This window comes from Diplocloster agilis, assembly GCF_019042275.1.
GTDB classification, from domain to species: domain Bacteria; phylum Bacillota; class Clostridia; order Lachnospirales; family Lachnospiraceae; genus Diplocloster; species Diplocloster agilis.
Window position 1 is genome coordinate 57,672 of sequence record NZ_JAHQCW010000007.1, and the last position, 57,671, is coordinate 115,342.

47 protein-coding genes (2 of these 47 cut by a window edge) are annotated in these 57,671 nt (G+C 48.6%); 13 read left to right on the forward strand and 34 right to left on the reverse strand.

Going from position 1 to position 57,671, the window contains the following annotated elements:
* The 3 genes from rlmD to KTH89_RS06145 all read right to left on the reverse strand — a co-directional run.
* Positions 1–1,358 carry the 5' portion of a 23S rRNA (uracil(1939)-C(5))-methyltransferase RlmD gene (rlmD, locus tag KTH89_RS06135; RefSeq protein WP_330656655.1) on the reverse strand. 184 nt of this gene lie to the left of the window's left edge, so the window shows 1,358 of its 1,542 coding nt (coding positions 1–1,358); its start codon is at positions 1,356–1,358; its stop codon lies beyond the left edge, outside the window.
* An 88-nt stretch (positions 1,359–1,446) separates the two neighbouring features.
* Positions 1,447–2,391, reverse strand: a complete 945-nt coding sequence (locus tag KTH89_RS06140) for a 3'-5' exoribonuclease YhaM family protein (RefSeq protein ID WP_238721058.1) — start codon at positions 2,389–2,391, stop codon at positions 1,447–1,449.
* A 75-nt stretch (positions 2,392–2,466) separates the two neighbouring features.
* A complete protein-coding gene (locus KTH89_RS06145; protein ID WP_158341935.1) occupies positions 2,467–3,756 on the reverse strand; it encodes a S1C family serine protease in 1,290 nt (429 codons plus the stop codon).
* 191 nt (positions 3,757–3,947) lie between these two features.
* On the opposite strand from KTH89_RS06145, the gene KTH89_RS06150 reads away from it, so the two are divergent.
* From KTH89_RS06150 to KTH89_RS06160, 3 genes are read left to right on the forward strand one after another with little or no spacing between them, the layout of a single operon-like run.
* Positions 3,948–6,323 carry an endonuclease MutS2 gene (locus KTH89_RS06150; protein ID WP_238721059.1) on the forward strand — a complete coding sequence of 792 codons (2,376 nt, stop codon included), beginning with the start codon at positions 3,948–3,950 and terminating at the stop codon, positions 6,321–6,323.
* 29 nt (positions 6,324–6,352) lie between these two features.
* A complete protein-coding gene (locus tag KTH89_RS06155; RefSeq protein ID WP_158341939.1) occupies positions 6,353–7,054 on the forward strand; it encodes a response regulator transcription factor in 702 nt (233 codons plus the stop codon).
* Entirely contained in the window at positions 7,051–8,478 is a 1,428-nt protein-coding gene (locus tag KTH89_RS06160) for a HAMP domain-containing sensor histidine kinase (protein WP_158341941.1), read from the forward strand. The genes KTH89_RS06155 and KTH89_RS06160 overlap by 4 nt, the downstream gene beginning before the upstream one ends.
* A gap of 222 nt (positions 8,479–8,700) precedes the next feature.
* Here KTH89_RS06160 and proC read toward each other — a convergent pair whose 3' ends face one another.
* The 5 genes from proC to ftsH form a co-directional block, all read right to left on the reverse strand.
* On the reverse strand, positions 8,701–9,495 hold the full coding sequence (proC, locus tag KTH89_RS06165; protein ID WP_158341943.1) for a pyrroline-5-carboxylate reductase: 795 nt from the start codon (positions 9,493–9,495) through the stop codon (positions 8,701–8,703).
* 38 nt (positions 9,496–9,533) lie between these two features.
* The gene (locus tag KTH89_RS06170) at positions 9,534–10,478 is read right to left on the reverse strand and encodes an ROK family glucokinase (protein ID WP_158341945.1); all 945 of its coding nucleotides are present in this window, start codon (positions 10,476–10,478) and stop codon (positions 9,534–9,536) included.
* A 34-nt stretch (positions 10,479–10,512) separates the two neighbouring features.
* A complete protein-coding gene (gene hprK, locus KTH89_RS06175; protein ID WP_158341947.1) occupies positions 10,513–11,445 on the reverse strand; it encodes an HPr(Ser) kinase/phosphatase in 933 nt (310 codons plus the stop codon).
* A gap of 66 nt (positions 11,446–11,511) precedes the next feature.
* Positions 11,512–13,368: an excinuclease ABC subunit UvrC gene (uvrC, locus tag KTH89_RS06180; RefSeq protein ID WP_238721060.1), complete on the reverse strand. Its 1,857-nt coding sequence runs from the start codon at positions 13,366–13,368 to the stop codon at positions 11,512–11,514.
* 207 nt (positions 13,369–13,575) lie between these two features.
* Positions 13,576–15,597, reverse strand: a complete 2,022-nt coding sequence (ftsH, locus tag KTH89_RS06185) for an ATP-dependent zinc metalloprotease FtsH (protein WP_158341952.1) — start codon at positions 15,595–15,597, stop codon at positions 13,576–13,578.
* Positions 15,598–15,832: 235 nt separating this feature from the next.
* On the opposite strand from ftsH, the gene KTH89_RS06190 reads away from it, so the two are divergent.
* Both KTH89_RS06190 and KTH89_RS06195 read left to right on the forward strand, forming a co-directional pair.
* On the forward strand, positions 15,833–16,693 hold the full coding sequence (locus tag KTH89_RS06190) for a nitroreductase family protein (protein ID WP_238721061.1): 861 nt from the start codon (positions 15,833–15,835) through the stop codon (positions 16,691–16,693).
* Between the two features lie 660 nt (positions 16,694–17,353).
* Positions 17,354–18,970, forward strand: a complete 1,617-nt coding sequence (locus tag KTH89_RS06195) for a CTP synthase (RefSeq protein WP_238721062.1) — start codon at positions 17,354–17,356, stop codon at positions 18,968–18,970.
* A gap of 357 nt (positions 18,971–19,327) precedes the next feature.
* Here KTH89_RS06195 and KTH89_RS06200 read toward each other — a convergent pair whose 3' ends face one another.
* The 3 genes from KTH89_RS06200 to KTH89_RS06210 all read right to left on the reverse strand — a co-directional run bounded on the left by KTH89_RS06200 (position 19,328) and on the right by KTH89_RS06210 (position 22,924).
* The gene (locus KTH89_RS06200; protein WP_158341958.1) at positions 19,328–20,620 is read right to left on the reverse strand and encodes a UDP-N-acetylglucosamine 1-carboxyvinyltransferase; all 1,293 of its coding nucleotides are present in this window, start codon (positions 20,618–20,620) and stop codon (positions 19,328–19,330) included.
* Positions 20,621–20,816: 196 nt separating this feature from the next.
* On the reverse strand, positions 20,817–22,349 hold the full coding sequence (locus tag KTH89_RS06205; RefSeq protein ID WP_158341960.1) for a M23 family metallopeptidase: 1,533 nt from the start codon (positions 22,347–22,349) through the stop codon (positions 20,817–20,819).
* 65 nt (positions 22,350–22,414) lie between these two features.
* Entirely contained in the window at positions 22,415–22,924 is a 510-nt protein-coding gene (locus KTH89_RS06210; protein WP_238721063.1) for a shikimate kinase, read from the reverse strand.
* Between the two features lie 101 nt (positions 22,925–23,025).
* On the opposite strand from KTH89_RS06210, the gene KTH89_RS06215 reads away from it, so the two are divergent.
* On the forward strand, positions 23,026–24,240 hold the full coding sequence (locus KTH89_RS06215; RefSeq protein ID WP_238721064.1) for a DNA polymerase Y family protein: 1,215 nt from the start codon (positions 23,026–23,028) through the stop codon (positions 24,238–24,240).
* 26 nt (positions 24,241–24,266) lie between these two features.
* On the opposite strand, the gene KTH89_RS06220 is transcribed toward KTH89_RS06215, so the two are convergent.
* From KTH89_RS06220 to KTH89_RS06235, 4 genes are all read right to left on the reverse strand, one after another.
* A complete protein-coding gene (locus KTH89_RS06220) occupies positions 24,267–26,138 on the reverse strand; it encodes an ATP-dependent nuclease (RefSeq protein WP_238721065.1) in 1,872 nt (623 codons plus the stop codon).
* Between the two features lie 5 nt (positions 26,139–26,143).
* Positions 26,144–26,707: a flavin reductase family protein gene (locus KTH89_RS06225; RefSeq protein ID WP_238721066.1), complete on the reverse strand. Its 564-nt coding sequence runs from the start codon at positions 26,705–26,707 to the stop codon at positions 26,144–26,146.
* 80 nt (positions 26,708–26,787) lie between these two features.
* Positions 26,788–28,437 (reverse strand): putative manganese-dependent inorganic diphosphatase, encoded by a 1,650-nt coding sequence (locus KTH89_RS06230; RefSeq protein ID WP_158341970.1) that lies wholly within the window; start codon positions 28,435–28,437, stop codon positions 26,788–26,790.
* A gap of 403 nt (positions 28,438–28,840) precedes the next feature.
* Positions 28,841–29,488, reverse strand: a complete 648-nt coding sequence (locus KTH89_RS06235; RefSeq protein WP_158341972.1) for a GTP pyrophosphokinase — start codon at positions 29,486–29,488, stop codon at positions 28,841–28,843.
* 600 nt (positions 29,489–30,088) lie between these two features.
* Between KTH89_RS06235 and KTH89_RS06240 the strand changes: the two genes are divergently transcribed.
* Together KTH89_RS06240 and KTH89_RS06245 are read left to right on the forward strand one after the other, a co-directional pair.
* The gene (locus KTH89_RS06240; RefSeq protein ID WP_158341974.1) at positions 30,089–30,295 is read left to right on the forward strand and encodes a helix-turn-helix domain-containing protein; all 207 of its coding nucleotides are present in this window, start codon (positions 30,089–30,091) and stop codon (positions 30,293–30,295) included.
* 43 nt (positions 30,296–30,338) lie between these two features.
* A complete protein-coding gene (locus KTH89_RS06245; protein ID WP_158341976.1) occupies positions 30,339–30,602 on the forward strand; it encodes a hypothetical protein in 264 nt (87 codons plus the stop codon).
* An 89-nt stretch (positions 30,603–30,691) separates the two neighbouring features.
* Here KTH89_RS06245 and KTH89_RS06250 read toward each other — a convergent pair whose 3' ends face one another.
* The gene (locus tag KTH89_RS06250; RefSeq protein WP_238721067.1) at positions 30,692–32,041 is read right to left on the reverse strand and encodes a glucose-6-phosphate isomerase; all 1,350 of its coding nucleotides are present in this window, start codon (positions 32,039–32,041) and stop codon (positions 30,692–30,694) included.
* Between the two features lie 72 nt (positions 32,042–32,113).
* Positions 32,114–32,854 carry a hypothetical protein gene (locus tag KTH89_RS06255; protein ID WP_158341979.1) on the reverse strand — a complete coding sequence of 247 codons (741 nt, stop codon included), beginning with the start codon at positions 32,852–32,854 and terminating at the stop codon, positions 32,114–32,116.
* Positions 32,855–33,147: 293 nt separating this feature from the next.
* On the opposite strand from KTH89_RS06255, the gene KTH89_RS06260 reads away from it, so the two are divergent.
* Positions 33,148–33,390 carry a TIGR03905 family TSCPD domain-containing protein gene (locus KTH89_RS06260; protein WP_158341981.1) on the forward strand — a complete coding sequence of 81 codons (243 nt, stop codon included), beginning with the start codon at positions 33,148–33,150 and terminating at the stop codon, positions 33,388–33,390.
* Between the two features lie 37 nt (positions 33,391–33,427).
* Positions 33,428–34,516, forward strand: coding sequence for an undecaprenyldiphospho-muramoylpentapeptide beta-N-acetylglucosaminyltransferase (locus tag KTH89_RS06265; protein ID WP_238721068.1), 1,089 nt, complete (start codon positions 33,428–33,430; stop codon positions 34,514–34,516).
* 14 nt (positions 34,517–34,530) lie between these two features.
* Here the strand turns inward: KTH89_RS06265 and KTH89_RS06270 are convergent, their stop codons facing one another.
* Positions 34,531–34,941, reverse strand: a complete 411-nt coding sequence (locus KTH89_RS06270; RefSeq protein WP_238721069.1) for an HIT family protein — start codon at positions 34,939–34,941, stop codon at positions 34,531–34,533.
* Between the two features lie 113 nt (positions 34,942–35,054).
* Between KTH89_RS06270 and KTH89_RS06275 the strand changes: the two genes are divergently transcribed.
* Positions 35,055–35,780, forward strand: coding sequence for a sensor histidine kinase (locus tag KTH89_RS06275; RefSeq protein ID WP_238721070.1), 726 nt, complete (start codon positions 35,055–35,057; stop codon positions 35,778–35,780).
* A 120-nt stretch (positions 35,781–35,900) separates the two neighbouring features.
* On the opposite strand, the gene KTH89_RS06280 is transcribed toward KTH89_RS06275, so the two are convergent.
* The 11 genes from KTH89_RS06280 to KTH89_RS06330 form a co-directional block, all read right to left on the reverse strand.
* On the reverse strand, positions 35,901–37,013 hold the full coding sequence (locus tag KTH89_RS06280; RefSeq protein ID WP_238721071.1) for a DUF6382 domain-containing protein: 1,113 nt from the start codon (positions 37,011–37,013) through the stop codon (positions 35,901–35,903).
* Complete coding sequence (locus KTH89_RS06285) at positions 36,961–37,491, reverse strand: TadE family protein (protein WP_238721072.1); 531 nt, start codon at positions 37,489–37,491, stop codon at positions 36,961–36,963. Before KTH89_RS06285 ends, KTH89_RS06280 begins: the two co-directional genes overlap by 53 nt.
* 109 nt (positions 37,492–37,600) lie before the next feature.
* Positions 37,601–38,023, reverse strand: coding sequence for a prepilin peptidase (locus KTH89_RS06290; RefSeq protein ID WP_238721073.1), 423 nt, complete (start codon positions 38,021–38,023; stop codon positions 37,601–37,603).
* A 147-nt stretch (positions 38,024–38,170) separates the two neighbouring features.
* A complete protein-coding gene (locus KTH89_RS06295) occupies positions 38,171–38,959 on the reverse strand; it encodes a TadE/TadG family type IV pilus assembly protein (protein ID WP_238721074.1) in 789 nt (262 codons plus the stop codon).
* Positions 38,960–39,031: 72 nt separating this feature from the next.
* The gene (locus tag KTH89_RS06300; protein WP_238721075.1) at positions 39,032–40,531 is read right to left on the reverse strand and encodes a DUF5702 domain-containing protein; all 1,500 of its coding nucleotides are present in this window, start codon (positions 40,529–40,531) and stop codon (positions 39,032–39,034) included.
* Positions 40,497–40,664: a Flp1 family type IVb pilin gene (locus tag KTH89_RS06305; RefSeq protein ID WP_238721076.1), complete on the reverse strand. Its 168-nt coding sequence runs from the start codon at positions 40,662–40,664 to the stop codon at positions 40,497–40,499. The genes KTH89_RS06300 and KTH89_RS06305 overlap by 35 nt, the downstream gene beginning before the upstream one ends.
* Positions 40,665–40,714: 50 nt before the next feature.
* Positions 40,715–42,082, reverse strand: coding sequence for a hypothetical protein (locus KTH89_RS06310; RefSeq protein ID WP_238721077.1), 1,368 nt, complete (start codon positions 42,080–42,082; stop codon positions 40,715–40,717).
* A gap of 2 nt (positions 42,083–42,084) precedes the next feature.
* Positions 42,085–42,756 (reverse strand): type II secretion system F family protein, encoded by a 672-nt coding sequence (locus KTH89_RS06315; protein ID WP_238721078.1) that lies wholly within the window; start codon positions 42,754–42,756, stop codon positions 42,085–42,087.
* Positions 42,757–42,833: 77 nt separating this feature from the next.
* Positions 42,834–44,057: a CpaF family protein gene (locus KTH89_RS06320; RefSeq protein WP_238721079.1), complete on the reverse strand. Its 1,224-nt coding sequence runs from the start codon at positions 44,055–44,057 to the stop codon at positions 42,834–42,836.
* Positions 44,045–45,061, reverse strand: a complete 1,017-nt coding sequence (locus KTH89_RS06325) for a P-loop NTPase family protein (RefSeq protein WP_238721080.1) — start codon at positions 45,059–45,061, stop codon at positions 44,045–44,047. The genes KTH89_RS06320 and KTH89_RS06325 overlap by 13 nt, the downstream gene beginning before the upstream one ends.
* A 195-nt stretch (positions 45,062–45,256) precedes the next feature.
* Entirely contained in the window at positions 45,257–45,529 is a 273-nt protein-coding gene (locus KTH89_RS06330; RefSeq protein ID WP_158342209.1) for a pro-sigmaK processing inhibitor BofA family protein, read from the reverse strand.
* 293 nt (positions 45,530–45,822) lie between these two features.
* On the opposite strand from KTH89_RS06330, the gene KTH89_RS06335 reads away from it, so the two are divergent.
* Both KTH89_RS06335 and KTH89_RS06340 read left to right on the forward strand, forming a co-directional pair.
* Positions 45,823–47,034, forward strand: coding sequence for an ATP-binding protein (locus KTH89_RS06335; RefSeq protein ID WP_238721081.1), 1,212 nt, complete (start codon positions 45,823–45,825; stop codon positions 47,032–47,034).
* Between the two features lie 148 nt (positions 47,035–47,182).
* Positions 47,183–47,398, forward strand: a complete 216-nt coding sequence (locus KTH89_RS06340; RefSeq protein ID WP_158342088.1) for a YaaL family protein — start codon at positions 47,183–47,185, stop codon at positions 47,396–47,398.
* Positions 47,399–47,533: 135 nt separating this feature from the next.
* On the opposite strand, the gene KTH89_RS06345 is transcribed toward KTH89_RS06340, so the two are convergent.
* From KTH89_RS06345 to KTH89_RS06365, 5 genes are all read right to left on the reverse strand, one after another.
* Positions 47,534–48,886, reverse strand: a complete 1,353-nt coding sequence (locus KTH89_RS06345; RefSeq protein ID WP_238721082.1) for an alpha-amylase family glycosyl hydrolase — start codon at positions 48,884–48,886, stop codon at positions 47,534–47,536.
* A gap of 19 nt (positions 48,887–48,905) precedes the next feature.
* The gene (locus tag KTH89_RS06350; protein WP_238721083.1) at positions 48,906–51,365 is read right to left on the reverse strand and encodes a tetratricopeptide repeat protein; all 2,460 of its coding nucleotides are present in this window, start codon (positions 51,363–51,365) and stop codon (positions 48,906–48,908) included.
* Positions 51,366–52,530: 1,165 nt separating this feature from the next.
* Positions 52,531–56,940: a coiled-coil domain-containing protein gene (locus KTH89_RS06355; protein WP_238721084.1), complete on the reverse strand. Its 4,410-nt coding sequence runs from the start codon at positions 56,938–56,940 to the stop codon at positions 52,531–52,533.
* A complete protein-coding gene (locus KTH89_RS06360; protein ID WP_158342096.1) occupies positions 56,909–57,655 on the reverse strand; it encodes a DUF6063 family protein in 747 nt (248 codons plus the stop codon). Before KTH89_RS06360 ends, KTH89_RS06355 begins: the two co-directional genes overlap by 32 nt.
* A protein-coding gene (locus KTH89_RS06365) for a hypothetical protein (protein WP_238721085.1) crosses the window boundary here: on the reverse strand, positions 57,642–57,671 show its final stretch. It continues 1,524 nt past the right edge of the window; 30 of the gene's 1,554 nt are visible here — the last part of the coding sequence; its start codon lies off the right edge, out of view; it ends in the stop codon at positions 57,642–57,644. Before KTH89_RS06365 ends, KTH89_RS06360 begins: the two co-directional genes overlap by 14 nt.

Below are 57,671 nucleotides of genomic sequence, written 5' to 3' on the forward strand. Positions count from 1 at the left end.
TTAAGTTTGGAAAGTAACACAATTGTTTCCACATGCACCGTAAACGGAAACATATCACACCCCTGCACCTTCTCCACCCGGTACCCCCGCTCCCCCATATACTTCACATCCCTGGCAAGCGTAGCCGAATCACAGCTCACATACACCACCCGTCCCACCTTCATCCGGGCAATCGTATCCAGCACCGCCTGATCGCACCCTTTCCTGGGCGGGTCCACGACCACGACATCCGCGGTCCCCCCATTCCTCTCATAATACGCCGGCAGCACCTCTTCCGCCTTTCCCACGAAAAATTCCGCGTTCTCTATCCCATTCAGCTTTGCATTCATCCTTGCATCCTCGATCGCCTCCGGCACGATCTCCACGCCATACACCTTCCCTGCCTTCTGCGCCAGGAACAGAGAGATCGTCCCGATCCCGCAATACAGATCCCACACCGTCTCCCCGCCGTCCAGCCCGGCGAACTCCAACGCCTTCTCATACAGTTTCCGCGTCTGGACCGGATTCACCTGGTAAAACGACAGCGGCGAAATCCGGAACTCCACATCCCCGATATAATCCGTAATATACGCAGTTCCCCACAGATATACCATTTCCGTCCCCAGGATCACATTCGTTCTCTTCCGGTTCACATTCAAAGAGATGCTGGTCATTCCCCCGATCTTCCTGAGCCTGTCCGCCAGCACGTCCCCATGCGGCAGGCTCTTTCCGTTTATGACAATACAGACCATAATCTCTCCCGTACGGAACCCATACCGGATCAGGACATGCCGCACCAGACCTGTCCCCTTTTCCTCCTCATAGGCCGGAATCCCATACTCCTTCATAAATTCTAAGATAACATCCAGAATCTCCTGGTTTTCCTCCACTCCCAAACGGCAGTCCCTGACCGGAACAATCGAATGCGTTCTCCCCGCATAGAAACCGGCCACCGGATTTCCCTCTTTATCCTTCCCGATCGGGAACTGCGCCTTATTCCGATACCGGAACGGCTCTTCCATCCCCATGATGGGCAGCATCGGCACCTCATTAAGCTTTCCGATCCGAAGCAGGTTATTGCGGATTTTATTTTCTTTAAACCTCAGTTGTTCCTCATAGCTCATAGCCTGCAGCTGGCATCCCCCGCAGGGCCCCGCCACCGCGCATTCCGGCGTTACTCGGAACGCGGAAGGCTCCAGCACCCGGACCAGCCGGCCGTATCCGTATGTCTTCTTAGCTTTTATCACTTTCACCTCTGCCAAATCACCGGTCAATGCGCCCTTTACGAACAGTGGGTACCCGTCCACCTTGCCGATTCCGTCTCCCTCTGTTGTCATATCTTCTATTCTGATCTGATAAATTTCATTTTTCTGCACCATACTGTCACCTCATACAAAAACGGAATGCTGCACCAACAACATCCCGTCTGTCTTTTCAAAGTCTGTCCACGTCTCTATCCCGGCATACCTATTTACTGGTTTTCCGGATATTTGATTCAAATAACCGGTTATACCCCAGCCAGTCGTCATTATTTCCCGCCGCCTTAAAGGCTTCTGTCATCGTCTGCAGCTTCGCATCCGTATTATCCGCGAAATTCAGCGCCACAGCCTCCACCAGAGCCGGTTTCTTCGGCGATCCGAATTCCAGCTCTCCATGATGCGCCAGAATGCAGTGTTTCAGCTCACTGGCCAGCTTCGGCGGGAATCCGCTGATCGTCCGGATTCTGGCTCCAACCGCTTCACAGCCCATTACGATGTGCCCCAGAAGCTGTCCGTCGTCCGTATAATCATTGGCCGGAAATGCCGCCAGCTCATCTAATTTACCGATATCATGGAAAATGGCCGCTGTGATTAACAGATCTTTATTCAGAACCGGATACGCCTTGCAGTAGTAATCACACAGCTTTACCACGCTCAGCGTATGTTCCAGCAGCCCCCCCACGAAACCGTGGTGTACGTTCTTTGCCGCAGAGTGGAATTTAAATCTGCCGGTAAACTCCTGATCCTCCACGAAAAAGCTGGCCGCCAGCCGTTTCAGATAAGGGTCCTTAAGCCCGCTGATAAAGCCCAGCAGCTCGCGGTACATTTCCTCAATATCCTTTTCGCTGACCGGCACATAGTCCTTCGGGTCATAACTGCCGTCCATGGCCTTCCTGGACCGCTTGATACTCAGCTGCAGCGCGCCCTGATAGCTCACCACATCGCCTGCGATCTCCACATAGTCCATCGCCTCAAAATCCCCGATTCCAGGAGAATTTGGCTCCCAAACCTTCGAATCGATCGTCCCTGTCTTATCCTGCAGAATTACATTCTCATAAGATTTCCCGTTTTTTGTCAATGCCGCCTGCTTGTACTTACAAAGATAGATCCCCGTGATTCTGTCTCCATCCCGCAGCGTCTCTATGTATCTCATGCTGTCTCCTTCCAAATATCGAAACCGGTATTTCATACTTTATCTTTTTTAATTCCTGCCGGAACTATGCGGAAGCTACTCCCGCACGCCCAGCGTGACCTGATAGGTCAGTTCTTTATATCCGTCTTTGCCCGGCCGCATGACCACAGCCGTCACCAGCTGGTTGGGAGAAAGATTCAGCAGTACATTCTGCACGTCCTTCATGTCCTTTACTTCTTCCGTTCCCAGCTTAACCAGAATATCCCCATTTTGAATTCCGACATTCATGGCAGGCGAATCCAGGGCCGTCTCGACAATATAGATCCCCTGCGGCATCCCGTTTTCCTCGGCCTTTTCGTCCGTTACCGGCGTTCCCTTAATTCCCATATACGCCAGGTCCAGTCCATTCGACAAGTGTTCAATCACACTTTTTAACTCCGACACCGAGTAAGCGGTCACCACATTTTCACTGGAATTGTCATTGCTCTCCTGCGTAATCACCCCGATGACATCGCCGTCCAGATTAATCAGAACACCGCTGCCATCCGCGTTACCCAGGATATCCGTTGTAAACATCGTGTAATTGGCATCCCAGGTGGCGATATGATTCCCCGCCGAAGTCACCATGCCGATGGACATGGAATCCGGATAGCCCAGCGGACTGCCGATGGCGATCACAGGCGTTCCCTTTCTCACCTGGAAGGAATTCCCCAGTACGGCCACTTCAACGGCGTTCCTGGTATCTTCTTCCAAAGTATCCATACGCACGCTTAGAATCGCAATCTCGGTATTATGATCGATCTTTTTGACCGTTGCCTCCACCTGCGTATCATTCGCAAAGGTAACCATAATCTGCTCGGCGCCTTCCAGAACCCGCTCATCCGTCAGAATCATATATTCAATTCCATTTTCCGCTACAATGACACCGGAACCCTTCCCCTGATTCGTATAGGGGACATTAAACCAGTCCACGTTGCTGCTTACAGCGGTTACGGTAACGAGAGCTTTGTCCAATCCCGCAGCCACCTCATAGAGCTTATTATAAAGTTTTCGGTAATCCTCCACCTCAATGCCTACGGTCTGCTGGATCACCGCCGGAGGATTCGAGGGCGCAGGTACGGGCGTGGGCGTTGCCTCAGGCTCCGGATTCTGTGCCGCCTCATCGTCCCGGGGGATGGTGACAGAGGGAATTTCTTCCTTCTCCCCGTATTTTTTCTCTGCAATGGGACTGGTAATGACGAACGTAAAAGAAGCCACAACCCCAAAAAGAACAGCCAGTACCACCGTACCAGCCACCTTTAGCAACAGCTTTTTCTTGTTGATTGGCTTCGCTTTAATTTTTTCCTTCATAAAAGAAAATTCTTCTTTATCTTTTTCCTCTGACATAAACCTTCTCCTTTAAGTACAGCGGAACCCCATAATATTTTAATTTTAGCAAAGACATATGAACAATCTATGAAGGTAATGTAAACATAAGAAAGTCTCGGAATTGAGCTTTTCATTTATCTTATTATATTGTAAAATGAAAAGATAGTAAACAACAATTTTCAGCATTGCCTGCAATACGGAGGATTAACATGAACGCGAAAGCTTTGCATACATTAGAATTCCACAAAATCATCGACCGGCTGACCGAACACGCCGCATCCCAGTCCGGTAAGGACCTGTGCCGTCATCTGACCCCATCTGACGACCTGTCTCTTATCCGGCTGCTCCAACAGCAGACGGCGGATGCCTTCAGCCGCATTCTGAAAAAGGGCAGCCCCTCCTTCGGCGGGACGAAGGATGTCCGCGGTTCCCTGAAAAGGCTGGAAATCGGCAGTTCCTTAAACGCCATCGAACTACTGGCCGTCTGCACTCTATTGGAGACCGCCGCCCGGGCGAAGTCCTACGGCCGTAAGGATAATGCCGATCTGACCCGCGACTCCCTGGACGACTATTTCGACGGTCTCATCCCCCTTTCCACGATTTCCGCGGAGATCCGCAGGTGTATCCTGTCCGAGGAGGAGATAAGCGATGAGGCCAGCAGTACGCTCCGCCAGATCCGCCGCAGTATCAAGCTGGCCAACGAGCGGATTCACACCCAGCTGAATTCCATGGTAAATGGTTCCGTGCGCACCTATCTGCAGGACGCGGTGATCACCATGCGGGACGGCCGTTACTGCCTTCCGGTAAAAGCGGAATACCGCAGCCAGGTGTCCGGTATGATCCACGACCAGTCCTCCAGCGGTTCCACCGTCTTTATCGAACCCATGGCCGTGGTGCGTCTGAACAATGATATCAAGGAGCTGTTATTAAAAGAACAGACTGAAATTGAAGTGATATTGGCGAATCTAAGTACCCTTGTCGCGGAAGAAACACAGGCGGTATGTAATGATTTCGAACTGCTGACGGAACTGGATTTTATCTTTGCCCGCGCCAAGCTGGCGCAGGACTATAACGGAACCGCCCCTGTGTTCAACACCCAGGGATATATCCATCTGCGCAAGGCCCGGCATCCGCTGCTGGATTCGAAGCAGGTGGTTCCCATCGATATTTACCTGGGCAAAGAATTCTCCCAGCTGATCGTCACCGGACCAAATACCGGCGGAAAAACGGTTTCCCTGAAGACCGTCGGGCTTCTGACCCTGATGGGGCAGGCCGGTCTTCATATTCCCACCCTCGACCGGTCGGAGCTGGCCCTGTTTCACCAGGTCTATGCGGACATCGGGGATGAACAGAGTATCGAGCAGTCTCTCAGTACCTTTTCTTCCCATATGACTAATATTGTGAAAATCCTGGAGGAGGTGGACGACCGCTCCCTGGTTCTGTTCGATGAGCTGGGCGCCGGAACCGATCCGACCGAGGGCGCGGCCCTTGCCATGTCGATCCTCTCCTGGCTGCATCAGAGGGACATCCGCACCATGGCGACCACCCATTACAGCGAGCTGAAAGTCTACGCGCTGTCTACCCAGGGCGTGGAAAATGCCTGCTGTGAATTTGATATCGCCACACTGCGTCCCACGTACCGGCTGCTGATCGGAATCCCGGGAAAGAGTAATGCCTTTGCGATTTCCTCCAAACTGGGGCTGCCGGATTATATCATCGACGACGCCAGAAGCCGGATCAGCGAGACGAAAGAAAATTTCGAAGATCTGATTACCGATCTGGAAAACAGTAAGGTTACCATTGAGAAAGAACAGGTGGAAATCACCCGTTACAAAGAAGAAATCGAGTCCCTAAAGACCCGGCTGGAACAAAAATACGACAAGCTGGACCAGCGCCGGGAGGATATCCTGCGGGAGGCCCATGAGAAGGCCCATGCCATCCTGCGGGAGGCCAAGGAAGTGGCCGACCAGACCATCTCCAATTTCAACAAATACGGGCAGGGCAGTATCTCCATGAAACAGATGGAACAGGAGCGCGCCAAACTGCGCGACCAGATGTCCGGTTTAGAGAAAAACATGACCATCCGGCCCAAGCAGAAATCCGGCAAAGCCAATAAGCCCGCCGATTTCAAAATCGGAGACACGGTCAAGGTCTTAAGCCTGAATCTGAAAGGAACCGTCAGCACGCTTCCCAACGCCAAGGGAGATCTGTACGTGCAGATGGGCATCCTCAGATCCCAGGTCAATATCAAGGATCTGGAACTGGTGGATGAGCCTGTCATCACAGGCCCCAACCTTCAAAAAACAGGCTCCGGGAAAATCAAGATGTCCAAATCCGCCACGGTAAGCCCAGAAATCAAGCTGCTGGGCATGACGGTAGATGAAGCGCTGGGCGCGCTGGACAAATACCTGGACGACGCTTATCTGGCCCATATCCCTCAGGTCCGCATCGTGCACGGCAAGGGGACGGGAGCCCTGCGAACCGCCGTTCATAACCATCTGAAACGGACCCGTTATGTAAAATCTTACCGGCTCGGAGCTTTCGGGGAAGGCGAATCCGGTGTGACAATCGTTGAGTTTAAGTAATAACCGCAAAGAATAGAGGAGGCATTCATATGGCTGCAAAACAAAAAATATTAATCGTAGATGATGATGTCAATATAGCGGAGCTCATCTCTCTTTATCTGACCAAAGAGTGTTTCGAAACCATGATGGTCCATGACGGCGAGGAAGCCCTGACTATTTTCGATACTTTTCGGCCGAATCTGATCCTGCTGGATCTGATGCTTCCCGGCATCGACGGCTATCAGGTCTGCCGGGAGATCCGGCACAAATCTTCCGTACCGATTATCATGCTCTCCGCCAAGGGCGAGATCTTCGATAAAGTCCTGGGACTGGAACTGGGCGCCGATGATTATATCATCAAACCTTTTGATTCCAAAGAATTAGTGGCCCGTGTCAAAGCGGTTCTGCGCCGGTTCCAACCGGAAAAACCGGCCGCTCCCACCCCGGACGCCAAATACGTGGAGTACCCGGACCTGATTATCAATCTGACCAATTATTCGGTTATCTACAACGGAGAACCTGTGGATATGCCGCCCAAGGAACTGGAGCTGCTGTATTTTCTGGCCTCCTCTCCGAATCAGGTCTTCACCCGGGAACAGCTGCTGGATCATATTTGGGGATATGAATACATCGGAGATACCAGAACGGTCGACGTACATATCAAACGTCTCCGTGAGAAGATCAAAGACCACGAGGCCTGGAGTCTGTCCACCGTATGGGGGATCGGTTATAAATTCGAGGTGAAGCAATGAAGCTCTATGCCAAATTTATTATCGCATATGTGATTTTTGGCTTTCTGAGTTTTTTCCTTATCGCCACGCTGACTTCGTCCCTGACCCTGAAGCAGCTGGAAGAGGAAAAAGCCGATAATTTGTACCGGGAAGCCATTTTCGTCGCTTCCACCTATGCCAAGAACTATTACACGGAGGCCCTGTCCCTGGAGGAACTGCAGACGCAGTTGAAAGCGGTAGACACCTATGTGTCCGCTCCGGTCTGGATCATCGACACGGACGGCACGATTTTGCTGAACTCCCGGGAAAAGGTAAATCTGGAGAATCCGAAGGTGCTCACAGACTTCGATCCCACATTTACCGGCAATCAATATTATTGCATCAGTAATTTTTATGACTGTTATCAGGAGGAAGTTTTAAGCGTCATCTCCCCGATCACGCTGAATCTCAAAACCCGGGGCTATGTGCTGATTCACTATCCGGTCAGCGCCATCAGTCAGGAGAGGGACCGGCTGCTGAACGTTTCCTATATCACTCTGATCGGTATTTTCCTCCTGTCCCTGCTGATTCTGGCTGCGTTTACATTCCTGGTGTCCAAACCGCTGAAGCGGATCACCTTCGCCGCCAACCAGTATGCGGCCGGGAATCTGAAATACGAGCTGCCCGTGACCACCGACGACGAGATGGGCCGTCTCTCGGCCACATTGAATTATATGTCCACCGAACTGTCTAAGATGGAGGAATATCAGAAAAAATTCGTGTCCAATATCTCCCACGACTTCCGTTCGCCCCTGACCTCCATCAAGGGATATGTGGAAGCGATCTTAGACGGCACCATTCCTCCGGAGATGCAGGAAAAATATTTGAATATCGTCCTCTTCGAAACGGAGCGTCTGAATAAGCTGACCAGCGGCCTGCTGACCCTGAACGATTTCGACCGCAGAGGGACGCTGCTGGACATCACGGATTTTGATATCAACAGTATTATCAAGAAGACAGCCGCCACCTTTGAGGGCACCTGCACTTCCAAGCGTATATCCATTGAACTGATTTTTTCCGCAAAGGTTCTCTACGTTTCGGCCGATATGGGGAAAATACAGCAGGTCCTTTATAATCTGATCGACAATGCGATCAAATTCAGCAATCCGGATTCGGTCATCTATGTGGAGACTACCGAAAAGCATGAAAAGGTCTTCGTCTCCGTAAAGGACGCCGGGATCGGGATTCCGAAGGAGAGCTTGAAAAAAATCTGGGAACGCTTTTATAAGACGGATCTTTCCAGAGGAAAAGATAAGAAGGGGACCGGCCTGGGACTCTCCATCACAAAAGAGATCATACAGGCTCACAAAGAAAATATCAACGTAATCAGCACGGAGGGCGTGGGGACAGAATTTATATTCTCATTGCCAAGATCAAAGAATATAAAATCTTCCGACATTGAGTAAAACTCCGTTTTATCTGCATAATTTTATACAGACGGCGGGCCCCTGCTTACATAACGGTATATGCCCCCTGTTCTGACGGAATAAATAAGGAGGAAACTGATTGCTGCCTATGAATCAACAACGGCATGCATCCGGTTTCCTCCTTACATTTTCGTTTCTTACTTCTTACTTTTAACTTCCTATACTTTACTTCTTATACGTTACTTTCTTATCTCCCGCTTTTTACATTTCCCGCGCTTTTTTGGCGCAGGCTTTCATGGCTTCAAACAGGCTGCTGCGGAATCCTTTTTCCTCAAGAACCCGGACCGCTTCTATCGTGGTTCCGCCAGGCGAGCACACCATATCCTTCAGCTCACCGGGATGCTTTCCTGTCTCCAGCACCATTTTCGCGCTTCCAAGAACGGCCTGGGACGCGAAGCGGTAAGCCTGGGCTCTCGCCATGCCGTCCGCAACGGCAGCGTCCGCCATCGCCTCGATCATCATAAATACATAAGCCGGAGAACTTCCGCTGACAGACACCACCACGTCCATCAGGTGTTCCGGTATTACCTCTACTTCCCCGAAACCTCTGAGAATCGAGCACACATACTCCAATTCCTCCTCCGACACCTGAATATTGGCGCAGGCCGCGGTAATCCCCTCTCCCACTAAGGCGGGGGTATTGGGCATCGTCCGAACGATCTTCACCGGCTTTTCGAATTTCTGCCCCAGCCATTCCAGTGTTTTCCCCGGCGCTATGGTTATAACAATTTTGTTCTCATCCACAACGCTGCGGATCTGGGCTATCACGGCCTCATAGAACTGCGGTTTTACCGAGAGCACCAGCACCTCGGATTCCTCCGCCACCTTGCGGTTGTCCGTGGTTACCTGAATCCCCAGCGTCTCCGCTGCCTTATCCAGGGCTGCCTGATAGGAATCCGCGCCGATTATCTCCTCCGGCCTGAATATTCCGTTGCGGATCACTCCTCCCATAATGGCGGAGGCCATATTTCCACATCCGATAAATCCTAACTTCATTGCCATCATCTCCTGATTGATTTCCTGCTTTTCATCCTCTATCTGGACGCGTAGGCATCCAACGCCATTTTTGCCGCTCCGAAAATACCGGCGTCATTTCCTAATTCCGCCAAAGCAAAAGTCGCTTTGCGGCAGGAAGTAAACGCGTATATCTGAAAATTCTTTTCCACAAAGTCCAGCAGAACCGTTCCCGCTTTTGATACGCCGCCGCCGATTACAATCACTTCCGGGTCTGTCACAGCCGCGATCATAGCCAGAGCTTTGCCAAGATATTTTCCAAACCGCTCCGCGATCTCAATCGCCAGTGCGTCGTTTTCTTTCACCGCGTCAAACACAGCTTTCGCCGATACTTTTCTGTCCCGCAGCACAGAAGCCTCCTGGCTTTCCGCCAGGGCCTGCTCAGCCAGATAAGTGATTCCGGTCGCCGAGGCCACCTGCTCCAGACATCCATAGTTCCCACAATTGCAGGCCCTGGGGAAATCATCGATCAGATGCATATGCCCGATCTCACCGCCGGCCCCATGCGCTCCCGTAATGATCTTTCCATTGGTGATCAGTCCGCCGCCCACTCCGGTTCCCAGGGTGGCCAGGATCACATCTTTACATCCTTTCGCGCCGCCGACCCAGGCCTCCCCGAGAGCGGCCACGTTGGCGTCGTTGCTGACCTTCACCGGCAGCCCGGTTTCCTTTTGCATGGTACCCTGTACATCCATAAAGTCCCATCCGAGGTTCACCGCAGTTTCCACGGTTCCGTCCTCTTTTACAGGACCCGGAACGCCGACTCCGATGCCGGCTACATCTTCTTTTGAAAGGGATCTTTCGTTCATTTTGCTCAGAACGGCCCTTGCCGCATCAGGCAGGATATTTTTCCCTCCGTCCTCTTTCCGGGTGGGGATTTCCCACTTATCCAACACATCCCCCTGAAGGTCAAATAATCCCAGCTTAATTGTGGTGCCGCCTATATCTACTCCGAAACAAAACATCTCTTTTCTCCTTTTACCCTTGATCACTATTCTTTTATTTTTCGCTGTTCTTTGCCAGACTTTTCTGTACCCGCTTGTACAGCTCCTGTGCGGCATTATAGCCCATCTTTTTCTGACGGTGGTTTACTGCCGCAGATTCGACGATAATGGCCAGATTCCGGCCGGGCCGGATGGGCAGGGAATGACAGACCACTTTATTTCCCAGGAACTCCGTGTATTCCTCTTCCAGCCCCAGACGGTCATATTCTTTGTCCTTTTCCCACTCTTCCAATTTGATTACCAGGTCGATGGACTGGGTTTCCTTGACGCTCTCCACACCGAACAGGGTCTTCACATCGATAATGCCGATTCCCCGCAGTTCAATAAAATGCCTGGTAATGTCGGGAGCCGTGCCGATCAAAGTCTCATCGCTTACCTTCCGGATCTCCACCACATCGTCGGTCACCAGACGGTGGCCCCGCTTGATCAGTTCCAAAGCGGCCTCGCTTTTCCCGATCCCGCTTTCCCCCATGATCAGGACGCCTTCGCCATATACATCCACCAGCACGCCATGAATGGAAATCATGGGCGCCAGCTCTACATTCAGCCAGCGGATTACCTCTGCCATAAAGGATGAGGTGGATTTCTCCGTCATAAAAATGGGAATCCCCAGTTCATTTGCCGCATCCAGGATCTCCTGATCCGGCGGCAGCTCCCGGCAGAATACGACGCAGGGGATCTGGGCGGATAACAGTTTGCGGTATACCTCTTTCTTCCGCTCTGTCTCCAGAGACAGCAGATAGGTATATTCCACATATCCGATGATCTGTACCCGTTCGGAATCGAAATGGTCAAAATATCCGGTCAGCTGCAGGGCCGGACGGTTGATATCCGGCTGATGAACCTTTATTTCTGTCATATCGATATCCGGCGTCATATTTTTCAGGTTCATTTTTTCTACCAGTTTTGTAAGCTTTACACTGTGCATAGCAGACGCTCCTTTTTTATCAGTATTCACTACTATCTATCATTCTAGCATAGCAACTTTGGAACATCAATGAAAAAACTCGTACACTTTCCGGGCCGCCGCCTCATTCATGGACGGAACTTTTGCCAACTCCTCCGGTTCCGCGGTTTTGATCTCATCCAGAGACTGAAAATGCTTCATCAGGGCTTTCCTCCTGGCCGGCCCGATCCCCTCGATATCGTCCAGGATCGAATGCACCTGTCCCTTACTCCGCAGCATCCGGTGATATTCAATGGCAAACCGGTGCGCCTCGTCCTGAATCCTGGTGATCAGCCGGAAGCCCTCGGAGGAGCGGTCGATGGGTATTTCCACATTTTCATAGTATAACCCTCTGGTCCGGTGATTATCATCTTTTACCATGCCGCAGACGGGAATATGCAGATTCAGTTCTTCCAGCACCTGTTTCGCCACATTTACCTGGCCTTTACCGCCGTCCATCATGATCAGATCCGGGAATTTGGTAAAGCTCCCCAGTTCGCTGGCCAGGTTCTTCTCCTGCAGCTCCCGTTCCTCTTCCAGACCATGGGTAAAACGTCTGGTCAGCACCTCCGCCATGCTGGAATAGTCATCCGCGCCCTTCACCCACTTGATCTTGAATTTCCGGTAATCGCTGCGCTTGGGTTTGCCTTTTTCATAGACGATCATGGAACCTACGGAATCGTAACCGCTGATATTGGAAATATCGAAGGCCTCGATCCGAACCACGTCTTTGAGTCCCAACCAGCCGGCCACCTCTTTCTGGGCGCCGATGGTACGCCCTTCTTCCCGCTTGATCCGCTCCCGGTCCTGGCTCAGAACCAGCTGCGCGTTCTGGGCGGCCAGCTCCACCATCTTTTCCTTCGTCCCTTTTTTCGGTACGCGGATATGTACCCGCTGCCCCTTTTTAGCCGACAGCCATTCTTCAATTATGGCCGAGTCCTCGATCTCATCCTGGATCAACAATTCCTTTGGGATAAATGGGGTTCCGGCATAAAACTGTTTCAGGAAACTGCTGAGCACCTGCGCCCTTGTGTCGGAGACCGCCACCGTCAGATAAAAATGGTCTCTGCCGATCAACTTGCCTTCCCGGACAAAGAATACCTGGGCCACCGCATCCCGCTCGTCGGTTGCCAGAGCGATGATATCCTTTTCCTCCCCCACGCTGTTGGTGATTTTCTGTTTTTGGGCCACCTTTTTTACACTGGTTAAAAGTTCCCGGTATTCGATGGCCTGCTCAAACTCCATGGCCTCGGAGGCAGCCATCATCCGCTCCTCCAGCAGTTTTAAGACCGGCGCATAGTTCCCGTTCAGGAATTCGATCGCCTCGTCGATATTAGCGCGGTAGGCCTCTTTGCTGATATATTCCTGACAGGGGGCGTCGCACTGCTTGATATGGTAATAGAGACACGGCCGCTCCTTCCCGATATCCCGCGGAAGGCTCCGGTTACAGGTTCTGATCTTATAGATCTTGCGGATCAGTTCTATGGTATCCTTTACCGCCCCGGCGCTGCTGTAAGGGCCAAAATACTTATTTTTATCCTTCTTCATCCTTCTGGAGAACAGGATTCTGGGATAGTCTTCGTGTACCGTCACTTTGATAAAAGGATAGGTTTTGTCGTCCTTCAGCATCGTATTATATTTCGGGCGGTGTTCCTTGATCAGATTACACTCCAGAACCAGGGCCTCCAGTTCGGAATCCGTGACGATATATTCGAACCGGGCGATATGGGTGACCATCTGCTCGATCTTCACGCCCTTATTCCGGCTGCTTTGAAAATACTGGCGCACCCGGTTTTTCAGGCTGATCGCTTTCCCCACATAGATGATCTCGTCCCGATCGTCATGCATAATATATACCCCGGGCTTTCCCGGCAGTTTTTTTAATTCCTCCTCGATATCAAACATCTACCATCACCTCCATATATAATACATAAACGGCAGCTTCCTTTCCGCCGCTGTGCGATCCTCCCGGAAGTCTTTTTCATTCTGCAGGAGCACCTTCCTATGGAAAGAAAAAGTGCCCTAGATTATTATTCTAAGGCACTTTCTTCATATTGACAATAGGTAATTTCGAACATCTTTTCGAAACACAGCCTATTCCTGATTCTATATTTAAACCAGCTGATCCGTTTCCGAATCCTGCCCCATCGCTTCCGGGCTTTGCGCTTCGTTTACTCCGCCGTCCGAAGGCTGTGAGGATACGGTTCCCAGCTCAATTACGCGGGCCGGCTCCGCCTGGCGGTCCATGATCCGTTTTTCGGCGGTATCCTTTTCATCGGGTTCCGGCAGGCCTTTGACTTCCCGGAAAATCTTCATAAATTCTTTTCCGGTAATCGTCTCTTTCTCGATCAGGAACGCGGCAATCTTATCCAGAACCTCCCGGTTCTCGGCCAGCAGCTTCCGGGCTTCCTCATAGGAATCCTTCAACATCTGCATTACTTCTTTGTCAATCTCCGCCGCGGTAGCATCCCCGCAGTTGAGCACGGTCCGTCCGTCCAGATATTGGTTCTCGATGGATTCCAATCCCATCAGGCCGAATTTTTTGGACATTCCGTACTGGGTCACCATAGCCCGGGCCACACGGGTGGCTTTCTCGATATCGTTGCTTGCTCCTGTGGTTACCGTGTCAAATACGATCTCCTCCGCTGCGCGGCCGGCCAGAAGGCCCACCAGCATCGCACGGAGCTCTTTCTCCGTATTCAGGAATTTCTCTTCCTCCGGCACCTGCATGACATATCCCAAAGCTCCCATCGTTCTGGGAACAATGGTAATCTTCTGAACAGGTTCCGCGTCTTTTTGCAGCGCGCTGACCAGCGCGTGGCCAACCTCATGGTAGGATACGATCCGGCGCTCTTCCCGGCTCATGATCCGGTCTTTCTTCTCTTTTCCGACAAGAACCAGTTCCACCGCCTCGAAGATATCCGACTGGGATACGACCTGTCTGCCGTGCTTGACCGCATTGATCGCCGCCTCGTTGATCATGTTGGCCAGATCCGAACCCACGGCCCCGGACGTGGCCAGCGCGATGGCTTCCAGATCTACGGAGTCATCCAGCAGCACGTCCTTGGAATGCACCTTCAAAATATCGATCCGGCCTTTCAGATCCGGCTTATCCACGATAATCCGCCGGTCAAACCGGCCGGGACGCAGCAGCGCCGGGTCCAGAACTTCCGGTCTGTTGGTGGCCGCCAGTATAAGAAGACCTTTGGATGTGTCAAACCCATCCATCTCCGCCAGCAGCTGGTTCAACGTCTGCTCCCGCTCATCGTTTCCGCCGCCGTACCGGCTGTCACGGCTCTTACCGATCGCATCGATCTCATCGATAAATATAATACAGGGCGCAGATTTTTTGGCTTCTTCAAACAGGTCACGGACCCTGGAAGCTCCTACGCCTACGAACATTTCCACAAAATCGGACCCCGACAGGGAGAAGAAGGGCACATGCGCCTCTCCGGCTACCGCCTTGGCTAACAGTGTCTTACCGGTTCCGGGAGGCCCAACCAGCAGCGCTCCTTTTGGAAGCTTCGCGCCGATCTTCGTATAACGGCCCGGATTGTGCAGGAAGTCCACAACCTCCTGTAAGGATTCCTTGGCCTCATCCTCTCCGGCCACATCCCGGAACGTGACGCCGGTCTCCTTCTGTACATAGACCTTGGCCTTGCTCTTGCCAACGCCCATCATGCCGCCGCCCTTGGACATCCGGCGCATGATGAAGCTCATACCGATCCACAGCAGAGCCAGCGGAATCGCGAAACTTAAGATCGTATAGATGACGGAAGATACCACGTCCGGCGCTTCCGCCGAATATTCCACTCCTGCGTCTTCCAGTCTGTCCACTAATTTTTCATCCGGCATTCGGTTTGTCTGATAAGTAATTTCAAAGAGCGGGTTCGGCTGGTTTTTCGGGACAATCGTGATCAGATCCGACTGTACCGTCACCTTTGCAACCTGGCCCTCATCCAGCATTGATAAAAACTGATTATAAGGGATTTCCTTCGCACTGCTGCCGCTAAATAAATTACTGAAAACGCTCATCAACAGAAGCGCTACCAATACACAAACTAAAACCATTACCAGAGTCTGCTTATTCTTTGGTTCTTTCCCATTCTGGTTTTGATTGTTGTTATTCTCCATCTTTTTCCTCCTCGTAATGAACACCTCTTATTATATGGTTAGTTCCTTTATAAATCAATAGATAGCTTGTGAAATTTCCGTGTGTTTTCTAAAGTTTTTATAAACTGTACCTTTCCAAAGCCCTGTTTGGCGCAAAACCGGAAATAGGTCGACATTCTTCTCCGATTAGGCTAAAATAGAAAACAGAAAGAAAAGCGCATCCCTATTATTTTGCGCAGAGAAAAGGAGGTTTATCATGAATTATTATGATCTGATCGAAAGAAGAATGTCTATCCGGGAATTCCGCGAAAAAGCTGTCCCCGCCCATATCTTAGAAGAGATACAGACTCACTATGTGGGCTGCTCCGGATTAATCCCGGATATCGGCACCTCTCTTAAGATTCTGGAAGGTGAAGCAATCAGCAGGTTGGAAGGTATTGCCGGCTATCAGAAGCTTCTGATTCCCGCGCCCTATTACCTGGTTCTTCTCTCCGAGCCCAAAGAGTACTATGTGGAAAATGCCGGTTACATAGGCGAGGAACTGGATCTGAAGATTACAAGCTTAGGCCTGGACAGCTGCTGGGTAACCGTTCTGGATAAGGAAGCTGCCAAAGCTGCCCTGCAGATCCCTTCCGGCATGGAAATAGCCGCGCTGATTGGTTTCGGTTACGGGAAGCAGGAGAAAAAACTGCTCCGGCTGGATATCAAAACCCAATCCGATGTCAATGCCAATGTTCGGGAAGGACACGTCGCTCCTAAAATCAATGTCTCCGAACTTGTATACAAAGAAACCTGGGGATGCAAATTCCCCGTCGAAGAACTCATGAACAATGATTTTCTGATCCGCGCCCTCTATGCCACGAGTCTTGCTCCTTCCTTTTTGAATTTACAGCCTTACCGTCTGATCTTAAACGGGAACCAGATCACCCTCGCGGTCAATAAGGATGGCATGACTAACGCAAACGATGAGAAGTTAAACATCGGGATTGCTCTGCTGCATTTTACGCAGGTATTTCTGCAGGGGATTTCCTGGAATTTCCATTGGGTGATGGGCAGCCCGGATCAGGAACTGAACCTGCCGGAGGACTGGTACGCGGCTGCGCACTGCCAGGTCTGAGGTACCGCTTATGCCGTTGGACTGGGGGCGGGCCTGAGGGGAACCGGGAATCGGGGAAACGGCCGGACCGGGGAACCGGTGCAGGCTGGGAAATGCATCGGCCAAACATAAGAATATCCAGCTCCGAAGGGGGCAGAACCTTTTATTCGCAGGTCCGGACCAAACTCGCCAAAATACGGCTCAAACAGTGGTCCGGACCTGCAAGGTTCTGCTCCCTTCTGCGCAGGATATTCTAATGTTTGACCTCAAGCATTTCCCAGCCTGCACCGGTTCCCCGGTCCGGCCGCTTCCCCGATTCCCGGCTCCCCTCAGGCCCTGCTTTGGTGATGGCGTAGGCGGGATGGACGGTGTTTGAGTAATTTGGATAGTTTTGGGAGGGGATGGAGCGGGGTTTTTATGGATATTTACTATTTTTTGTTTTTTTTCGGTTCTTGTGAAAAAAAATCTGGATTTTATGGAATCATAGTTGTATAATGTAGCAGAATTCAATATGGCTGTGCGGTGGTCGGTGAACTGCTGCGCGGACGGCTCAAAGCGGAGTTGGTGTTATGTTACATGCCCTGACTGACGCTTTTTTTGTTTTATTTAGTTTTTACATTATTCAATTTCATTTTTATTACTTTACGGTTTGTTATAAGCATATGGAGGAGGATGCAGATTATGCCGGTAAAATATGTATTTGTAACTGGAGGAGTGGTGTCGGGCCTGGGTAAAGGAATTACTGCGGCTTCGCTGGGCAGGCTGCTGAAGGCCCGGGGGTATAAGGTGACTATGCAGAAATTCGATCCTTATATTAATATTGATCCCGGAACGATGAATCCGATTCAGCATGGTGAGGTTTTTGTGACGGATGACGGGGCGGAGACGGATCTGGATCTGGGGCATTATGAACGGTTTATTGATGAGAGCCTGGATAAGAATTCGAATGTGACAACCGGAAAGATTTATTGGACGGTTCTTCATAAGGAGAGGCGCGGGGATTTTGGGGGAGGTACCGTGCAGGTGATTCCTCATATTACCAATGAGATTAAGAGCCGTTTTTACCGGAATGATTCGGACGCGGAGATGAGGATCGCGATTATCGAAGTCGGCGGCACGGTGGGGGATATTGAAGGGCAGCCGTTTCTGGAGGCGATCCGGCAGTTCCAGCACGATGTGGGCCGGGAAAACGCGATTTTGATTCATGTGACATTGATTCCTTATTTAAAGGCTTCCGGGGAGCTGAAGACGAAACCTACCCAGGCCAGCGTGAAGGAGCTGCAGGGGATGGGTATCCGGCCGGATATTATCGTCTGCCGCTCGGAGTATCCCCTGGATCAGAATATTAAGAATAAGATCGCGCTTTTTTGTAATGTTCCAAGTGAGCATGTGCTCCAGAATCTGGATGTGGATTATCTGTATGAGGCTCCATTGGCTATGGAAAAGGAAAAGTTGGCTCAGGTTGTCTGCGAAAGCTTGCAGCTGCCGTGTCCGGAACCGGATCTGGAGGACTGGCGGAGTATGGTGCGGGCGCTTCGTAATCCCACGAAGATTGTTACTGTGGCTTTGGTAGGTAAATATATTCAGCTGCATGACGCTTATATTAGTGTGGCGGAGGCTTTAAAGCACGGTGGAATTGCCAATTCCGCCACCGTGAATATCAAGTGGGTGGATTCGGAGCTTTTGGATGATAGTAATCTGGATGAAATGCTGGGGGATGTACAGGGGATTTTGGTTCCCGGCGGCTTTGGGGACCGGGGGATTGAAGGGAAGATTTTAACAGTCCGTTATGCCCGCACTAAGGGGATTCCTTTTCTTGGACTATGCCTGGGTATGCAGCTGGCCATCGTGGAGTTTGCACGTAATGTGGTCGGTTATCCCGACGCCCACAGTATCGAGCTGAATCCGGAGACCGGGCATCCGGTTATCGCTCTGATGCCGGATCAAAACGGGGTGACGGATATCGGCGGTACACTCCGTCTTGGTTCCTATCCCTGTGTCCTGGATGAAAATTCTATCGCTTATGAGTTATATAATGCCAAGACGATCTATGAACGCCACAGACACCGCTATGAAGTGAACAATGATTATCGCGGCGTGCTGCAGCAAAATGGTTTGAAGCTCTCCGGTCTTTCTCCCGACGGCCATATCGTGGAGATGATCGAACTTCCCGGCCATCCCTGGTTCGTAGCGACGCAGGCCCACCCTGAACTAAAGTCCCGGCCTAACCGGCCTCATCCTCTGTTCCGCGGTTTTATTCAGGCGGCGGTAAAATATGCTTCCGACGCCGATTTTTAGAGCGCCGATTACTCACTCGTACCGGAATAGGAAAATATTGAGTCCATAGGCACACTTTCCTATGGACTCAAAAAAAGAGTTTCGCTTGCGAAACTCTCCGCCTGCGGCGGGCCGCGCAAGCGGCATCTTCCTTTCCGCCGCAGTGCGATACCCCCGGAGGGCTTTTTTAGTCCATAGGCGCACTTCCTATGGACTAAAAAGAGTTTCGCTTGCGAAACTCTCCGCCTGCGGCGGGCCGCGCAAGCGGCATCTTCCTTTCCACCGCAGTGCGATCCCCCGGAGGGCTTTTTAGTCCATAAGCGCACTTTCCTATGTACTAAAAAGCAGGTGCGGATTTCACCGCACCTGCTTTTAGTATCAACCCACTTTTAATTTGAATTTCTGAATATCTTTTTCGGTGGATACCTTCTCGATCATGGCTCCCAGGTTCTGGAGTTTGTCTTCGAACGCCTCGTAGCCTCTTTCAATATAGAAGATATCGTCTACCGTCGTAATTCCTTCGGCAGCCAGGCCTGCGATGACCAATGCCGCTCCGGCTCTTAAGTCAGGGGCGGTCACGCCGGCTCCCGTATATCGTTCGGTCCCATCGATGATGGCCGTATTTCCTTCTACTTTAATGTTGGCTCCCATACGCGAAAGTTCATCCACGTATTTGAACCGGTTTTCAAATATGCTTTCCGTGACGATGCTGGTTCCCTCGGAAAGGGCCAGGGTTACGGTGATCTGCGGCTGCATATCGGTGGGAAATCCGGGGTACGGCAGGGTTTTCACATGGGTATGCTTTAACCCTTTGGAGGATACCACACGAACCGCGTCATCGAACTCTTCGACTTCACAGCCGATCTCCATTAATTTGGCGGTAATCGCCTCCAGATGCTTGGGTATTACGTTTTTAACCATCACATCGCCCTTGGTGGCGGCGGCGGCAAACATAAACGTACCGGCCTCTATCTGGTCGGGAATAATCGCGTAGCTGGTCTTGTGCAGTTTCTCCACGCCTTTGATCCGGATCACATCCGTCCCGGCGCCTTTGATGTTGGCCCCCATACTGTTCAGGAAGTTGGCCACGTCTACGACGTGGGGTTCCTTTGCCGCATTTTCGATCACGGTGTTTCCGGATGCCATCACAGCCGCCATCATGATGTTGATGGTGGCTCCCACGGTTACCACGTCCAGATAGATATGGTTCCCGGTCAGGCTGCCCGCTTCTGCGATAATCATTCCATGCTTGATATCAATTCGCGCGCCTAACGCACGAAAGCCCTTCAGGTGCTGGTCCACCGGCCTGCTGCCGATATTACATCCACCAGGAAGAGCTACCTCTGCCCTCTTATACTTGCCTAACAGCGCGCCCAGCAAATAATAAGAAGCCCGTATTTTTTTAATATAGTCATTTTCCACAACCACACTGCCGATCATGGAACCATTGATCGTTACGGAATGCCGGCTCACACGGTCCACTTTCCCGCCGATCTCCTGAATTGCCTTTAATAATACATTTACATCTTTTACGTCCGGTAAATTATCTATCTCTACTGTCTCATCGGTCATAATAGCCGCAGCTAATATAGCCAAAGCGGCATTTTTTGCTCCGCCAATTTCCACTTCGCCTACCAAAGGGTTTCCGCCCTTGATGATATATTGTTCCATGACGCACCTCTATACGATTTCATCAACTTTTTCATAATTTCTAATATAAAGTAAAGCCAAAATCCGGGCTGCCTCCCAACAAACCTGGATTTTTTCATTAAAACTATTATAGCACAAACTCCTCATTTGTAAATCGAAAGTTTCGGATTCCAGATATTGGCCAAAAAAGGAACGCCCGTCAGGCGTTCCTTCGTCATTAATTCAAATATTTAAGCGGGTTCTGCGGTGAACCGCCGATCAGTATTTCAAAATGCACATGCGGCCCGGTACTGTTGCCGGTATTTCCGCTCAGCGCGATCTTATCATTTTGTTTCACGGACTGTCCCGGGCTCACCAGTATCTTGCTCAAATGGGCATATCTGGTAACTCTGCCGTCGGGATGCTGAATCAGGATACAGTTTCCATATCCGCCCATCCATCCGGTTCTTATTACGGTACCTCCGCAGGACGCTCTGACTGCGGTTCCGACCGGGCAGGCCCAGTCTACGCCTTCATGCATACGGCCCCACCGTCTTCCGAACTGGGAGGACAGCCTTCCTCCGGACAACGGTTTGATGTAGGTCGGCGGAACAAGGGTTCCTCTCTCCACAATCTTCGCCACAGGCTCTTCCGTAACCGTTTCCGCTATGATATCCCGGCTGATCTCCTTGCCGTTCCTGGAAGTCACCAGAGCGGTCACCTGCCGGTGTCCGGTGCTCCCCTCCTGGATCACCACTTCCTTGGTTGTGTACCAGGAGTCGTTATCGATATACTGAATCGGAGCTTCATAGTCCTCATCGTAAGTTGTTTCTTCCTTTGTCACCACGGACAGCTCCGGCTCCGGAACCGTCAGGATCAGTTCATCTCCGGGCTGGATTACCGTGTCTTCCGACAATCCTTCGTTGACATCCAGCAGCTCGGCTACTCTCATATCATTTCCGTTGGCTATGGTAGATATGGTATCTCCCGACTTTACTTCGTAGACCGTATTCTTCTCTTTATCCTTAGTGACCTGGTCGATGGCTTCCTGCACAGGAGTGATTTCTTCCGGCTCCACATAAGCCTCCACCACTTCCACATTTTCGTCAAAATCGATGTCCACCATACCGTCGTTCTCGCCGGTCACCTGCGGAATCGGCGCCTCCGCCTCGATACCCGCGGCGCCTTCGATGGATGAGGCTACCGTGTCCACCTCGTTTTCAGACTTGTCCACCCTGTTCAGGCTGGTGGTAAATACATTCAGCTCCCGGCCCTGGTCCGCCACCAGTTCCACCGTGAACTCGTTATTCACATCATATTTATTTTTCGCCGCATCCAGCAGCTGGACCACTTCGTCCATACTGGCGACTGTGACCGTATACTCATTGATCTTAACCGTATAGGCTTTTCCCTTGGTTTCCTGCTCTGCGGTCTTAAGCTTTTCATAAATCGCGTTCACCAGGGGTTCCCCGCTCATAGTCGACCCCACCAGCGTCTCCTTGGCATTGGCCTCCATATCCACATCCATGAAAATCATATCCTCAGACTCGCGGGACAGCCTCTTTCTGGCTTCCAGCATCGCCTGCTTTGCCTCCTCGGGATCACAGACGGCGGCGACCACCTGTCCGTCCACGGAAACCTCATAATAATCCCCGGAACCGAATCTGCTGCCCACCAGGGGCATCGTCAACAACATGATTCCCGACGTAACGGCAACCGCTTTGACATACGTATACTTCATCACATGGCGATAATTTTTATATTTCCTCATAACGCCTCCAAATAACTTTCCACGTCGTAATCATTTCGTAATATATTTGTAACAGATTCATTTTATCAACAATTATCGGCCTTGTAAAGGGCTTTTTGTATATTTTCAATGGTTTCCTCGATACTCAGCTCCTCCTCATCGATCACAATATCCGCGTACTTCTCATAAAGAGGCGTCCGCTCCTCATATAAGTCCGCCAGGCTCTGCCCCTCCCGCAGAACCACGCCGCGTCCCTTTATATTATGAAGCCTCCGGTCCAGAGTCCGGTAAGACAGCCTCAGATACACAACCGTCCCGATCTTTCTCAAGTGCTCCATGGCTTCCTCCCCGTACACGACGCTTCCCCCTGTGGCGATCACGGATCTCTCGGCCTCGATCGAAGCATTTACCCGGTTTTCCACAGCGATAAAGCCGTCTACGCCGTCCTGCTCGATAATCTCAGCCAGCAGACGCTGTTCCTCCTTCTGTATCAGCAGATCGGAATCTATAAACTCATATCCCAGTATTTTCGCCAGCACAACCCCGGCAGTGCTTTTCCCCACTCCGGGCATACCGATTAATATCACATTGTTCATATTATGTCTAACCTCTCCTTCTTTTTGTCAGTGGAAATTGTAACACAAACTGCATCCGGAAGGCAATTGTCATTTCTTCCCTGAACCTTTATAATGTAGCTATGGATAGGATAATTTTTCACATTGACGTAAATTCCGCTTACTTAAGCTGGACTTCCGTGGAACATTTAAAAAATGGGGATGGAATCGATCTGCGGGACATCCCGGCTATTATCGGCGGCGACCAGAAAAGCCGTCACGGTGTCGTATTGGCAAAATCCGGACCGGCCAAGGTTTTCCACGTCCGAACCGGAGAGCCGGTGGTCGACGCGCTGCGCAAATGCCCGAACCTGGTAATCGAGCCGCCGGATCACCATCTCTATCACGAATACAGCCGCCGTCTGATGGAGCTGTTATCCGAATATAGTCCGGACCTGGAACAAGTCAGTGTGGACGAGTGCTATATGGACTTCTCCGGCATGACCCGCCACTACGCGTCGCCGGTTGCCGCCGCCACCTCCATCAAGGACCGGATCTGCTCCGAGTTAGGCTTCACAGTCAATATCGGCATCTCCAGCAACAAACTTCTGGCGAAAATGGCCTCTGATTTTGAAAAACCAAACCGGGTTCACACCCTTTTCCCGCAGGAGATTCCTGCAAAAATGTGGCCGCTTCCCGTGGAAGAGCTGTTCATGGTCGGGCGCTCCAGCGCCCAGCTTCTGCATAAGCTGGAAATCCTGACCATCGGCGACCTGGCCCGCACGGACCCGGCCCTTCTGACCGCCCACTTAAAAAGCCACGGCCGTCTGATCTGGGAATACGCCAACGGCATCGACGACACTCCCGTGATCGGCACTCCTGCGGAGGCCAAAGGGATCGGAAACTCCACCACGCTTCCCCAGGATGTCACCACGCTCCCGGAAGCTCAAATTATACTCAGAAGCTTGTCCGAATCCGTATCTGAGCGCCTGAGAAATGCCGGCCAGCTGGCCGGCATGGTATCCGTTGAAATCAAATACAGCGACTTTACGGTCTTCTCCCACCAGGCCCAGCTCCCGGTCCCGTCAAACACCAACGCGTCCATCTACGAATGTGCCGGCCGTCTCTTTGGGGAGCTCTGGAATCATGGCCCGATCCGCCTGCTCGGCATCCGCACTTCCAAGCTGGTCCCCGCCGACACTCCCATCCAGATCAGTCTGTTCGATCTGGAAAAGCCGGTCTCCGAGAAGCAGAAGAAGCTGGACGCCGCCCTGGATCAAATCCGGCGGAAGTATGGGAACACAGCCGTCGTCCGGGGCAGCTTGATGGAGAGAGGGGAGGATGACGGGGAAATGTAACTCGTATCCGTAATCATGCCGGTCATTTATACCGGCTCCTCCTTTTTTCTATTTTGAAAATAGACAAAGTTATCGATGGCCTGGAGAATATCCTGAAAGGTCTCACGGGGCGCCGCGTCGATATATTTTTTCAAAATTTCTGTCTCCGCGTCTCCTTTGTACCGGCCGTAGAAAATATCGTAGAGATTATGGCCCCGGACATAGATTTTGATCGCTTCCATGTGGTTCTTCAAGTCCTCCTTGGAATTGATCCTGGCCCCGGTCACCTTGATCATCCGTTTCATACTGGGTACTTTGTACAGGTAGGCCTTATATTTCGCATACAGAATGTTGTAGAATTCCTCTTCTGATTTAATTACGCCGATTTTTGCCATGACCGCCGGTTCCAGAAAATAATTCTCAAATGAATAATATCTCAGAACCAAAACGTTCCGGGGCTGGACTCTGGGAACGCTGTCGCCGCCTTCTTCTTTTGATCTGGCCCCATAATAGCTGCAAAGCTGCTTCACCAGATATTTGGGATTCTTTCCGTCACTGTCACGGATCATCAAAAACTGATCCTTTAAATAAAGCTTGTTTATGTATTTCAGGTTGGCATAGGTCTTTATATTTGTACAGCTGTTGGTGGGAATGATACTGATCCGCTGCAGCATTCCGTCCTCATCATAGATTTCCGAATAGTATTTTTCCAGCAGAAGGGGCAGGCGGTTCCGGTCCTGCTTGCCTTCCACGATAAAGACAAAGCTGACGTTCATCAGGTCGTTGGCCGTATATCCCAGATCATCCAGAATCTCGTCGATATCCACATTTTCCCGGATCGTCGTATAATAATTTTCATCCAGCACCACCTGTTTGATCTGCCGGCTGGTAAAATTAAACAACAGGTTTGGGGAGTGGGTGGAAAATATGATCTGGTTCTTCTTTGACAGACGATAGAGTATTTCCCCGGCCACCTTCTGAAGCTGGGGATGCAGATAGCTTTCCGGATCTTCTATCATAATAATAGAAGAAATCGGATTCATATCATCAATGTAAGCTTCCAGCAGGGACAGGATATAGATACTCTTTATCCCCTCGCTGAGCATTTCGATGGAGCCTTCCATATACCGGTCATTGTTGATCACCAGCGTATCGATATGGAACAATTCATCAATATTAAACTTCATTTCAAAGCGGATGTCCTGGGAACGTCCGCTATTTTTATGGAAATACTGATTCAGGCGCGACGCAAAAGCATCCACATTCAGGTGAAAAAGCTTATACTCCAGCAGTCTGACCGTTTCCGTAATGGTAATATCCGCCGGCGCCTTCCGGTTGATCACATGAATACAGTTAAAACAGTGGCTGCATTTTCTGGATTCGTCAAACACGCAGCGGTTATCCCTAAGCCCTGCCAGATCCTGTCTGGTCTGGGCCACAAATATGTCATTTTGAATTCCGGTCAGTTCCCGCCGGTGATCAATATAGTGGATTTTGGGGATCAGCATGGGGATATATTTATTATTCCTGCGCACCCCGTCATTGTAGCTGATCTTTCCGTCCTTATGGATCGTACAGGTGAACGACAGCGTATTTTCCTGAAAAGACGGCAGCCGGTTTCTGAATTCTCTGAACCAGGCCTCGAAACTTTTATAACGGCTGATGACGCCTCTTTGATGCAGCTCCGCCAGATCTTCATCGGCGATCTCCAGGGTGGCACCGATTTCGATCGCTCCCTTCCCGTCTCCAAAATCGGTGGGGCGTATCTGATAGTAGCCGGCCATGGCCAGGATTGCATCCAGAATAACCGTTTTTCCCGTATTATTTTTTCCCACCACAATCATCGCGCTCTCGATCTCTTCGATCCTGAGATCTTGGATGGATTTAAAATTGTGTATGGTAAGGGATCGTATTTTCATAAACGCTATCCTTTCCTGACGCTGTAGCCGAATTTCCCCAGTTTCTTTCCTGTTCCAAAGTAGTCGCCGTGGGAATATACAATAGGTTTCGCCTTCTCAAGATCAAACCTGCCTTTTTCATCCATATAGCTTTCGTCCGCGTGGACCGCTACCACCTCGGCAAGGAACAGATCATGACTGCCCAGAGGCAGAACCTGCGTCACGCGGCACTCGATATTGACCGGGCTTTCCTGAATCATGGGTACCTTCACCACGCTGGCAGGTATTTTCGTCAGGTTCATTTTCTTGAATTTATCCATATCGCGCCCGGAACGCACACCGCAGAAATCCGTCGCAAATGCCAGTTTCTCGGTTGTCAGGTTAATCACGAATTCCCCTGATTTTTTCAGGATATCGTAAGAATACCGTTCGGGGCGCACAGAGACCGATACCATCGCGGGATTCGTGCAGACGGTTCCCGCCCATGCCACCGTCAGCACATTATCTGTGCCCGCTCCGTCCGATACCGTAACCAGAACGACCGGCAGCGGATAGAGCATATTTCCGGGTCTCCATTGCTGTTTTGCCATAGTTTCCTCCTGTTTTCTGTCTTTACATTTCCCCGCTAACGGGTTTACACCGGATTTTCTTTGATTTCCTATTAGATTTCCTACTGCTGGAGCACGGTGACAAATGCCGGAATCAGCTGCTTTTTCCTGGATACCACGCCCTCCAGCATCATGGAGTCCGTATCCCCGGCCAGGCCGAAGGCTTCCGCCGCCAGCTCTTTTGAGCTGCCTCCATAACAGATCAGTTCCGTCCGCTCATCTATAATATTCGTCAGCATAAAGAACATCATCGTGACATCATGCTCCTGGAAAGCTTTCTCCATATAGGGGATCAGTTTTCCTTTGATCTCTTCCAGTTCGGACTGCTCCATGGAATTGATCTGCCCTACGCCGAAGCTCACATCGCTGACATTGAATTTCTTAAAGTCCTGATAAAAGATCTCTTCCGGCGATTTACTGTTCAGATTACTTCCCGCCCGGAACATTTCGTGGGCAAATGTGGGCAGATCCTCAATGCCGGCAATTCCCGCCAGATATTCCGCCGCCGCCCGGTCTTCCGCCGTACAGGTTGGCGAGCGGAACATCAGGGTATCGGATATGATAGCCGCGCACAGAAGTCCGGCGATCCGGACCGGAATTTCTATATTTCTCTCCCGGTACATCTGGCTGATAATGGTAGCCGTACAGCCCAGAGGCTGATTACGGAAAAATACCGGCGTGATCGTCTCTATCGTTCCCAGCCGGTGATGATCGATAATCTCCAGTATTTCCGAGGACTCGATCCCGTCCACCGCCTGGCTTTTCTCATTGTGATCCACCAGGATCAGCTGCTTCCGGTTCATGTTCAACAGATTTCTTCTGGAAATCATCCCGATGTAGACGCCGCGCTTATCCACAACCGGGAATTCCCGGTGGCGCTTTCGTGCCATCGTATCCTTGATGTCATCGATCAGATCATCCGTGGTAAACGTAATCAGGTTCTCCCTGGTCATAAAATGCTTGATGGGCATACTCTGATTGATCAGTCTGGCCACCGTATACGTATCATGGGGCGTGCTGATCACCTGACAGCTGCGCTCTCTGGCCAGCTTTCGGATGGTCTGGGACACTTTCGCGCCTTCGCACACGATCAGGCACGCCGCGTTCATCTCAATCGCACACAGTTGGGACTCATAGCGGTTGCCCAGAATCACCAGGTCGTCATCTTCTACATAATCCTCCATCAGGTCCGGGCTGGTGGCGGCGATTACCACCTTGCCTTTTATAAAATATGCGTGAGGATTCCCTTCTACCATCGTTCCGTCCAGAGTTTCCAGTATATTTTTATATTGGGTTCTGGCCGTGGAGAGAATCCGGCTGTCGTATACTTCCATATAGGATGTTGCGATATCTCCGATGGTTATCAGTCCCTCCAGCTGGTTCGTCTTGGACGTGACCGGCAAAGTGACGATCCCGGATTCCTTCATCAGGCCCCAGGCTTTTTTCAGCGAGATACTCTCTTCCACTCCCTGCGTCTTCCGGATCTCCACATCACGAACCTGGGTATAAACCGAGGATAGATAACCGGGTGCCGATACCTGAAAACGGTTCAATACATACTGCGTTTCCTCATTGATCTGTCCGGCCCGCTTGGCTATAAAATTCCCAGGCGCTGTTTTTCTCTTAAAATCTGCATAAGCGATTGCCGAGCAGATCGAATCCGTATCGGGATTCTTATGGCCTATCACATAGATCTTTCTGTTTTCATCCATTCTATAATCTCCTCCAAATAAATAAAACCCCTGGCTTTTATTATAATATAGAAGCAAAACTCCTACAACGCCTAAATAAAATTGGGTATTTTGTATTATATCCCTTCCATCTTTCTTTCCATTTTGTATATATTTCATGATAATTTCATATTGTATTCATAATTTATTCATAATTTATTGCTATACTAACTACAGTTGAATAAGAGTTCATTCAACAGGTTGCAATGTGTTTCATTACACACATAGATAAATTTTTTCATAATAGCCTCGGTATCTCTGATACCGGGGCACTCCTCATTCTATGAAAGGCCATGGGAAAACCGCTCCCATGGCCTTTTTATTATTATGATACGATCTTCGCATCTTCATTCCCGTATTCGTATCTTCTTTCTCCTATTCGGACTTATCTTCCCTGTCGGGCATCCACACGCTTGATCGCCTCATTCAGCGATAACATTTTCGCGTCCAGCTTCGAGATCATCTCCGCACATTCCCTGAGCTCCCGGCTGATATACTCCGGCGCGTTTCCCTCGAACTTATAGTAGATCTTATGCTCCAGGCTGGCCCAGAAATCCATCGCTATCGTACGGATCTGGATCTCCACCTTTGTATCCACCACACTGTCCGACAAAAATATCGGCACGGTTACCAGCATATGGTAACTCTTGTATCCGCTCTCTTTCGGCGCCTTAATATAATCCTTGATAGACAATACCTTCAGGTCGCTCTGGTTTCCGATCATTTCCGCCAGCCGGTAAATATCGGAAGTAAAGGAACAGGTTACCCGAACACCGGCGATATCATTTACATACTTTACCATGTTCTCGATGCTGCTCTCGTAACCGTTTTTCTTAAGTTTCTTTACAATGCTCTCCGGAAGTTTAATTCTGGATTTAATATGTTCAATCGGATTGTAACGGTGAATATGCTGAAATTCATCGTTCAGTATCTCGAGCTTGGTACCCACTTCCTTTAGAGCCGAATTATATAAAAACATCGTAGTTTCCCAGCTGTCAACATCATCATACAGCCTGTCTGAAAAATTACTCATACTTACCTATTCCCCTTTATCTTCCCCGCTACCGTATCACAGCGCAACAGCATTATTATATCATACTTTGTCGAAATAGCGAGTGTTTTTTCAGTATTTTTAGGAAGTTAAGAAATATTTAATTTTTATCCAAAAATTACCATTACCTCTTGGCAAATCTGACCCCAGAAGTATATAATGGTCAGTAGCGAAAAACACACAACAACATATGACTGACCGATAGAAAAGCTTTCGCTAAATATTATTTCATCTATATCATTCCCCTTATATTTCGGAATGATTATCTGAGATTATTTCTAGCTGCACTACCGTTAGGGTGGCATTATCTGTAATCCCGATTATTACTCAATGGGGTACATATTCCGGAAAATACGCGATTGCATTCTAATTTATTTGCGAACAGCAGTTCATTATGATTTCGCTCCTGGGAAGATCATGTCCATCACACTTCTTGAATCTTTTATTACACTTTTCTGTTCTCTGACCGCTTGTCTTCATGATATACTTCCCCCTGTGTGTATTTTAAAAATATACACATATTATAGTATATGTACAGCATAGAAAACATACCCTTTAATGTATATGTGGGAGGTTGATAAAATGATATGTTTTGACAAATTATGGGAAACTATGCGTCAAAAAGAAATTACTACATACAAATTAATCAAGTATCATAATTTCAGTCCCAGCCAGATTCAAAGGCTGAAAAGGAACCAATGTGTATCTACCTATACGCTTAACCGCCTCTGCAATATTTTAACTTGTGATATCAAAGATATTGCACAATATCGCGAAGATGAGCTATAATAATCCGGTAACTGATGAACGGATTATTAGTAGGAGTTTTATTATGTTTCGATTATGGGGAAAAATTTTCCGCAACAACCATCTTTTGAGGGATACCGTCATCTGTATGGAATCGGATGATACCAGAACGCATAAAATATTTCAGGCTTTAGACGGGATCTGTTATGAATTTGATCTTCCTAAACCGATTTGGTTGGACGCCAATGTAGAAGAGTTTAAAAAGCATGATAAAACCCGGTTCCGGCAGGACAATTTTATTGAACAGCTGGATTTTGATTATCTTGAGATCCAGATTATCGAAGAGTAGTCACGAAGAAACGGTTGCAGAAAGGTGGATTTTTTCGTTCCTCTTTCTGCAACCGCTTTTTAAGCTTCTGCTGAGACTGCTTTTACGAATTACAGCCTCTTCATCAACTCTTCTCTCTCTTTTTCATATCCCGGTTTTCCAAGAAGTGCGAACATATTTCTCTTATAGCTCTCTACACCCGGTTGGTCAAAGGGATTCACGCCTAATACATAACCGCTGATTCCGCAGGCAAATTCAAAGAAGTAGAACAGTTCTCCGAGATAAAACTCGTTTTGTTCCGGAATATTTACCATCAGGTTCGGTACGTTTCCGTCGGTATGGGCCAGTATCGTACCATTCATCGCGCTCTTATTGATAAAGTCCACCGTTTTTCCGGCCAGATAATTCAGTCCGTCCAGATCTACCGGCTCCTCACCCATGACCAGCTCATCTCTGGAACCTTCCACATTCAGCACGGTCTCATACATAATACGCGCTCCATCCTGAATAAACTGTCCCATAGAGTGCAGGTCTGTTGTCAGATCCACAGAGGCAGGATATATCCCCTTCTGGTCTTTCCCTTCGCTCTCTCCGTATAACTGTTTCCACCATTCAGAAACAAAGTGAAGGCTTGGCTCATAATTGGCAACGATTTCCACCGATTTTCCTTTGCGGAGCAGGATATTGCGGACAGCGGCATATTTCAACGCGTCGTTCTCCGCGAAATCGCAATTCAGTGCGCGCTCCCTTCCCGAAGCAGCGCCTTCCATCAGCTTTCCGATATCCGCACCGCTGACCGCGATGGGCAGCAGTCCCACGGCCGTCAATACGGAATAACGTCCACCCACATCATCGGGAACGACGAAGGATTCATATCCTTCCTCCGTAGCCAGATTTTTAAGAGCGCCTCTGGCTTTATCCGTGGTGCAGTAGATTCTGCGGGAGGCTTCTTCTTTCCCATACTTGTCCTCCAGCATCTTCTTGAATACCCGGAATGCAATCGCAGGCTCCGTGGTTGTCCCGGATTTGGATATCATATTAATGGAAAAATCTTTTCCGTCCAGAACATCCATAAGATCCTTGATATAGGTGCTGCTGATGCTGTTACCCACAAAATAGATTTCCGGTGTTTTTCTCGTCTCTTTGGATACCATGTTATAAAAACTATGTCTTAAGAACTCAATCGCCGCTCTGGCTCCCAGGTAGGATCCGCCGATTCCGATTACCAGCAGTACATCGGAATCTCCTTTGATTTTCTCCGCGGCTTTCTGGATACGCCCAAATTCTTCCTTGTCGTAATCGACAGGCAGATCAATCCAGCCAAGGAAATCATTCCCCGCACCGCTTTTGGAAACCAACAGATCTCTGGCATCCAGAACCAGCTTGCTCATCATAGTCACTTCGTCATCGCGGATAAAAGAGCTTGCTCTCGAGTAGTCGAATGATACTTTGTTTCCCATTCTAATACACCTCTTTTTTCTTTATAGTAAAACTTTGTCATATGAAAATTGTAGCAAATCCGACTCCCTTTATCAAGCTAAATATTCTGTCAGTATCTCCTGGATCACTTCCTCCTCCTGCGCTGCCTGCATCCCTTTCTGCATTTCTTCCTGTCTCTTGCTGCTTCCGGCTGCGATCTGTTCCAGGCTCCGTTTCATACTGGCGATCTCTGTCTCCACATTCGGATCCATTACCAGCATATTATCATCCGCCATTTCTTCTTCCATGCCGGCCGCCGCTTTTTTCTCCATATATTGATGCGCCAGGCGATTCGCCATGTAGTTCTCTAAGTATTCACAAACGTTCATATGTACCATATTTTTCTTATACTCCACATCCAATAAGCCGCTTACCGCTCCGACAGCCAGTATTCCGCCGCCGCCCATAATCAAATATGTGGTTATATTTTGGGTTGGATAGCCATAATAATAACATAGGAATGCGCCCGTGCATCCAAGGATCAGACAAAGACGCATTGCATTGCCCGGAAGACGTTCTAAGCGATGCAGACGGATGCCCAGGAAGCGGACTTTTGATAACTGCTTGTCCACAAACAATCCAATATTATTGACTCCCAGATTCAGTTTATAACAGCTTTCAAATTTCATTTTCATTTTTTTCATCAGTTTGTTGCGTGTCTCCGGTATTTTACCGGTCACCCTCGCATAATGGGCATAACCCAGATGTGCTAATAATTTCCCCAGAATACCTAAGGCACATACCCCCCATATACAGTAGGTGATAATTCCCCTGCTAATAATTTCCTTCCACATAAATTATTCAATCCCCTTTCGAAAAATAATTTCCAGATTTTTACAATTCATTATACCGAATGCGGATGGATTTGAAAAGATGTCTGGAAGGAAAATCGTTTTACAATCTTAGACAGAAATACAGCTCCCTCAGCCCGTTTTGACAGCCGGGGAGGCCATTCGACATAAACTCTCCGATTTGTATACCCCTGGTAACAAAAATCGCTCCCGGCAAAGTCCCTGATCCGGTTTTCGGGCTGGATTAATTTTAATTTTTTTGCTATACTTTTACTGATCATAAAGGAGGAATAAATATGACATATAAAACAAGAGGCGTTTGTTCTCAGGAAATCCACCTGGAGTTAGATAATGATATTATAAAATCTGTGGAATTTATCGGCGGATGTTCCGGAAATACGCAGGGAGTGGCCCGGCTGGTAACCGGAATGAAGGCGCAGGACGCGATTGCCAAAATGGAAGGTATCAAGTGCGGTTTTAAAAATACATCCTGTCCGGATCAGTTGGCCCAGGCTCTGAAAACAGCAATGAATCAATAATTGGAAAAACGAAACGAAAGGATACATGGAGGTTCTTATGAAACGGATAGTCCTCACCGGAGGCGGAACAGCCGGGCATGTCACTCCGAATATTGCCCTGCTGCCCAAACTGAAGGAATTAAATTATGACATACATTATATCGGTTCCTACGAAGGTATTGAGCGTAAGTTAATCGAAGAATTTCAAATACCTTATTATGGGATTTCGTCTGGAAAGCTGCGGAGATATTTTGATCCTAAGAACTTCACCGATCCCTTTAAGGTCGTAAAAGGTTTTTCACAGGCCAGGAAATTGATGAAAAAGCTGAAGCCGGACGTGGTGTTTTCCAAAGGCGGCTTTGTATCCGTACCTGTTGTTTTGGCCGCAGGCCGCAGCAAAATCCCGGTGATTATTCATGAATCTGATATGACTCCAGGCCTGGCTAATAAATTGTGTATTCCAGCGTCTTATAAAGTATGCTGTAATTTCCCTGAAACTCTTCATTATCTGCCGGAAGAAAAAGCTGTGCTTACAGGTTCTCCTATACGGCAGGAATTGCTGAACGGGAACAAGCTGGAGGCACTGAAATTCTGCAATTTCACCGCAAACAAACCGGTAATCCTGATCATCGGCGGAAGCCTCGGCTCTACCATCGTAAACGATGCCATCCGCCTGATCCTTCCTGAACTGCTTCAGAAGTACCAGGTGATTCACCTGTGCGGAAAGGGCAAGATCGATCCGGCCCTTACCGGTACCAATGGTTATATTCAATTTGAATATATTAAAAAAGAATTGAGCGATCTTTTCGCTCTGGCCGATATCGTAATCTCCCGTGCCGGCGCAAATGCCATCTGTGAACTGCTGGCACTGCACAAACCGAATCTATTAATTCCGCTTTCCGCCAATGCAAGCCGCGGGGATCAAATTTTGAATGCCCGTTCTCTGGAACGTCAGGGCTTCAGCCTTGTATTGGAGGAAGAAGCCCTGACCGACCGGAAGCTTTTGGAATCGATTAACAAATTATATGAAGACCGTTATATCTTTATGGACGCCATGTCCAAAAGCGGTCAGACAAATTCCATTGAGCTTATTACGAATTTGATTGAGCAGGCAGTCAAAGAGTCCGGACATAACACGGAGGAGTAATCCAACGGCTATTATCAGACACGCAGCTGTTTCACCAGCTCATCCAACTCCTCCGCCGACACCTCTCCCGGCTTCCATGTCAAACCAACCTGATCATCCGGATATCTGGGGATCAGATGGATATGGAAATGAAATACTGTCTGACCGGCCAGCGGTCCGTTGTTTTGCACAATGTTGAATCCTTCGCATCCAAGCACCTCTGTCATATGTGCGGCCATTTTTTTTGCCAGCACAAATGCTTTGGCCGCTATACTCTCATCCAGTTCATAGATGTTGGCATAGTGCTGTTTTGGAAGAATCAACGCATGCCCCCGCGCCGCAGGCCCCAGGTCGAGAATGACCATAAAATCTTCATCCTCGTAGATGGTTGCCGCCGGAATCTCGTCATTTGCTATTTTGCAGAATATACAGGTACTGTCTTTCATTTCAGTTCCTTCTTTCTATGTAAATTTTTAGTATAACCTGTCGATTCATGTCGAATTGTTGTAATTGATATTTCAAAGACCCAATGATAAACTGAAAGAAACGGGGTGATATTATGTTAAGTAAACAAGATAATGAGAAAATGCTGTCCCTTATGGAAGAAAATCCAGATGCCAGAGAAATCATTCAGAAACTTCAGGAATGTCATAAAGTTACCCTATCCAAAGTTTCTCATGAGCTTCGAAATTCTCTGACACTCATTAACAGTTCCATGCAGTTTATTCAATCATCCCATCCTGAAGTAAAAGACTTTCCCCACTGGTACAGTACCATGGAGGATATTAAAAATCTGATCATACTACTCCAGGATTTATCCGCCATCGGTAACGCCTCCAAATTAAGGTTAAACACCGTAGATCCTTATGCTTCCGTAAAAGCCATTCTGGAATCAGCCCGTTCCCTGATCGAAAATAATCATATTCAACTGGAGGCTGATTGTGAAGAAAACCTGCCATGCTTCCAGGGGGACGAAACAAAATTAAGAGAAGCCATATTCAATCTCATCATAAATGCCTGTGACGCTGTCCAGGAAAACGGCTATATACATATCCGGCTGTATAAGGAAGGATCTTATATAATATTTAAGATAACCGATAATGGCTGCGGCATCGATGAGGCCTCACAGGAATTGATCTTCGAACCCTTTGTGACTACCAAAAAAGCAGGAACCGGTATTGGACTGCCCCTGGCCGCTGAAATCGTACGCGCTCACGGAGGTATCCTCACACTGGAATCCGAAGTAGGAAAAGGCTCCATCTTCACCGTTAAAATTCCCTATTGAGTTTCTTTCGTTCTACTTACATTTTATCTTAAAATATCTGGTGTTGCAATGATAATTGCGGCACCTTTTTATTCCACGAGGAAAGTGCGCTTATGGAATAAAAGAAGTTCCCCAAAAGAACTACTCAAAATTGCAGCGTATATGAGCGATACTGATTTCATCGCCCCGTCTTATTTCCGTCTTCTCATTGGATCCCAGTTGTACTCCATTCAGGTAAGTGCCATTGGTAGAGTTCAGATCAGTAAGGTAATACTTTCCCTCCTCCATATGAATTCTGGCATGGATACGGCTGACTTTGGGGTCGTTGAGTAAAACGTCCGCATATTCGGGAAGCTTGCCTATGGTCCACCCCTCTCCTTCCTTTAATTGCTGTTCGTAAATACCGTAGCGGCCGCAGTCCAGCCTGTGAATCATAGAGTCCTCTTCATAAAATAGAAGCTTTGTGCTGCCATACTCCGTTTCTTCCGCTACCTCTGCTGCCGGAATCTCCTCATCCTGTATACTCTCATAACCCTTTTCCTCTACATCCATATAGGTTTCCCTGCGTCTTCGATCCCACAGCCGGGAAAAAAAACCTTCTTTTCTGTCTGAAGCCTCCGCCTGCGCTTCTCTCTCAACCGGTTCCTCCCTCACAGGCCGCTCATCTCTGTCATAAACAGGAATATAACCGGTCTGGTTATCCTGGAATAATTCCAGAATTTCCTCCATATTATAATTTTCTTCCGTCGTTTTTTTGTACACCTCATATCCGACGATCACTCCCCGCTCATCCTGATGATCCAGTTTCGCCAACATATATTCCGCCAGTTGGTGAAATCCTCGTACTGCCTCGCACTCGAATCCGGGCAGATAGCAGAAAAAGAATTCCTTTGTCTCCACGTCCATATAAATATATTCCGGCCATAAAACCAGCCGGCTGGTATCCAGCAGATAATCTTCCGTTTCATCAAGTGTCTTCATCAAGTCCCGGCAGAGATGATACATATCTTCAAACCCTAACGCTTTCTTATCATAAATCCCGGCCATAGGCTGTTTGGAACTTATTTCGTAATAAAACTGATTCTTTCCGTTTAAATTTCTCATCTGGCATTCCAGCAGGCCTTTCAGATGATTTTCCTCCAGCATGCGGATTTCATAACTATCCTCGCATCCGGTATCATAATTATCCAATATCAGATAATTATGATTCAAATCCCTCCTGTATTCTCCGTGTATCTGTTCCATTTGTTTCATGCACCATCCCTTCCAATTTTCTGATGTTTCTGATCCATCCGGCCGGTTTTCTAACCTGGGCCGTCCTTTCCACAGACACGATACCATCCTTCCCCCCAATGATTCCTGACACAAACGGAAGCCCCGGTATTACAAATTTTCCGCAAAAAGTAACCTTCGCCTCCTTCTCCGTCACCTGCAGATCCATATCCACTAATCGTACGCAGAGTGTCCGTCCATCCAGCTGCGCATTCGCTTTCTCATACAGTTCCCTCTCTATCTCCTGGGCATCATTGTACGATACCGCCAGGCTGCCTTCCAACGCAAGCTTCCAGGCCAAATTATCCAGCACGGCCAGATCGGACAGGTAAAATGCCAGATAGAGCATCAACACCAGAATTCCCAAAATTATAGGGAACAGAACAGCGGCCTCGACTGTATAACTGCCTTTCCATGATTTGTTAAGCTTATATTTTATATTCTGACCTGATATTTTCATGAAATTCATATCCGTTACAACCTTCCATATTTGCTGCTTCCATGCCTGTTCCTTCTATGCCTGTTCCTTCTATGCCTGTTCCTTCCACACCTGCCCTTTTCCTTTCCGTTCAGCCTCCAAGAAAAAGTATGCTGCAATACCCCAGCATCAAAAAGGGGATAAAGGGAACCGCTTGATTTCGTTTAGCTTTCTTGGTAAGGAGAAGTATGCCGGAAAATAAAGCAGATAAGATAAACCCCATCATACAGAGCTGCAGATTTTTCCAGAATCCCAGATAGATTCCGGTTACAATAAGTGCGATACCATCTCCAATTCCGATTGCTTCTTCTGTGACAAAGGCCAGCAGTATGATGCCGCCGCCCACCAGTACACCGCTCAGCATATCCCCGAAGCTTTGTTCAAAGATAAAATGCCACGCCACCCCAATCATCCCAAAAGCGGCCGATATCCACAGGGAAACTTCTCTTTTAAACAAATCTAAAAGTGTACAGATCCCCAAATAACCGCCTACCCAAATTTCAACATGCCCCATCGATATCCTCCTTTTTTAGCTCCCTATTCATCATCCCTTTTCACCGTCCCTATCCGCGCAGGCATCCCCAGCCACCCTCCTCTTTCATCGTCCCTATCCGCGCAGACATCCCTGGCCGGCTTCTATATCATTCATCCCCGTTTCTTTCTATCCGCCGCATCTGGAACAAGGCCGGTAATCCGCAGCCTGGGAAATCGGAATCGCCAGCACCCCTCTCTTTAATCCGCTGCATTCCGATGTCGTGTGATAACAATCCCCTGTGTTGGTTATAAAGATACGTCCCGCCAGTATAGGTTTACCGCCGCATTTTTCACAGGCGCTGAATTTCTGACCTTCCTCATTCCGCAGGCTGGATAAATTCTGATAATCCGCAGACCGGACCGTCAGATCAATATGGCTGCATTCCGACGTCTTATGGTAAACCGTCCCATGCTCCGTAACGTATACGATCTGTTCCTCTTCCTTCCCATATGCGTCAGGCTCATAACCGGTCCATCCCCGTGTGCAGGCTCTTTGCACCACCGGAATTCCGGGCAGGCCTATCACATTATACGGAAGTTTTAGTGTGTAGCTGACGACTAAATCCACCCGATCCGCGTCATCCAGCGTATCCGATAAAAGGCAGCTGATACCTGCGGCCCCGCCTTTAATCATGGAAAAATCCTGTTCTGACTTACTCAGATAATCTTTTATCTTGCCATAGGCATATATCTGTGTCAGATCTCCTTTGTAAGCATATTGGGACATGTGCAGACTGGTCTGCACCGCCGCGTCCTGAATTTGTCTTTGGATTCTTAGCGCTTCCGTAAAATACATCATACTCAGCAGGACAAACAATACAAATGGCAGGATCACCGCGGCCTCTACGGTCATACTCCCCCGCGCAGAGGTGCACAGCGATGCCCTTAACCGATGTAGGATTTCCGGCGCTCCCATAAAGAGCGCCTGTCGCGATTGGAGATATCTTTTCCTATTCTGACGGGCAAAGGGCATCGCTGTGCACCTCCTTTACATGCCATACCCATAAGTACGGTCTATCGTAATATAATTCCGTTCCTGTCCTTTTCCCGGTATCCCAAAATACAGGAAAATCCGTGGAGCTGAAAATTTCAAATGGATTCTCATAGATTCTACGCAGTTGTCGATCCGGAAATCCGGGCAGCCTTCCAAAAGACGAATCCGGTTTTCGATCAGATCCAGTGTCCGCATCGTTTTCTTTTCCCGTTTCTGGGCCAGCAATAACAACCGAAGATAATCCTGGTAAGTAATCCCCTGGTCACTTTCCTGGTTCCAGGTAGCCGCAGTTTTCATCAGCGGAACCTTTTTTCCCTCCAGCAGGAACCGGACATCCTTCGTACTTTCCTGAAACGCCCAGGTCATCAGTATTCCGATTTTAGCCGCCTCAATCAGCGGAGGAAAACCGGTAATTCCCGCCAGAGCGGATGCCAGCGCATATGCCTCCTCCTGCTTCTGCACATCCTTTTGCAGGTATAAAAAGTTCAGCGCTTCCCGGATGACCAGTAACCGGTTCACTACATATTCCAGATTCTGAATATCGCTTTCTTTCCCCGCAAGTACATATTCCACCGCATAATTCAGACAGTCTTCCTCACCTCCGTCCGTATAATCAGGGAGCTTTTCCAGAAGATATTCACTGAAAATAATATCCGTAAGAATATTGGCCTCCGGGTCAGTTCCGCCCCCGCCTTTTCTTAATTTTCTGTGCGAAGGGAACTGCTGCATATCCGCCCTGCTGCGCGACACTTCATTGGGATCTGCCAGAACGATCTGCAGGGGGCTTAACATCCGAAGCTCCTCCACCGCTTGGACCGGATTTTCCGGTATATCGCTTTGGATTTCGCCGTCCTCTGCAACCGGCTCCTTGTCCCCAGATGCAGCCTTTTCCTGTTCCTCCGCCGCCTTCTTCCAGTCATCCGCCTGTTTTTTCTGTGCGTCCGCGTAATCTTCTTCTATCCCGCCCAGGTTCTGGGATTGTGTCCAATCCGTTATGCGGGAAAGGATGTCGGCGAAAAGAGCTAATCCCGAAGTTCCTTTTTTATATTCCACACACTGCCGGTAAAAGCCGGCCCCGCCAGCGTCTGTCGCCAGTACAAATTCTCCGCATCCTGTCTCTTCAAGCCTAAGCCTCCACATGTCCGCACTCCTCAGAAAGGGCCTGCCTGCGGCAGGCTCCAGATTCCAGCTTATGGCTGACTGGAGCCGCTGCAATATCCGGCTCTCTGAAAACTCTTTTCCGCCGTAACCGCCGTCCAGATAAAACACATCGTATTTTTCCAGCAGTTCCCGATGATATTCGGCAAATATGGAATCCATCCCCATAAGGCTCATATCCATGGCATAGGCATCCAGCAGGGTCGTTCTGGCCAATTCTGTAACCGTGCCTAAGAGGCTCATGATCAATACCAGAATCAGACTGAAAAAAACTGTGATCTGGCCGCTTAAATAACCTCTTTCAGACGGTACTGCTCTGTCTGACAATTTTTTCAAACAGATCACCTACCAGTGATGTCAGCTGGTCTTTAAAAATAAAGATGAGTCCCAGCAAAACCAATAATATAAGTATGATTTCCACCGTTCCAATCCCCTTCTGATTATCTATCCATTTTTTCCATAAATTCATATATTTCTCCTTTCTTTATGACATTCATTTGGATATCTTTTCATTTCCCTCTAAAACTGAAAGGCGATCAATGCCGGCGCCATAACGATAATCAGCACCACCACCAGCATCAGGAACATGGGAACCAGCAAGCGGGTTCCGGCTTCTTCCCCCAGCTTCTTTGCCTGCGCTTTTCTCTCTTCCAGAGACTCCTGCACTTCCATCTCCAGTATCTTTTCCAGGCCGGCATTTCCCTTCTTCATATTCTGCGCCAGCAATGAGGAAAACTTCATATATCTCTGAACCCGGCACCGTTTTCCGAAATTCTGGTATGCCCGCTGTTCCGGAATCCCACCTTGGATTTCGTAATACGCCAGTAGTAATTCCTCATACGCATAGCGCTGTCCGCAAGCCTGTCTTTCCTTTTTCTCCCGGTAATCCACAGCGACCTTGCCAAATGCCGACCGGATATTCATACCCGCTCCAAGCAGCAGTGTAATTTTGCCGACCAGTTCCGGATAATCCATCAACATCTGTTTCCTCCGCTCTTCCTCCAGCTTTTGTAAATCCTTCTCTTTCCCGATAAATATCAAAACCGCGGCCGCAGCGCTTAACAGAATGATCTTCCAACTGTTTCTCTTCGGTCTTTCTCTCCATTGAATCGCAGTTCCGTCTAACAGAACCGGCAGCTCCAGCCTGTCCTCCTCCCGGCTGTTTTCATCCAGTGTTCGAATCCTGTTCTCCAGTTTCCGCGCAAGCTCCTCCTCCGGAGAATAGCACGGCGGCAGTACCCGAATACTTTTTTCATACAAAAGGTTCTGATCCCGGCAGATCATCTCCGCCTGCAGAAGAACTTCTTCCCCTTCCTCCCGTATATTCTCGTTATGGACCCTTCCTGATGTTTCAATGATCTTATAATCACTGCTGTGCCATTCCAGCTGGATCTCTCCCTCTTCCATATCGTAGGGCAGATTGAGATCCGTACGCACCTGCTCCGCAGATGCATTCAAGCCCAGAATATCCATATCCAGCTTTGTCATTGCACCTGTCATAAGCTCCTGTAATTCCTCTTCCCGCCGCGTCTGCCCGGATACCTGGACCGATACCGGGATCTTTTCTTTTCCTATCACAGAATCCAGTTCGTATTCCTTCTTCCCGGCTCCATATCCGCCCCGGTCTATAAAATGTCCCTCCACCAAAACGCTGCTCCAAGCTTCCTTTAAACCGTTCAGCAAAGCTGCAGCGCCGCCTGCAAATAGGACCAGCAGCATAAACGAAAGCTTGATATAGTAGAACTCTCGCTTTTCTTTGCCAATCACTTTTCTTCCCACCCGGTAAAATGGTTTCAGATAGAATGGCAAATCCTGTGGAACCCCGATCCGTGCGCTTAGCCATATCATACATAAAAAGGACGCTACAATCATACCGCCTAAAACCATAGCTACACCTCGATATCCACGATCTTTTTTCCCATATAAAAGGAAACTCCGTAGATCAACAGGCAAACGCTCATAATAACCGTTCCAAGGGGGTTGTGATACAGAATATCCAAGAATCCCGGGGAGCTGATCCCCACATAGAGAATAATCAGAAAAGGAATCCAATTCATAATACGTTGTTCCAGCTGCTTTTCCGAAAGCATGGTCGTAATTTCCCGTTTGACTTCAATCTTATCTGACATCCGGTCCACCGTACTTTTAATAATTTCTACAAGATCTCCTCCGCTGCGCTTCGCGGTGGAGAATACTTCAGCAAAACTTTTTACATCATCCAGACCGCTGCGCGCCGCGAAATCCTCCAGTATTTTTTCTACCGTCTCATTCATATCCAGCTGGTGGATCATAAACCGGAATTCCCGTACGATCAACCGGTCCCCGCCATACAGTATCTCCAGATCCCGATACGCTTCCCGGAATGCGTTTTCCACGGAAAATCCGGCGCTAAGCGCCGCCGACAAAGCCTGTATTCCCTCCCGGAATTCCAGATTCAGCGCCTGCTGCTGCTTCTTTGCCAAATCCTTACGCTTTTCCTTGTAAAAAAAGTATAATAACGGACTTAATAATAAAACTGCCAAGATCGACCGGTAAAACAGATAGCTAATCAGGCCCAGCACTCCTATTCCCTCCGTACCGTACCGAAGCCACTCCTTCCTTGTAAAGCGATAACAATTATAATCCATCCCGGTGATTTTTATCCTGTGATTTCGTCCTCCAGCATGATTCCGGCATTTGCCAGTTTTAGCCGGTTGCTCAGAGGATGTCTTTTTATGAGGCATCCTTTCACCCCTCCTTCGCTGTTCCGTCCTTCCTCCACGAATTCATACAGACACTGTGTCCGTATCTCCTCCTGGTAATCCAAAACCTCTGTAATCTCCAGCACCTTTCTGCTCTTATCCCGAAGCCTTCCCAGATGAACCAAGATATCAATACCCGATGCAATCTGTCTTCGTATAGCCGGAAGCGGAAGGTTCATACCCATCATAACCATTGTTTCCAGCCGGCTGAACATATCTTTGGGGCTGTTGGCATGTCCGGTGCTTAAAGATCCGTCATGGCCCGTATTCATCGCCTGCAGCATGTCCAGCGTTTCCGCGCCTCTTACCTCTCCCACGATTATCCGGTTCGGCCGCATTCGTAACGCCGCTCGTATGAGATCCCTGATCGTGATTTCATGTATTCCCTCCACGTTCGCGTTCCTCGCCTCCAGCCTTACCAGGTTCTCCACTCCCTGAATTTGTAATTCCGCGTTGTCTTCAATGACGATCAATCTTTCATCGGCCGGTATATAACCGCTGAGCGCATTCAGAAAGGTAGTTTTCCCGGACCCGGTGCCTCCGCTGATGAAGATATTATAACCGGCCGCCACCAGATTTTTCAGGAATCCGGCCGCTTCTTTCGTGATGGACCCCCATTGTATAAGCTCGCTCATAGTTATCGCCTTATCCGGGAACCGCCGTATCGTCAGAATCGGCCCGTTGACCGCCACTGGTGGCAGTACCACATGCACCCTGGCGCCATTTTCCAATCTGGCGTCCGCGATCGGATTCGTTTCATTCACCATACGATTGGATTTTGCCACGATCTGCTGCACCACATCCTCCAATTTCTGGCGGGATGCGAAATTTCTCTCCCATTTCGTGATTTTTCCATCTCTTTCGACAAAGATACACGCTGTCCCGTTTACCATAATCTCCGTGACATCGGGATCGTCCACCAGTTCCTGCAGGACATCCAGCTTTCGGATCGTATGAAATATCTCCCGGCGGATCACCTCCCGGGCGGACAATGATAAGTAAGACTCTCTGCCATAGGCGACGATTACTTTGTCGATCAGCTCCAAAACCTCCTCATCTTCGTACTCCCGGGACAAGTCCATCTCCGACAATACCCGCTCTCTCAGAGTCACTGTGTCCATGTATTCCCCTCTTTCAAAAGCTCCCGGACATATTCCCCTATTTCGCTGTGGGCCAGTTGTTCCGGGGGGCATCCCCTGCTGCTGATCGTCGAAAACACAGGAAAATTCAGCTTTTCCGTCTTGGTCAGCAATTCCCCCTGATCCGCAAGCGTTAACAGTTTTTCGTATTGCTCGATTTTCGATGAAGACACCGGATCATCCCGGACCGGCATATAGATCTTTCCACACAGGTTCAATATGTGGAAAAGGTTATCCACACTTAATCCGAAATCAATCACAATTTTTTCATACCCGCTGTACAAAATCAGCTCATCCAGAAGATATTCCCATTCCCGGTAGGATATTTCTCTTAAGTCCATCACCGAGAGCATAGGCGGAATATAGTCCAGCGCTCCGATCTTCTGAACCATGCCGGTGATCCGATATATCAGATTCGGCTTCTCCTGTCTGAGGAAATAGATCAGATCGGACAGATTTTCCTGAAAATCCAGCCCCAACCGCTCCTGAAGCCCGGAGTATTCTTCCAGATTCAAATACAGAGTATGGTATTCCTCCGAAAGAATCTGACCCAGAGTAATCGCAAAAGTCGTCTTAAGGGTTCGCCCGACAGGTGAATAAATTCCAATAATCTCAAGTTCTTTTCGGGCTACCGACGGCAGAACCGCATGTTCCGACTCCGAATAACAGGCCATCACCTCTCTTAAAATCCTGCCGGCAGACTGATATTTGTACACCGAAGGATATGCTTCTTTTCCCTGCGGACTTTTTCCATCCGACAACAGGATCAGTTTACCCTGGGGAATACTCTCCACTTCCGGGTTCAGCGAAGCTCCCTCGATCAGCAGTATCTCAACCGCCTGATCATCCGCAAAGGCTCTCAGCTGTTCCGGGTCTGAAAATGCCTGGATCTGAAATGGAAACATGGATTTCTGACTCAGGACGTCCGACAGGCGGCGTACATAAGATTCCTCAGCATCACAAATCGCCAAAACACTTTTATTCAATTAATTTCCCTCCATAAAATTACATTCCAAAAACGAAACTTTTCCCCTCCTGTTTCAGTTATAAAAAAATGGAAATCCGGTCCGATTCAGACCTTAAAGATAATAAAGCTTGTCTGCTCCTGGAACGAAGCAGCCGAAACATGTTTCTTGAATGAATTATATAGCAGTTCATTTGTGATGTCTATTGTAAAAATATCACAAAGTTTGAACTGCCATAATTCCATAAAGTAGCGCAAATCCAGGTATGCCAAGGCCTCCGACTGTCAAAAGGCTGGCCGGATTCAGTCCCACGGCAATCGCAATATTTTGCGCTGCCAAAAACTGATTCACAAAATAAATGCCGATAACTCCCATAACCATCCGCAGCAGAAAGTTAACCAGAATCTCCGTGTTTTTCCGAAACATCACAATCACCAGTACAACGCCGCAAGCTCCCAGAATCCACCATAATCCCTGCATCATATCCATATTCATCACCAGGCTTGTAAACCTTCTTACTCCATATATATCGCGATTCCCATCAAATTATTCTGGTTTTATAACAAGAAACAAAATAAATTTCCGCTAACCCTATGTATATCGGCATTAGGTAATAGGCTGCAAAGGAAATCAGCCAAAAGGAGGATTAGTAAAATTCATTTACATTTTCGAATAAATTCGCAAATTAATATTACATAATAAAGTTTTGCGGTTATAACCATAAATATGGTTGATAATTTTCGAAACAAGCGATATACTATTATAAACAGGAGGTGTCGTTTATGATTTACAGACCTATTTATGTGAATAGGATAATGGCCTATGCGAATGCACCGTTTGTCAAAATTTTAACCGGAATCCGCCGTTGTGGAAAATCAACCATTTTAAAAATGTTGATAGATGAAATAAAAAAACAAGATATCCGGGAGGATCAGATTTTACATTATAGCTTTGATTCTATGGAATATGAGGAGATTAAGACGGCAAAGGCCCTTTTTGCACACTTGAAACAGCACTTGTTTTCGGGGGGGAAAACCTACCTTTTCCTCGATGAGATTCAGGAAGTGACATCATGGGAAAAGGTTGTAAACTCCCTCATGACAGACTATGATGTAGACATTTATGTAACCGGTTCAAATTCCAGAATGATGTCTTCCGAACTATCCACTTACCTGACAGGGCGTTATATTTCATTTCGCATTTATCCTTTGTCCTTTTCAGAATATATGATCTTTTCCAAGGAATACACGGAAGTCCTTGATCCTCACACAGAACTTGCAAATTATGTGCGGCTTGGCGGTTTTCCTGCGGTCCATCTGCAAATATATACGCCGGGCGAGGCCTACACCATCGTTAAGGATATTTACAATTCCACGATCTTCACAGACATTGTAAGGCGTAATCAAATCCGCAAGGTGGACCAGCTGGAGCGTATTGTGAAGTTCGCCTTTGACAATGTTGGACGGACATTTTCCGCCGCTTCTGTTTCCAAGTATCTGAAAAGCGAGAATCGTTCTATTGATAATGAAACGGTTTACAACTATCTCAGTAAGCTGGAAAGCGCTTATATTCTCCACCGCTGCTCCCGTTTCGACTTACAAGGCAAAGAAATTTTGAAAACTCAGGAGAAATTCTATTTAGCGGACCCGGCGCTGCGTTACAGTGTGTTGGGGTATTCGCCGGACAGCGTAGCCGCTATGCTGGAGAATGTGATCTATCTGGAATTGCTGCGCCGGGGATACGAAGTATACGTTGGAAAGTTGGACAATACTGAAATAGATTTCGTCGCCGTTAAACCGGAAAATAAACTGTACATCCAGGTTACACAGGAGATCGGATCACCTGAGACAGAGCGGCGGGAATATGGCAGACTGCTTGATATCCGGGACAACTATCCTAAATATGTGTTGCGGACAGATGCTTTCGCAGGAGGTAATTACGAAGGAATCAAGACCATGCACATTGCAGATTTCTTGCTAAGTGATGAGTATTGAGGCACAGGGTTAGGTCAGAGATTTGGGTTGTTTTTTGTTGAAATGCGCATTTAGTCCCTATTTTTTAGTATAGATTTTCTATTTCTGACTATAATTAGTAAAAAGAGACTGTTGTAATTTTCCAGTATAAGAGAAAGTAGGGATTTGATTGAAAAACATTTTCAAAAAAGATGCGCCCGATAAAAGCCAGCTTCTGTACGATATTGACAAAACCAAGAACGCATTGGATACCGCCTATTCAAACTTTGAAAATGTAGTGGACCCTGATTTGATAGACTGTTACATTTATGAGGTGAATGCGGTACAGAAACGCTACAAATTTCTTCTGGATCAGGCCAGACGGCTTGAATTACAGGAACTGTAGCACTTTTCCTGCACATGCAGAATTTTTGACCTGCTTTATAACCCATTGAATTCAAAATGTAATATACGCAGCAAAGCCTGATACGCCCAAGGCTCTGCTGCGTATTTCATTTTAATCAATTCTAGTATTTATAGTTTACCCGACGCATAAAACCGCGCTGCCGTTTGCCGCCAAATGTACCTTCCAGACGCCGTTTTCCAGTGATACCTGCTCCCCCAGTACCGCATCCACACCAAAGGACGCCGTTACCGGAACCGGAACGGATATCTCCGCCTCCTGTTCGTCATTGTTGACCGCGATCAGTACAGCCTTGTCATCCATCATTCTGGCAAACGCGTACTGCCGGTTTGTCAGCGCCAATTCCTTATAAGTACCATAAGAGAGCGCGGGATTTTCTTTTTTCATGCGCCCAAGCGTCCGGATCCATGCTTCCAGCCCACCCACAGGAGCGTTCTTCTTCATTTCTTCCAAATCCAGCCGGGGTCTGAGCGGATCATCATTTCCTCCCTCTTTTTTCCCCTCGACGCCCCATTCGGAACCGTAGTAGATGGATGGAATGCCCGGCAGCGTGTACAAAAGCGTGTAGACCGGATTCAGATTCTCTTTTACCGTGAGTTTGCTGGCCAGACGGTCCACATCGTGATTATCCACGAAAGAGTACAGCTTCGTGTTCCGGTAAATCCCGCCATTCTGGTCAAATTCACGGCGGATCGTATGGGCGATTTCAAAATAGTTATGATCGTTATGTCCGGAATACAACCCTTTATGAAGCTCATAGTTGGTCACCGAATGCAGGGTTTCCGGATTCGCCCAGCGGCTGTAATCCCCATGGATCACTTCTCCCATCAGCCAGAAGTCCGCTTTTTCAGCAGCTGTCCTTCTGCGCATCTCTTTCATAAAATCAAAATTCAGACAGTCGGCACAGTCCAGACGGATACCGTCAATATCGAATTCCGCGATCCAGTCATGGATCACCTCATACAGATAACCGCGCACTTCCTCATTGTCCAGATTCAAATTGGCCAGCTCATAACAGCCTCTCCAGGCGGCATAATAAAACCCGTCATTATACGGTGTATTCCCGCCAAAATTCAGATCCCGGTACCAGTACCGGTATTGGGAATTTTCCCGGTTCTGACGAATGTCCTGAAAAGCGAAAAAGTCCCGCCCCGTATGGTTAAATACGCCGTCCACCACAACCTTAATCCCCTGTTCATGGCAGGCTGCGACAAATTGGCGGAAATCGTCATTGTCCCCCAGCCGCCTGTCGACTTTTTTATAACCTATTGTATCATAACCGTGGGTGGATGATTCAAAGAGCGGCCCAATATAAACCGCAGTGCAATTGAGCTCTTTTATATGGCCGATCCAGGGGATGAGCTCTCGCATGCGGTGAACCGCTTCTCCCCCTTCGTTTGCCCTGGGCGCTCCCAGCAGCCCCAACGGGTATATATGATAAAATACTGCTTCTTCATACCATGCTGACATTATATTTCCTCCTGCGATACTACGAGTCTTCCTCAAAATGCTTTTCTTTCAGAATGACTCGTTTATCGTCATCATATCTCTTATTTCCAGCCAGGAACTTGCCGATTGAGAATTTGGCTTCCCTGTCGGTGGCCCGGTCCACCAACTCTTTAACTTCCGCTACCGTCACATTATGGTCATCGGTCTGCCGGTTCCCGATCTCATTATACAGCGCCAGAATACCCATTTCCTCGATGGAATAACCAATCTCATTGGCATAGTGTTTGGCAAATTCTATGAGCTCATCGTTATTAAACACCGGGATTTCAATGGTGGATATAAATTTTCCGGCAAACACCGGATTCTTCACCAGGCACTGATAGAGCTCTTCTTTACTGTCCTCCAGCACGATCAAAGACTCTTCGGTCAAAGAACACATCCAGCGGTCCAGGTCATTGACCGTCTTTTCCGACATGGATCCGGCCTGTTCGATAACCAGGGCTCCGCCCCGGATTTTTTTCATCACATCCGCCACTTTCTTATTATTCAGCGTCTTTGCCGTAATCTTTCCGACTTTGGCATCCTTTTTATTTTTAACCTGATAGATCGCTTTCACTACATCGATGGCGAGGACCGTCTTCCCTGTGCCATGCTCCCCGGTAATCAGAATGTTTCCCGTAATCGAGGTGCCGTTGCGCTTCTTACAGTTCCGTTCATTTTCCAGCACGGTTTCCAGCTGCTGCCGCATGCCTCTCACCGGTATGAAATAGTTAAAAATGTCATGGTATTCTTTGGGCAGCGGTTTTAAGGCCAGAGGTTCCCTTACCTGGGTCATCTCCAGCTGTGCTCTCGCCTCTGTCTCCACCAGGGCCTCTATATCATCGGGTATGCTGTCCTCGATCTTTTCCTCCAGATCGTTTGCCGCGTCGTCGTTATCTTCCGTCAAAGCGGATTCTTCGGCTTGGTCGCTCTCCTCTTCCGCGCTGTCTGCGGCTTCCTCCCATTCATTTTCCAGATCTTCGATGTCATCCGCTTCCTGTCTTTGCAGAACCTCTTCCTGATCCGGCTCATATTTTTCCAGCAGGCTCTTCACATCGTCCGGGATCTGGACCTGATAATCCTCGTTGAGCATCTGATCGATCTTTTCTTTTGACTCTTTGATCGCGGCGTGGGCCTGAAGCACGATGTCTTCGGACGCTTTCTCAAAGCGTTCACCCATGATCTCTTTTAGGTTATTGGCCAGCTCTTCTTCCAACGCTTCCTCATCTAATTTGGCGCTGTCGGCCGATTTAAACGGATCAAACGCATGATGAACAACCGGCTCGTTTAATTCATAATCCGGTTCCAAATCAATCTTCTTTTTCGTACGCTTTTTGCTGGCGGCCATCTCCACACGGCTTCTCCTGGGCAAAGGCCGAAACGGATCGCTTGGGAGCCCATCCGGCTCCTCTTCCTGATAACTCTGTATCTCCGAGTTCTCCTGGCTGCCATCCTGTACACCATGTTCTGTATCTGTTTCTTCCGCCAAAGCGCCGTCTTCCGGTTCCGGCGCAGCTTCTACGGGCTGTTCCTCTATTGGCGCATCCGCCTGCGCTTTCATCCGCTGTACTTCAGCAGCCAGATCCGGCAGTTCCATTCCTGGCTCATCGATTGCCGAAACAGGCGCTTCCTCATCCGCTTCCTTTTTCTTACTCCTCAGGATCTGGAACTTTCGTACCGGGGCGTCTTCCCGCTCTTCTTCCAAGTCTTCCCGTTCATCCTGTCTGCCGGTTGCCGCCGTCCTTCTGGGAACAGCAGGCTTAACCGGCTCCTCCTTAGGAGCCTCTTCCTTCTCTGCCTCTTCCCGTACCGGCACCGGCTCCTGTGCAGGGGCCGGTGCATTTTTGGTTGCCATGGCGGCCTCATATTTTTCCTGCTGCAAGGGAGTCAGCGGTTTGAACAGCTTCTTTAATTCCATGGCCTTTGTGACGAATTCTCCTTCGCTGAACCATAGAATCAGTTCATCGCACTCATCCACACACTTCTGTGTCATTCCCGCGGAAGCATATAGCCTAGCCAATTCAAAGACCCATTTTTCGTCGTATTCATGCCGTTTATAATCTTCCAGAATCTTTATCTGATCCTCTATCGCAGAACCCCTCGCCTGATATATCCTGTATTTTAAGATAAAGCGGTCCGTATCGTTGGGCGCCAGCTGCACAAATTCCTGAAAATAATCGATTGCTTCGTCAATCTCTCCAAGCTTAACGCTCAGCTCGGATAGCCGGTATACGATTCGACGGCTGGACGGGGAATATTCATAGGCTTGCAGCAGAAACTCACGCGCTTCTTCATATTGTCCGTTTTTCCGGTAAATCTCACTGGCCAGGCAAAGCATGCGGGCGTTTTTTACTCTTGTCCAATCTACCGTTTCTGCTATTTCCAAAGCGGACGTATAGTCCCTTAGCTCTATTAATTTATTTATTTTTCCAACTTTTATTCGGTATTCATTTTTATCCAACTGAATCACCTCTGCCGATTTTGCCTATCGTTTTTAGTTTATCATACTCGTTACGGCCTTGTCAAAATATTGAGGCGTATTAAATTAAAATAGCCGCTACAGGTTTTCCTATAACGGCTATTTTATATATTTAATTATTTTATATTTTTATTTAAAACCGGAGGCTTTTTTCGATTCTTGATTCTTGCGTTTTATTTTACTTCTTTATGAAACGATCTTCTACTTATTCTTCTTTTGTATACTTTCGTCACTGTCATCCAAAATTTCCAAAGACACTTTCTCGTCATGCCTTCTTCTATAATTTCAATCCATATATAATATATCAATCTTCTTAATAAAAACAGCGGGAAGACTTTCTATACGATATATGATCTACTCTTATCTTTTGACTCCCGTTTCTTTACACGTTCATCAAAAATTTTTGGATCACTGATGTGGTATTCCTTCAATATGTTGGCAAATTCCGAATCCTTTATTCCTTAACCAGATCTATCTCTCCGATTCACTTTTATCATTTTCTGACTGGTTTATCTTCTTTTTTCTATAAGGCCTTTCTCGCAAGAATTATTTGCCATACCACTAACATATTGAACCAGTTTTGTTTCTGACATGTCCACGGGACTCGACCTCCTATCCATTTTCATCAAATCTACTCATCCACTATCACACGAACTGCCGATCAAAGATAAAATCTGAAAACCGAACTCTTTTCTGGTCTTACTTAAGATCCTATATCCTTCACTTCTGACTCCTGATCTTGAGTATTGACCAGATCACTTAACCTGCTGAATCATGAACTACATCTTTCATCATCAGTTACGAATCTTAATCTTTACTGCTAATCGATCATCTTGGTAAATTCCGATACTTCTGATCTTTCTTTCTGACCTTACTTCTTTTCTACTTTCTGATTCCTGTCCTTTCGTTACTGATTACTTATCCTACTGTTAGTGGAACTTTCATCTTTACTGCGGAATCTTTGATCTTTGTTTGTTTTTGTAGATTTTTGATTTGAAGTTGCTGTTGTCTTTTGTTGTGATTATAGTAACACTCACCCCGTAATTTGTCAATACGTTTTCACACAATTTTAATATTTTTCTTCATTTCAAATACACTTCGCGTAATTCACTGTGAATTGTTCTAATTTTACGAATTTATCAGACAATTACATCAATTGCAATTGTTCCTGCTCGTAGGAGATCGGGATGTATTCCAGTTCCGATTCTTCGGTCTGGCTGCGATAATCTACAACAACCGTCTGCTGCCTGCCGCTGATAAATTTCTGTCCCAGGATATAGTTCACCTCAAATCTGCCGGTTATGGCGGGCGTCGCCCCGCGGGCCGGCACGATCAGCTGGACGTGGTTGTTTTTGAGCAGCTGGAAAATGGGCTCCCAGATATAGATATCTTTTGCCGCTCCGAATGGGTTATCGATAAAAATCACTTTTCTAAGCTCCACCGGATCGGTATTGCCCGCATAGATACTGGTGATATAATTTACAACCGCTACCAGGAACTGGATATAGATACCCTGGGACTGTCCCGTACTTCCCACCGCTTCCTCATACCTTAGATACCGGCTCTGCTCGATCATCCGCTCCCTCTTATAGAGATTCAGTTTTATGGCGTCCATATCGGTTACGATGACGGAGAACAGTTTTTTCCAGGCCAGCTGGTTTTTGACATATTTAAGCCTTTCGTTTGGATTTTCTATGGCATCGGCATGCTCCGTGATCTGATCCACATATCTGGACATGGCCTCCTTAAACTGCTCCTCCTGCCGGTATGGGATCTGAAGCGTCAGTATGGAAACCGGCTTTCCGTCCAGATTGATTTTGGACAGTTTGGGCAGACGCTCCAGTTCTTCTTTGATATTCATACAGCTTTGCAGGCATTGGTTTTCAAAGTTATCCTTGATCTTGGACATATCTTCGATCCCTTTGCTTACCCTGTCCTTTTCCAGCCCGATGCATCGTATGGTCTGCTCCAGCTTTTCCGTCTGTCTGTCCACTTCCGTCCCGCTCTGGGGACTTAAGATACTCTGTTTGATCTCCTGGGCCAGATCAAAGGCTCCAAGGGTGGTCAGGATCTCAGCCAGGCTGTTTTTCTCTTTCAGGAACTCTTCCCTTCGGACTGTTTCTTCCCGTTTCATTTTCGCATACTGCTTTTTCAGGTCACGGTATGTTTCTTTCAGAGAAATTCCGCTATCCAGCAATTCCTGCTGATCCGACCGGTTGATGCCTTCGGCTTTCATCATTTGTTCCATATCTTCCTGCATGGCTTCCAGGGCATAACACTGGGAGATCAGCTCCCTTAAGCTGCTCTCGTCTCTGACCAGATCTTCTTCCAGCTGTTTCGCGGCCTTTCTGCTCTCAGAAACCAGCAGTTCCAATCGTTCCTGGGACAGCTCCATTTCCTCCACCGCGCCATACTGCTGCTCGATCATGCTGCGGGCATGCTGCACACTGCCCTGTTTCTTATGGTACATACCCAGATCCGCATCCAGCTGTTTCTGCAGCTCTTTTACACGCTCGCTGAACTCCTGGGCGGTATTCCGTATCTGAAGCAGCTCTTCCTGAGTGCTTCTTCGCATTCCCACCTGGTCGTATCTGGCCGCCAGTTCTTCTATTGAGACGTTACGGTACTGAATCGCGGCTTTTGCCCGTTCCATAACCGCCCGATAGTTTTCCAGCAGTTTCAGTTTATCCGATGTATCGGAAGATTCCGTCTCGTAGGCTTCTTTTTTCCCCTTGAAAATGATCTCAAGCTCCCGCCTGGTATGTGTGGGGTCCGTCACCTCTGTCCCCCGGTCATAAGACGCGTAAACTTCCGCCCACTCTTGCCGTATCCGGTCGATTTCCCGGCCTGTATGATCTTTTTGCTGCTGATAACGGGTCAATTCTTTTCGGAGTTCACGGATTTGGTCCCGGAGACTGATCAGCGCTTCGGCTTTTTCCGCCGACTGCATTTCCAGGCGGCGGATTTCATTCTCTCCGTCTTCCAGCGCAGCCTGCAGCTCTGTCAGGGTTCTTAAACGGGCCGTTTCGGCAGACAGGGATTCCCGTCTTGCTTCTTCCTCTTTCAGCTGTTCCTCCAGCAGCCTGCAGCGGCTGTTCCACTGTTCCTTCAGCAGGAGATTTTGTTCCCCCTGCTGCCGGAGGATGCGAAGCTCATTGTTTAATGTATCGAATTCTTTTTGTTTCTCCTCGTAGTCAGGGCCGTTCTCAAGGCTCTGCAGGAATTTCAGATCTTCTTCCATGGTCCGAGTCTGGGATTCGATACGCTTTAATTTCCGCTCTTTTTCCTCCAGCTCTTTCTCAAGCTTGGCGGCCGCCTGGAGCCTGCGCTCTTCATCATAATACAGGCTTTCATCCTTCGTTACGAATGAAATCCCGCGGGCGTCGGTAAGCTCCCGGCCATTTTCGACTGCGGCCAGGGAGAGCACGGGGATCACCGCATCCCCCGTCAGCGAATATTTCAGGTTCTGATCCGAAGCCACCTGATCGTAGCCCTCTTTCACCAGCAGTCCATAAGGCAGCAAAGGATAACGTTCCAGCAGCTCCCTCTGGGCCTGTTCATCCAGGTTCCCCGCATACTCACATCCGATAACGGTTTCGATTCCATGGATTCTCTCGATCTGCTCTTTTAACTTCAGAACCGGTTCGGATGGGGGAACTGGCTGTTTATTTTTCAGAGAGGCCAGTACTTCCTTCACGGCCTCGCATTCGCTTCGCTTTCTCATACAGACGGAGAGGTTATTTTGAAATGCTTCCCGCACCGCTTCCTGCCCATTTTCGTTTTCCGGTATCTGATATATTTCCTTTATTTTATCCAGCTGCTGTTTTTTCCCCCGGTACCGGCGGAAGTATTCCTGGCATTCCTCCTGTCTGGAAGTCAGCCATTCTTCTTTGGAGCTCTGTTTCGCGTCATGGATGCGGATTCTGGCCAGTTCCTCTTCCACCGTTTTTATTTCCTCCGACAATTCACCGATGCGTTGACGGGCTTCCTGCTCCTGCGCTTTCTTTTTATCCAGCTCCTCCCCGGCGTTTTCAAGCAATAGCAGATTGGACTCCCTGTAAAGCTCTTCTATCCTTTGCTGATGCCGCCGGTTCTGTTCTCTTTGCAGCTTTATCGCGTTCTCCAGTACGGCGGCCGTCCGGTCAAGCTCCCGTTCCTGATGAAGCCCGGCCTGCAGCCGCTCTTCCTTTTCACGGATCCAGGCCTCCAGCTGATCCATCTGCTCTTTTAAACCGGCCGCGTCCCGTTCCATCAGGATTTTCATCTGCCCGGCCAGTTCAAAGAGCTGCTCCGTCAATCCCTGATTCTGGCTCTGCACGCTGTCTACCGCCACCCTGGTTGACTCGAATCGGCCCTTAGCGTCCAGATAGTCCAGGTAGTCGTTGGCGGACTCCTTTTCCGATAACTGTAAGCTCCATTCTCTTCGCTTATCCTCCAGGCCTTCCAGTTCCCTTCGGTACTGCTCCGTCTTTTGCTCCAGTTCTTTCAGTCCGCATAGCTCCAGCGACAAGGAAGCGCTCTCCGCTTTTCTCATCAGCTCCTGCCTGCGGATATTTACGGATTCCCGGCGCTGCGTAAGACGGTCACGCGCCTGGTTTTTTTCCTGTTCCCGGTGAAGACAGGTGTTATAAGTCCGGATCAGCTGCTCTTCCAGGTCTGTCCTGGTATGATAAATATTTTTCAGAGTACCCATCCATTTCATAAAACCGGCTATCATTTCCATCTGGCGGTCATAATTGATGATCTCATTTTTCTTCCGCGACAGCTCCAGCAGCTTATCCCGGATATCCAGCAGAGTCTGGGCCATGGATACTTCATCTTTATTTCGGTCGATCCTTGAGAAGAAAGCCTTCTGAATGATTTCCTCAATCAGCAGATCCTCCACCACCTTGCGTGTAGTGCGGTAGTTGGTCTCAAAATAGGTTCTGACATGCCCCTCCGTTTTATTGATCCCCCGGATAATCTCCCACTCACTCTCATAGATCCCGTAATCAGCGACAAAGCTCTGATACTCTCCCTTGCGCTCGAACAGACGGACCTGGAGGCTGAAATCCTTTTTCTCCAGATCGCGCAGATAATTCTTTAACCCCTGGTAGGTGATCCGTTCTTCCCCGCTGCTCAGGGGAAGGTTGCGCAGGTCATTGTCGTTGAACTCCCGATAGAAAATACAGTAATTAAAATATTCCACTGCCGCCGTATTCCTGTCCTGGACGCCTTCATTGCCGGTCTCTCTGGCTTTCCTGGCACAAAATCCGGTGGTCATGTACTGAAAACCGTTTTTGATATGGCAGGGATTTAATTTCCATTCCACCAGGGAATGGATTACGGTGTTGTCATTGCCGGACCGGAACAGCTTCTCAATGGGCTGTTTTTCATCCAGCGTGCAGTTTGGCAGCATATTCTGCAGCAAGAGCAGCATCAGTACGCTCTTACCTCCTCCGTTTGCCAGATCATAGATGGTGTTCTTACAGGAAAAACGCATGACAAAATCATCGTAAAACTGGGTCCCGAAGTTATATTTTACATTATTCACCCGAATCCGGTTGATCTGCGGCATCGTCTTCTTCCTCCTCCCGGTTCAGTATCTCGAACAGCCTTCCCCGATGTTCCTCGTAGTAGTTGGTGATCAGCGCACGGAATCTGGCCGTGGGATAATAGCGCTCTTCGGCTTCCGCCAGCAGTTCCTGGGAGACTAAGAAATTAAACACCAGCTTGCTATACCCCCTTTTGGAGTTTCTGGAAGCACGGATGCCGGTCCCCTCCTCGCCGGTCACCAGCGGCAGTTCCTCCCACAGAAGCGCCAGAGTCTTGAAGCTGTTCTCTTCCATCTCCTTTAACACCAGGATCTCCAGGTCCGCGGTCAGTTTGGCAAAGGCCGAATCCGTATTGTGGATCAGCTCCTCGACGCCCATATATTCGATAAAGGTGTCGCTGGCCGAGTCATGGTAGAACGTGGCCACCACCTGATATATCAGGAAATAACACAGATAAAGCTCCCGGTTCAGCCGCAGTCCCAGCAGCCGTTTGAGTTCTTCGTTGGAATAGCCGTAGACCCGGTTTTCCTCCCCCGCGGACACGTAGATCCCGCCCTGATACTCGTAGAGACACAGGTTCATCTTTCCCGCCATCAGATGCACCATATCGTAGACTTCCGCATTGGACAGATATTCCTCATAGAGCCCTCTGTTCGCTCCTCTGTCCCGGTGGATTTCTTCATTTATTAATAACGCGGATATGATATCCATGGCTTTTTCCAGGTTACGGCTGTCCATCCATGTCTCTCCTTTC

Excerpts from the sequence above, each read along its gene's own strand:
- KTH89_RS06140 (WP_238721058.1), bottom strand. The coding sequence starts at position 2,391 with ATGAGATACATAGAGACGCTGCGGGATGGAGACAGAATCACGGGGATC.
- KTH89_RS06145 (WP_158341935.1), bottom strand. The coding sequence starts at position 3,756 with ATGTCAGAGGAAAAAGATAAAGAAGAATTTTCTTTTATGAAGGAAAAA.
- KTH89_RS06150 (WP_238721059.1), top strand. The coding sequence starts at position 3,948 with ATGAACGCGAAAGCTTTGCATACATTAGAATTCCACAAAATCATCGAC.
- KTH89_RS06155 (WP_158341939.1), top strand. The coding sequence starts at position 6,353 with ATGGCTGCAAAACAAAAAATATTAATCGTAGATGATGATGTCAATATA.
- KTH89_RS06160 (WP_158341941.1), top strand. The coding sequence starts at position 7,051 with ATGAAGCTCTATGCCAAATTTATTATCGCATATGTGATTTTTGGCTTT.
- proC (WP_158341943.1), bottom strand. The coding sequence starts at position 9,495 with ATGAAGTTAGGATTTATCGGATGTGGAAATATGGCCTCCGCCATTATG.
- KTH89_RS06170 (WP_158341945.1), bottom strand. The coding sequence starts at position 10,478 with ATGTTTTGTTTCGGAGTAGATATAGGCGGCACCACAATTAAGCTGGGA.
- hprK (WP_158341947.1), bottom strand. The coding sequence starts at position 11,445 with ATGCACAGTGTAAAGCTTACAAAACTGGTAGAAAAAATGAACCTGAAA.
- uvrC (WP_238721060.1), bottom strand. The coding sequence starts at position 13,368 with ATGTTTGATATCGAGGAGGAATTAAAAAAACTGCCGGGAAAGCCCGGG.
- ftsH (WP_158341952.1), bottom strand. The coding sequence starts at position 15,597 with ATGGAGAATAACAACAATCAAAACCAGAATGGGAAAGAACCAAAGAAT.
- KTH89_RS06190 (WP_238721061.1), top strand. The coding sequence starts at position 15,833 with ATGAATTATTATGATCTGATCGAAAGAAGAATGTCTATCCGGGAATTC.
- KTH89_RS06195 (WP_238721062.1), top strand. The coding sequence starts at position 17,354 with ATGCCGGTAAAATATGTATTTGTAACTGGAGGAGTGGTGTCGGGCCTG.
- KTH89_RS06200 (WP_158341958.1), bottom strand. The coding sequence starts at position 20,620 with ATGGAACAATATATCATCAAGGGCGGAAACCCTTTGGTAGGCGAAGTG.
- KTH89_RS06205 (WP_158341960.1), bottom strand. The coding sequence starts at position 22,349 with ATGAGGAAATATAAAAATTATCGCCATGTGATGAAGTATACGTATGTC.
- KTH89_RS06210 (WP_238721063.1), bottom strand. The coding sequence starts at position 22,924 with ATGAACAATGTGATATTAATCGGTATGCCCGGAGTGGGGAAAAGCACT.
- KTH89_RS06215 (WP_238721064.1), top strand. The coding sequence starts at position 23,026 with ATGGATAGGATAATTTTTCACATTGACGTAAATTCCGCTTACTTAAGC.
- KTH89_RS06220 (WP_238721065.1), bottom strand. The coding sequence starts at position 26,138 with ATGAAAATACGATCCCTTACCATACACAATTTTAAATCCATCCAAGAT.
- KTH89_RS06225 (WP_238721066.1), bottom strand. The coding sequence starts at position 26,707 with ATGGCAAAACAGCAATGGAGACCCGGAAATATGCTCTATCCGCTGCCG.
- KTH89_RS06230 (WP_158341970.1), bottom strand. The coding sequence starts at position 28,437 with ATGGATGAAAACAGAAAGATCTATGTGATAGGCCATAAGAATCCCGAT.
- KTH89_RS06235 (WP_158341972.1), bottom strand. The coding sequence starts at position 29,488 with ATGAGTAATTTTTCAGACAGGCTGTATGATGATGTTGACAGCTGGGAA.
- KTH89_RS06240 (WP_158341974.1), top strand. The coding sequence starts at position 30,089 with ATGATATGTTTTGACAAATTATGGGAAACTATGCGTCAAAAAGAAATT.
- KTH89_RS06245 (WP_158341976.1), top strand. The coding sequence starts at position 30,339 with ATGTTTCGATTATGGGGAAAAATTTTCCGCAACAACCATCTTTTGAGG.
- KTH89_RS06250 (WP_238721067.1), bottom strand. The coding sequence starts at position 32,041 with ATGGGAAACAAAGTATCATTCGACTACTCGAGAGCAAGCTCTTTTATC.
- KTH89_RS06255 (WP_158341979.1), bottom strand. The coding sequence starts at position 32,854 with ATGTGGAAGGAAATTATTAGCAGGGGAATTATCACCTACTGTATATGG.
- KTH89_RS06260 (WP_158341981.1), top strand. The coding sequence starts at position 33,148 with ATGACATATAAAACAAGAGGCGTTTGTTCTCAGGAAATCCACCTGGAG.
- KTH89_RS06265 (WP_238721068.1), top strand. The coding sequence starts at position 33,428 with ATGAAACGGATAGTCCTCACCGGAGGCGGAACAGCCGGGCATGTCACT.
- KTH89_RS06270 (WP_238721069.1), bottom strand. The coding sequence starts at position 34,941 with ATGAAAGACAGTACCTGTATATTCTGCAAAATAGCAAATGACGAGATT.
- KTH89_RS06275 (WP_238721070.1), top strand. The coding sequence starts at position 35,055 with ATGTTAAGTAAACAAGATAATGAGAAAATGCTGTCCCTTATGGAAGAA.
- KTH89_RS06280 (WP_238721071.1), bottom strand. The coding sequence starts at position 37,013 with ATGAAACAAATGGAACAGATACACGGAGAATACAGGAGGGATTTGAAT.
- KTH89_RS06285 (WP_238721072.1), bottom strand. The coding sequence starts at position 37,491 with ATGAAAATATCAGGTCAGAATATAAAATATAAGCTTAACAAATCATGG.
- KTH89_RS06290 (WP_238721073.1), bottom strand. The coding sequence starts at position 38,023 with ATGGGGCATGTTGAAATTTGGGTAGGCGGTTATTTGGGGATCTGTACA.
- KTH89_RS06295 (WP_238721074.1), bottom strand. The coding sequence starts at position 38,959 with ATGGGAGCGCCGGAAATCCTACATCGGTTAAGGGCATCGCTGTGCACC.
- KTH89_RS06305 (WP_238721076.1), bottom strand. The coding sequence starts at position 40,664 with ATGAATTTATGGAAAAAATGGATAGATAATCAGAAGGGGATTGGAACG.
- KTH89_RS06310 (WP_238721077.1), bottom strand. The coding sequence starts at position 42,082 with ATGGTTTTAGGCGGTATGATTGTAGCGTCCTTTTTATGTATGATATGG.
- KTH89_RS06320 (WP_238721079.1), bottom strand. The coding sequence starts at position 44,057 with ATGGACACAGTGACTCTGAGAGAGCGGGTATTGTCGGAGATGGACTTG.
- KTH89_RS06330 (WP_158342209.1), bottom strand. The coding sequence starts at position 45,529 with ATGGATATGATGCAGGGATTATGGTGGATTCTGGGAGCTTGCGGCGTT.
- KTH89_RS06335 (WP_238721081.1), top strand. The coding sequence starts at position 45,823 with ATGATTTACAGACCTATTTATGTGAATAGGATAATGGCCTATGCGAAT.
- KTH89_RS06345 (WP_238721082.1), bottom strand. The coding sequence starts at position 48,886 with ATGTCAGCATGGTATGAAGAAGCAGTATTTTATCATATATACCCGTTG.
- KTH89_RS06355 (WP_238721084.1), bottom strand. The coding sequence starts at position 56,940 with ATGCCGCAGATCAACCGGATTCGGGTGAATAATGTAAAATATAACTTC.
- KTH89_RS06360 (WP_158342096.1), bottom strand. The coding sequence starts at position 57,655 with ATGGACAGCCGTAACCTGGAAAAAGCCATGGATATCATATCCGCGTTA.